This is a genomic window from Kitasatospora sp. NPDC101176 (assembly GCF_044768035.1).
GTDB lineage: Bacteria > Actinomycetota > Actinomycetes > Streptomycetales > Streptomycetaceae > Kitasatospora.
In genome coordinates this window covers 1-57,671 of record NZ_JBIWPA010000048.1, presented here as the reverse complement: position 1 = coordinate 57,671, position 57,671 = coordinate 1, and the positions used below count along the sequence as shown (strand labels likewise).

The window sequence follows — 57,671 nt, the reverse complement described above, 5'->3', positions numbered from 1 at the left end:
CCGCCGCTGAGGACGACGGGGCGGCCGTCCACGACGGCCGTGGTGACCGCGTGCACGGGGCCCGCGTGACCGGTCGACCAGGCACCCGCCCGCTGGTCGCCGCCGAGGTCCCAGACCCGGACCGATCGGTCCTCACCGCCGGTCAGGGCGAGGTGGCGCCCCTTCGCCACCGCCGTCGCCACTCCCCGCACCGCGCCCTGGTGGCCGATCAGCGGCAGGCGCAGGTGCGTGCGGGCGGACAGGTCCCAGACCTGGACCGGCCCCCTGCCCTCGAAGGCCACCACGGCGGCGGGGCGGCTCCCGAGCGTCGTCACGGCCGCCGCCGCCACGTACGCCGGGCCGGGCTCGCCCACCGGCTCGCCCGTGGCCAGGTCCCGGACGGCGGAGTCGAAGGTGGTGGCGCTGACGGCCAGCGGGACGGCGGCCTCCGGGTCCGTGGCCAGCAGGCGCGTCCTGGCGTTGAGCTCCATGGTGACGCAGCGGCGGTACCCCCCGCCGTCGCCCGCGTCGTCCTCGTCGTCCGCGTGCTCCTCCCGGTCACCCTCGGGCGCCTCGACGTGGTCGCCGCCGGCGCTCAACTGCCGCCCGGAGAGCAGGTCCCACCGCCGGACGACCCCCTCGTCGTGACCGGTCACGGCGACGGGGCGGCCCTCCAGCACCGCCAGGGCCAGCGCGTGCACGCTTCCGGTCCGCACGGTCAGGAGCGCACCGCCGCCGGTGCGGTCGGCCAGGTCCCACACCCGCAGCATTCGGTCGGTGCCGCCGCTCACCACGACCGGCCGGCCGTCGACCAGTCCGGTGGCGAGCGCGTTCACCCACGAGTCGTCCACGCCCCGGTGGGTGGCGACCAGTTGGCCCCCGGCGAGGTCCCAGACCAGGACCGTCCCCCGGGAGTGGCCGGTGACCGCCACGGGGCGGCCGTCCACCACCGCCGTGGCCAGCGCGCGGACCGCGCCCCGGGAGCCGGTCGCGACCGCGCCGGCCTTCCCGCCGGTCACCACGTCCCACCAGGCCAGCGTGCCGTCCTCGCAGCCGACGACGGCGAGGGCGCGATCCGCCGCGACCACGCTCGCCACCGCGACCACCCCGGCCGGCGCGGGCACCGCGTACCGCAACCGGGAGTCCAGATCGGTACCGGTCGCCCACCGCACGCCCCAGGCCTCGCCGGGCCCGCCGGGCTCCCCGTCGGCCGTCACCGCGGCCAGGCTCCTCGCCAACTCCCGTCGTCCGTACCGGGCGGCGTCCAGCGCCAGCAGCTGCCGCCGCACCCGTGCCCCGGACTCCCGGTGCACGTGCCCCGACGCCCGGTACACGGCGGCGGCCGCCAGCTCCTCCGGCCCGACGGCCCCGTCCAGCGCCGCCACCACCTGCTCCGGATCGCCGTTCACCAACCACCCCGGATCGGCCAACCGCTTACCCGTAGCCCCACCTTCACGGCCCGCGCCGTCCCCCGGAAAGTCATCGGTCATGCCCGGCACCCTACGGCCCGGCCCCGGGCCGCACCCTGGCCGCCCCCGGGCCGCCCGGGGGCGGTAAACGCAAAAGATTTGCTTTAAGAGCCCAGCGGACCCTACAGTCCACTAACGCAAACATTTCGCTTTTGTGGCGCGAGGGCTCCGCTGCTCCCGCCTCGGCCGAAAGGAACAACCCACCATGTCCACCGCCGGACTCACACCGCCGGAGGCGGCCCGCTGGGCCGCCCTCGCCGGCCTCCCGCTCGCCGCCGACCGGCACACCGCCGTCGCGACCACCGCGAACCACATCCGGTCCGTCGTCGCCGTCCTGCGCGAGCTGGACTTCGGGGACACCCCGCCCGCCGCCGCCTACCGCGCGGAAGGAGGAGGCCGCCGTGCAGCCGTATGAGCTCTCCCTCACCGCCGCCTCGGACGCGATCCGCTCCCGGCGGCTGTCCCCCGTCGAGCTGGTGGAATCGGTCCTCGCCCGCGTCGACCAGGTCGAGCCGCAGCTCGGCGCCTACGTCGCCGTCACCGCGGACCGGGCGCGCCGGGCCGCCCGCGCGGCCGAGCACGAGGTGGCGCACGGCCGGTACCGGGGGCCGCTGCACGGCGTCCCGATGGGGCTCAAGGACCTGATCGACATCGCGGGAACGCCCACCACCGCCAGCTCCCGGGTCCGTGCCGGCCACCGTGCCCGGGCCGACAGCACGGTCGCCGCCCGGCTGGCGGACGCCGGCGCGGTCCTGGTCGGCAAGACGCACACCCACGAGTTCGCGTACGGCCTCACCACCCCGCAGACCCGCAACGCCCGGGCCCACGACCGGATCGCCGGCGGTTCGAGCGGCGGGTCCGCGGTGGCCGTCGCCTCGGGAACCGCGACCTTCGCCCTGGGCACCGACACCGGCGGGTCGATCCGGGTGCCCGCCGCGCTCAACGGGGTCGTCGGTCTCAAGCCGACCTACGGGCTGGTGCCCCGACACGGCGTCACGTCGCTGTCCTGGTCGTTGGACCACGTCGGCCCGATCACCCGCACCGTCGAGGACGCCGCCACCGTCCTGACCGCCCTCGCCGGGCACGACCCGCGCGACCCGGCCTCGCTGGACGTGCCCGCCGCGGACTACCGGCCGGCGGACGACCCGGACCTGACGGGCCTGCGCATCGGCCTGCCCCGGACCCACTACTTCGACCACGTCGACCCGGAGGTGGAGAGCGCCGTCCGGCACGCCGTCGGGCAGCTGGAGGCCCTCGGCGCGCGACTGGTCGAGGTCGACGTCCCGATGACCCGCTACCTCCAGGCGACCCAGTGGGGCCTGATGGTGCCCGAGGCCACCGCCTACCACGAACGCACCCTGCGCACGGTGCCCGAGCTCTACCAGGCCGACGTCCGCGTCCTCCTGGAGGCCGGCGAGCTGCTGACCGCCGGGGACTACCTGCGGGCCCAGCGCTCCCGGACCCTGATGCGGCAGGAGTGGGCCCGCCTGTGGGAGACGGTGGACGTGATCGCCGCCCCGGCCGTCCCGCTGACCGCGGTGCGGGCGGGTGAGGAGACGGTCACCTGGCCGGACGGCACCACCGAAGGCGTCTCCGACGCCCTGGTGCGCCTCTCCGCACCCGCCAACATCACCGGGGTACCGGCCCTGACCGTCCCGGCCGGCCAGGACGCGGCGGGCCTGCCGATCGGCCTGCAACTCCTCGGCCGCCCCCTCGGGGAGCAGACCCTCCTGCGCGTCGGCCACGCCTTCGAGCGCACCCGCCCCACCCCCGCCCCGACACCGGCGTCCTGAACGCGCGGCGGCGTCGGCATCCGAGTCCGGCGCCGACCGGCCGCGGGCCGGCTGCCGATGGGAGCCGGATAGCCCACGAAGGACTCCGGTGGCAAGGGCGGACCCTACAACCGCGGCGGGGATCCTCCGTCGTGCTCTGGCACGGGCGGCGGTCGGCGGGGCGAAATACGATCACCGACGACGCACACCCCGGGCACGGTCACGGGGTCGCCGGCCGCGCCCCGCGTGCGGCTCACGGCGCCCCGTCATGCGCCCGGACGTCGCCGTCCCGGGCGAGCAGGTCGGCCACCGGCGCACCGCCGGCGGCCCGGCGGGCCTGTTCGATCGGCACGGCCGTACCCCATTGGAGAGGGCACCACCGCGTGAGCATGCAGCAGATCACCCCGAAGCAGCGGGGCTACCTGATCGTCAACTCCCACCCCACCGGCAGCGCGGCCGGTGTCGAGGAGCTCTGGGGGTCCATCGCCCCGGCCGCTCCCGCCGGGCGGGCACCGGTCGTCCTGGTGCTCGGTTCGAGCGCCGGGTACGGGCTGGCCATCCTGGTGGCGGGGCTGCGGCGTCTCGGCGTCCGCGGTGTCGGTGTCGGCTTCGAGGCGGCCGCCAACGAGCGGCGCACCGCGACCGCCGGCTGGTACCGCACCGCCGCGACCGCCGGGCTGGTCGAGCAGGCCGGCGGCGACTTCACCTTCGTCAACGCCGACGCCTACGCGGACGCCACCCGGGCGGAGGTGCTCGGGGTGCTGGCCGAGCACTACGGCCCGGTCGACTACCTCGTCTACTCGCTCGCCTCGCCACGGCGCACGGACCCGGCGACCGGTGAGGTCCACCACTCGGTGATCAAGCCCGTCGGCGCGGCCTACACCTCCCCCTCGCTGCTCTTCCCGGACGGCCTCCCCGAGGTCGGAGCGGTCGACCTCGCCCCGGCCGACGAGGCGGAGCGCGCCGCGACGGTGAAGGTGATGGGAGGGGAGGACTGGCGGCTCTGGGTGCAGGCCCTGGCCGACGCGGACCTCCTGGCCGAGGGCTTCACCACCGCCGCGCTGTCCTACGTCGGCTCGGAGATCACCGCGCCGGTGTACCGGCAGGGCACCATCGGCGCCGCCAAGGAGCACCTGGAGGACACCGCCGGGCGGCTGCAGCGCGAGGTGCTGGGCGACCGGGGCCGGGCGTTCACCGTCGTCGCCGGGGCGGCCGTCACCCAGGCGTCCACCGCCATCCCGTCCATCGCCCTCTACACCTCCCTGCTGCGCAGCGTGCTCGGTGCGGACGGCTGGCGGACGACCGCCGACCAGGCCGTGGACCTGTGGGAGCAGCTGAGCGGGGCGAAGGCGCCGGTGCTGGACGAGCGGGGCCGGATCCGGCTGGACGGCTGGGAGCTCGACGCCGACGTGCAGGACGGGGTGCGGAAGCTGTGGGCCGACCCCGCGGCGGCGCTGGCCGCCGATCCGGACGCCCCGGCCTGGTTCTACAACCAGTTCCGGCAGCTGTACGGCTGGGACGTGCCCGGCGTCGACTACTCCGTCGAGGCGGAGGCGGTCGTCCCCTGGCCCACCCGGCGGCGTTAGGCCCTCGGCCGGGGTGGGCCGACATCAGCGCCGACCCCGGCCCACCCGAGTCCGCCCGAGCCCACCCACACCCGCTCAGGCCCGCCGCGGCCGGACGGGCCCCCGGGTCACAGCCTCGCGTGGGCGCCGATGTCGGCGCGGAAGGCCTCGACCATCGCGGCGGTGACCGTCGGGCGGCTGGCGCCGATGGCGGCGAGGTGGTCGGCGGTGGTCGCCCCCGGGACGGCGTCGTCGCGTTCGAAGGCGGTCTGTGCCGCCATGCGCGCGGCGTGCTCGATGTCGGCGGGTGAGAAGCGGTCGCTCGCGGCGACGAGCGCGGGGACGTCCACGTCGGCGCGGTCGGAGTCGAGCGCGTAGCGCGACCAGATGGCGGCGCGGGCGCCCGGGTCGGGCGGTCCGATCGGGATGACGTAGTCGAAGCGGCCGGTGCGCAGGAAGGCCGGGTCGAGCGAGCGGACGGAGTTGGTGGCGCAGACCAGCAGGCGGCCTTCGCGTTCGCGGAAGCCCGGGATGAGCTTGAGCAGTTCGTTGGTCACCCCGTGCATCGCGCCGGCCTGCCCGGCCTCCCCGCGGACGGGGGCGATCTCCTCGACCTCGTCGATGAAGACCAGTACCCGTTCCAGCTCGCCGATGCGTGCGAACGCGCTGCGCAGGGCGGCGGCGAGGTTGCCCTCGTCGGCGAGGCGGGAGGGCAGCAGTTCGACGAACGGCCAGCCCAGGCGGGAGGCGATGGCCCGGGCGAAGGTGGTCTTGCCGGTGCCGGGCGGGCCGAAGAGGGTGATCGCGCGCGGGGGCCGGACGCCGTGGCGGGCCGCGCGCTCGGGTTCGGCGAGGGGGAGCACGATCCGGCGTTCGATGAGCTCCTTCTCGGCGGTCATCCCGGCGACGCGCTCCCACAGGTCTCCGCCCAGGAGCCGGCCGCCGAGTTCGTCGAGGGTGCCGGCAGCGGGGCCGGCGGCGGGTTCGGTCTTCTCGAAGTAGGCCGCGGCGGGCCGTCGTTGGTAGCCGGCGTTGTGCAGTCCTTCGCCGAGCAGTTCGTCCTCGGGCAGCACGTAGGCGATGCGCCGGACGCGGGCCTCGACCAGCCGTCGTTCCAGTTCGCGCAGGAGTGCGCTGGCCAGGCCCCGGCCGCGCCAGGGCGGGGCGATCGCCACGCGCATCACCCAGGCCCGCTCGCCCGTCCCGGCCAGCTGGGCGAGGGCGGCCCCGATCGGCGTGCCGTCGTGGACGGCGACGACGGCGGGCTGGCGCGCGGTGAGCGCGGTGATGCACTCGGCGAGCGAGAAGACGGATTCCTGCCCGAGGGCGGCGGTGCTGTCGATCAGGTGGACGACGGCGGCCAGGTCGTCCTCGCGGTAGTCGTGGATCAGCCAGTTCACGTGCGGCGCTCCCTGCGGCGTCCGGTGGTGCGGGTTCCGGCGAAGGTAGGCGGGCCCGGGCGGGCCCGTCGTGCGCCGCCCGGGACAACACGGTGTGGACGAACCGTACGGGGAGGCGTCTTGCGTTCGGGTGCGGTGGACCCCGTCCGCCGCACCCGGGCGGACCGCGCGCGACGCTCCCGTCAGCTCGCCTTCGGCCCGTCCTGGAACACCGCCTTGACGAGCTTGTCCATCACCTTCGGGAACACCTCCGCCGGGTTCAGCTCGGCGTCCCCGGTCGTCACCCCGGCGGTCAGCGTCCTGCTGCCGTCGGGGTTGCTGTACATCAGCGCGCCGTACCCGCCCGGGGCGCCGCCGTTGTGGTGGTAGACGGTGCCGCCGGTGTCCGGGCCCAGGTCCTGGACGAACAGCCCGAGGCCGTAGCCGAGCGGCCCGTGCGGCGTGCGCATCTCGGCCAGCAGCGGCGCCGGCAGCAGCGTGCCGCCGTTCAGCGCGGAGACGAAGGTCTGGAGGTCCCGGGTGGTCGAGTACATGCCGCCGGCGCCGAACAGGAGGGAGAGGTTCTGGCGGGAGACGTCGGCGACCTTCCACTCCTCGCCGTCCTGGTAGCGGTAGTAGCCGTGGGCGTGCGGCTCCGGGAGGTCCGTGACGTCGCCCGACAGCACGGTGTCCCGCAGTCCGAGCGGCCCGAGGATCCGCCGCTGCATCTCCTCGCCGTAGGGGCGGCCGGCGAGCCGCTCGATCAGCAGCGCGGCCAGCGTGTAGTTGGTGTTGGAGTAGCTGAAGCCCGCCCCCGGCTCGAACCGCGCAGGCTTGGAGAGGGCGAGCGCTATCAGCTCCTGCGGCCGGTAGCTGCGCAACCGGGTGTCCACCCACTCCTTGCCGGTGGCGGGGACGCCCAGCACGATCGTGCCGTCCTCGTAGTACTCGCCGGTGTAGTTGAACAGCCCGCTGGTGTGCTGCAGCAGCATCCGGACCGTGATCCGCCCGTCCAGCCCGAACTCGGACAGGTGGTCGGCCACCGGGTCGTCCAGGCCGATCCTCCCCTCGGCCACCAGCTGCAGCACCGCGGTCGCGGTGAAGGTCTTGACGACGCTGCCCGTCCAGAACCGGCCGTCCGTCGGCGGTTCGGCACTCTCGCCGAGCTCGCGCACCCCGGCGCTGCCGACCCACTCGCCGCGCTCGTCGTGGACCCTCAGCTGCACCCCGGCGAAGCCGGCGTCGACCGCTTCCTGGATCGCCTGCTGCAGTTCGGGGCGGGGGTCGATCGTCTGCATGATGCTTCTCCCGTGCTTTGCGCTTCGCGTTTCTGACAACGGAAAAGCTACGTTGCTTTCCAGATATCAACAACCCACTCGTTGCGCAAAACTGACATACACGCAGGTCATGGCCGTTAAATCGTTGCAGAGGCTCTAAATCTAACGCAACGACAGCTGGCGATTCATTGCAATGGATGAAGACTGAACGCTCTGCGTGAAGCGGGGCCCTCCCACTCCGGGGCCGAACAGCCCTCCGGCTCCCGGCGCGAGCGCCGGGAGCCGGAGGGCTGTTGCCGCGGTGCCGCCGCTACCGCGACCTCCTCCTGAACACCACGAGTCCGAGGCCGAGAGCCGCGGTGACCAGCGCGATGACGGCCAGCCGGGTCCCGTCGGTGGTCGTCCCCGTCCCGGGCAGCGGTCCCGGGTGCGGGGACGTGCTGGGGTGCGCCGGGAGTGAACCGGAGTGGGAGTGCGTCGGAGTCGGGTGGGGCGAGGGGCTGGGCGACGGGCTCGGCGAGGGGCTCGGCGAGTGCGAGTGCGTCGGCGACGGGCTCGGCGAATGTGAGTGCGTCGGCGACGGCGAAGAGCTCGGCGACGGCGACGGGCTCGGCGAGGGCGGGTTCACGGGGAACTCGTTGGTGAAGGTCACCGCCCCCTGGTCACCCACCTGGACCGTTCCCGCGGGTGTCCCCGGGTCGGTGTCCTCGACGGTGACGACGGCGTTCGCCGGCGGGTCGACCTCGGTCACCGTGCACCGCGCCCCGGCGGGCACCCCGATGGTGCGGTGTCCGTCCGCGTCGAGGGTGAACCGGGCGTCCTCCGGCGGCAGGGTGACGGGCAGTTCCCGGCCGTCGGCGTCGAGGAGCACGCAGGTGACCGCGAAGGCGTACGGGCCGGAGCCGGTGCCCTTCACCTTCTTGTCGACGGTCAACCGGGCCCGGCGGAAGGTGTTGACGGCGGTGACGGCGACGGTCCGGCCGGTGCCGATGACGACCGCCGTGTCCGGCGAGTGGTGGTCGACGGCGTGCGTCGTGGCTCCGCCGGTGCGGCTCTCGGTGGCCCAGCAGCGGGCCCCGGCCGGCAACGGGTACCCGAGGTCGTCGATCTCGCGCTCGCCCGCGCCGTCGAGCGTGTACGGGCGCCGGTCCACGAGGGTGCGGACGGAGCCGTTCCCGGAGGCGACGGTGCAGGTCAGGAGCAGGGTGAAGCTGCGGTCCCGGGCGAACTCGGCCGCGTCGCCGGTGACCTGCTTGACCAGCTTGAGGCCACCGGTGGTGAAGGTGTTGGTCGCGGTGACGGTGATGTCGGGGTTCGCGGTGGTGACGACCGCCGCGTCGGCGAAGCCGCCGTGGTCGACCGCGGCGTCGGTCGCACCCGCCTTGTCCGGCTCCTCCGCCCAACAGCGCGCCCCGATGGGCAGGTCCGGGATGCGGATGCTCCCGCCCGCCTTGAGGTCGTAGCGCTTGCGGACGACGAAGGCGACGGCCGGTGCGCCGTCGGTCCCCTCCGCCTCGCGGACGCAGGTGACGCGGAGGCTGAAGACGGCGTCCCGCACGTACGGGGCGTCGGCAGGGGCGCCGGTGACCTCCTTGGTGACGGTCAGGGTGCCGAGCGAGAAGGTGTTGGTGACGTCGACGACCACGGTGTCGACCGGGCCGCCGCCGGGCCGGACGGTCACCGGGCCGACCGGGGGCGGAGTGCTGTCGGCACCCGCGGTGTCGGTCTCGGTGACGGTGCACTCGGCGCCGGCGGGCAGGTCGTCGACGGTCCCGGTGAGGCCGGGGGCCTTGAGGGCCAGGCCGCGGACGACCGCGTCCGGCTTCCCGTCGAAGGAGCAGGCGATGCGGAAGCGGAACGTGCGGTCGGCGTACCGGGTGCCGGGGCCGTCCAGCTTCTTGGTGACGCGCAGGGATCCGGTCGGGAAGTCGTTGGTGACGGTGAGGCCGGCGGCCTTGCCGGGGACGGAGCCGACGACGGCGGTGCCGGTGCCGCCGCCCGCGGAGTCGGTGGCGCTGACGGTGACGGTGGTGGCGCCGCCGGCGGCGGGTTCGGTGGCGGTGCAGTGCGCTCCGCCGGGGACGTGGTCGAGGGACTGGAGGCCCTCGCCCGCGAAGACCAGGTCCTTGGGGAAGCCCGTCAGGGGCTGTCCGGCGAGGGTGCAGTCGACCCGGACGGTGAAGGGGCCCTTGCCGACGTCCTTGGCGGCCGCACCGGTGACGGCCTTGCGGATCCGCAGGCTCGCGGTGCGGTACTCGTTACTGATGACCAGGTGCTGCCCCTCCTGGTCGGGGGTGGCCGGGGTGATCACCACCTGCTGGGCGTTGGCCTCGCCGAGGCTGGGGCTGGTGGCTCCGGCAGGGTCGGTCTCCCAGACCCGGCAGGTCGCTCCGGCGGGCACGCCGACCAGAGCCATGGGCGTGTACGGGGTGATGTCCCAGGTGCCTTCGCGGACGGTCCGGGCCGGGCCGCCCTCGGGGGTGACGGTGCACCGGTAGGCGAGGGTGTAGGGGCCGGGCGGCAGGCCCTCGGGCAGGCCGGTGACGGCCTTGTCGACGCGCAGGTTGCCGAAGCGCATGCCGATGCCGACCTTGGGCGGCTCCGTGGTGGGGAGGTCCTCGGGGGCGCCGTCGCGCACGACGGTCTCGGAGTGCGCGAAGGAGTTCCAGGCGATCGACGGGTCGTGCGGCTGGGTGAGGTCGACCGGCGCGGACATCGGCAGGCTGATGAACACCTCCGCGCCGGGCTTGAGCAGCGGGTCGAAGCCGATGCCCAGCTCGATCCCGGTGGCGTCGGGGGTGAACGCGTCCTGCCAGTTGCCGGGCTCGCACGCACGGCCGGGCGTCCGGACGGTGGCGCCGCAGGGGCTGGTCACGGTGGAGTACCGGGTGGTGAGGGCGCCGGGGCCGGTGAGGACGGGGGCGCCGGCGAGGGCCGGGCGGGGCTGCCACTCGGTGCCGCGCTGCTGGTCGCCGAGGAGGACCCCGGTGTCGCCCTGGTGCGGGAGGACGTCGAGCAGCCTGATCTGTTCGGCCGGCTCGGTCCCGGTGTTGACCGCGTGGATCAGGTATTCGTACTTCTGGCCGGGCAGCACGAGCGCGGTGCAGGGGTACTGGGTGTAGGTCCGACCGCCCTGCCGGAGGACGGGGCAGCCGGGTGAGTCGGTGGCCGCGTAGCTGCGGGTGGCCGCGTTGTAGAAGCCGAGGCCGGGATCGCCGGTGACCCACTTGGCGGCTTCGAACGCGGTGCCGGCCCGGGTGCTGATCTCGGCGCGGGACGTGCAGTAGGTGCCCGGCCCGAAGTCGGCGGTGTCGTCGACCGCCTTGCCGTCGCGGTCGGAGTCGTGTCGGCAGTCGAGGTCGGGCCGGGCCCTGGAGCCGGCCCCGGCGGTGTTCTGGACGACGGTGTCGCCCGGGACGCCGGGGGCGAGCCGGACCTGGAAGGTGATCCTGATCTCGGCGCCGGGGAGCAGCGTGAATCCGCTGAAGTCCCAGACGGCCTTGGTGATGCGGCCGGTGGCGTCGCGCTGCGGCTGGTAGGCGGGTGCCGGGGGCGGGTTGGTGCCCGGTCCGCTCGCGGTGATCCGGAAGGGCAGTCCACCGGCGCCGGCGTAGGTCTCGTCGAAGCGCAGCAGCGCGGGGACGGGGTCGGCGACGACCGGGTCGGGCAGCGGGCCGGTGCCGGTGTTGCGGACGGTGATGGTGAAGGGCGCGCTCTCACCGGGGCCGATCCGGCTGTCGGGGGTCTTGGTGACGGCGATCCTGGCCGTGCCCTCCTCGAGGGTGAGGGTGGCGGTGCTGTCGCCGAAGGGGAAGAGGGTGCCGGGCTGCTGGAGGCTGCTCTCGCCGGCGGCGCGGGCCGTGTCCCGGAGGGTCCCGGGCACCTGGGCGGCCGGGTCGGAGCGCAGGGTCGCGCGGGCGGCGACCTTGAGGCAGACGGTGGCCTGCGGGCAGGGGCCGTCGGGGTGGTAGCCGGCGCCGGGGGTGAGCACGTGGCCGCCGCCGGATCCGGTGAAGGTGAAGCGCAGGCCCCTGACGTCGCCGGCGTCGACGCCGGCGGGCAGGGCGGGTGTGGTGTCGCCGGTCGGGGTGCCGGTGGTCCAGCCGGCGGCGGGTGTGTCGCAGGCGGCGGTGCAGGCGTCCACCCGGACGCGGTCCGCGCCGGGCGGGAAGCTCACTCCGGCGATCCGCAGGAGGTCGACGGCGTCGAAGAAGTCCGCGTCGGTGTCGGTGACGACGAGCTGCCGGAGGTTGGTGTTGCCGGTGTTCTCGGCGCGGATCCTGAGGTCGACCTCCGGCCGGGGGACGCTGGGCAGGGTGCGGGCGACGGTGGAGGGGGCGAGGCTCTTCTGGACGGATCCGCCGGTGCGGGCGGGGGCGGTGGTGGTGTCCTCGTGGGTGCAGGCGGGGCCGCCGACCGGGTTGCCGCCGCTGGTGATCTGCATGCAGTTGCGGAAGCTCCGGCCGTCCGGCACGCCGTCGCGGCGTACGACGGTCACGGTGACGATCAGTCGGCCGTGCGGGGCCAGGTCACCGTCCACACGGGCGCGGACGCCCCGGGCGCGGTCCAGCAGGGCCCGGTCGGCGGCGTCGTACGGGACCCACCCGCGGGCGGTGGGGTCGTACACCTCCAGCTGGACGGGCAGTCCGTAGGGGTAGCGGTAGGAGACGGTCAGGTCGGTGAGCGCGGCGGCGTCGAAGACGGTGCCGCTCGCGGTGGGGTCGGCCGGGTCGGTGATCGCCGGCCGGGCCATCGGGCCGTTGCCCTCGTTCGCCAGGTCGAGGGTGAAGGTCACCGGCTGGCCGGGCGGCAGGTCGTTCTGGCTGGCCGTCTTGGACTGGCGGACGTCCGTCCTCGGGTCCTCGACCGGCAGGGACCGGCAGGCGGTGGAGGTCCCTTCCCCGGCCCCGTTCACGGGGTTGCCCGCGGTGGCGTCCACGCAGTTGCGCACGCCGTCCCTGGTGTCGTCGGCGGTGACCCGGTCGTTCAGCGAGCCGTGCAGGGCCAGGCCGGCGGCCGCGTTCGGCGCGATGGTGCCCAGGCCGGTGGCCTCGGTGCCGGTGAAGGTGGCCGACACCCGGCTCGGGGGGCTGCCGGGCGGGCACCCGGTGGCGGGGAGGTCCTGGGTGGTCGGCGGCTGGGCGAGGCTGACGGCGGCGGGCGTGCTGCCGTCCCGGCAGGTCACCCGCACCGTGGCGGCGCTCGCGCCGGCGGGGAAGGTCACCCGCAGCCTGCCGACGTCCACCTTGTCGAACGCGCTCGGGGTGTGCGCCGAGGGCTCGGTGACGGTGATGGAGGCGACCGGGAAGGAGGCGGTGTTGCGGCCGGTGGCGAGCACGGTGACGGGGGCCCGGGTGCCCAGGACGGCGCTGCCGTCGGCGGTGAAGTCACCGTCGGTGTCGGAGAAGAACTCCTTGCCCGCCTCGACGGTGGCGATGTTGGGCAGGATGTCGTAGTCGGCGCAGGCCTGTTCACCCGTCACCTTCCCGGCGACCGGGTCCTCGGCCGTGGTGGCGGCGCAGTTGCGGACGCTCTGGCGGGTGGTGGGCGCGAGCGGTTGACCGGTCGAGCGGACGGTGTCCCGCAGCTTCAGGTGCAGCGGCACCTCCCCGCCCTCCCGGTCGTACGGGAGCGGTGTGCCGCCGGAGCCGGTGAACTCCAGTCGCACCCCGGTCACCGAGCCGGCCGGGGCCTGACCCGGCAGCTGGAGGTCGGGGCCCGCGGTGGGCGGCCCGGCCAGGTACTCGTCCGCCGCGCACGGCGAGCCGACGGGCTTGGTGCACACCAGGACCCGCACCCGGTCGGCACCGGCCGGGAACCGGGTCACCGGCCCGACGCCGGTGAGGTCGAAGTGGTCGAACGTGGCCGGGGTGTCGTCCTCGACGGTGAGCCGGGCCACCGCCGCCGAGGTGGACGATCCGTTGCGCACCCCGAGCGTGACGGTGCTGTCCGCGCGCGACTGCGCCACGGCGGACCCGTCGGCCCACTTCTTGCTCGTGACCGGCCGCACGACCCGCGGGATCCGCACCGTGACGTCGGCGCCGTCCTCGGCCGAGGAGGCGTTGTCGGCCTTGATCGTCGCCGTGTTCCGGACGGTCGCGCCGTCCTGCAGGGTGGTCTCCTTCGGCACCCGCATCCCGATCGGGAGGTTGCGGCTGGCGCCGGCGGGCAGCCCGGTGCTGCCGGCCGGCGCCGGCGGGCTCGGCAGCGGTTCGGCGAAGGTGATGGTCAGCTTCCGCGTCGAGGCGTCGTAGACGACCGTGCGGGTGTCGGTGGTCCTCGGCAGGGAGGTGATGTCGAACTCCGGCGGCAGGACGTCCTCGATCACCGGGTTGACGCAGGAGGTGGTGAGCGAGGAGCAGCTCGCCGTGAGCTCGTAGGAGAACACCCCGCCGGCCTCCACCGGCATCGTCGCGCCCGTCACCCGCTTCTGGATCCCGACCACCGCGTCACCCGCGGCCCGCGCGGCGCCCGCCCTCTCCCCGCCCGACGGCCGCCCGCTCGGCGGGGGCCCGGCGGACGCCCCACCGGCCAGGGTGACGGCGAGGAGCCCGCCGATCGCTGATGGAACGACCACCGGCCAGAGCCTGGCGAAAGCCGGTCGAACGAACATGGGACCCCTCATCGGTGAAAGGCACGACTCACACGGACGGGTCACATGATGTAACTATTCAGTGACATAATGTGACTAATACATGCGTGTCGTGCCCTCGATCCACCGATCAGCCCTCGACTCACCGTCCGGCCCGGTCGGCCCGGTCGGTTCCGGCCGGGGCACGGGTGCGGCCGAGTGGCACGGGTGCGGCCGGCCGGGCACTGCCGACGACGACGGGCCGCACCCGCGGACGGCTACAGGGTACGGGCGAGACGATCGGTGAGCAGACGGGCGAAGCGGGCCGGGTCGGGCAGGTCGCCGCCTTCGGCGAGCAGGGCGCTGCCGTGGAGGAGTTCTGCGGTGTCCGCGAGTGCCGGCTCGTCGGGGTTCGCCTGGTGGGCCTGGTGCAGGGCGGTGACGAGCGGGTGGCCTGGGTTGAGTTCGAGGATGCGCTTGACCTGGGGGAGGTCCTGGCCCATGGCCCGGTACATCCTCTCCAGGGTCGGGGTGAGATCGTGGGCGTCCCCGACGAGGCACGCGGCGGAGGTGGTCAGGCGGGTGGAGAGGCGGACCTGCTTGACGTGGTCGGCCAGGGCGGTCTGGAGCCACGCGAGGAGAGCGGCGAAGTCCTGTTCGCGCTGGGCCTTCTGCGCCTTCGCCTCCTCGCCGCCGTCACCGTCGGCTTCGTCGTCGAGGTCGACCTGGCCCTTGGCGATGGACTGGAAGCGGTGGCCGTCGAAGGCGGGGATCTGGTCGGTCCAGACCTCGTCGACGGGGTCGGTGAGGATGAGGACCTCGTAACCCTTGGCGGTGAAGGCCTCCATGTGCGGGGAGTTCTCCGCCATGGCGCGGTTCTCGCCGGTCAGGTAGTAGATCGCGTCCTGGCCGTCCTTCATCCGCGCGACGTACTCGCGCAGCGTGGTCGTCTTCTCCACGTCGTGGGTGGAGGCGGCCGAGACGAGTTCGAGGAGGGTGTCGGTGTTGTCGCGGTCCTCGAGCAGGCCTTCCTTGAGGACCCGGCCGAACTGCTCCCACACCTTCGTGTAGGTCTCGCTGTCCTTGGTCTGCATGGCCTTGATGGCGGCGAGGACCTTCTTGACCAGGCGCCGGCGTACCGCGGTGATCTGGCGGTCGTGCTGCAGGATCTCACGGGAGACGTTCAGCGACAGGTCGTGGGCGTCCACGACACCCTTGACGAAGCGCAGGTAGTTCGGCATCAGCGCGTCGCAGTCGTCCATGATGAACACGCGCTTGACGTACAGCTGCACCCCGCGCTTGGTGTCGCGGGAGAACAGGTCGAACGGGGCGTGGGCAGGGATGAACAGCAGCGCCTCGTACTCGAACGTGCCCTCGGCGCGCATGTGGATGGTCTCGGCCGGGTCCTGCCAGTCGTGGCTGATCTGCCGGTAGAACTCGTGGTACTCGCCCTCCGTCACCTCCGAGCGCGGGCGTGCCCACAGGGCCTTCATCGAATTCAGCGTCTCCGGCTCCCCCGCGGCCTCGTCCCCGGAGGCGGACTCGGCAGCGCCCTCGGCCTCGCCCGTGGTGCCGACGGGCTCGGAGGCCATGCGGATGGGCCAGCGGATGAAGTCCGAGTACTGCTTGACGACCTGGCGGATCTTCCACGCCGCGAGGTAGTCGCCGAGACCGTCCTCGCCGTCCGCCGGCTTGAGGTGCAACGTGACCGAGGTTCCCACCGGCAGACCGTCCGCCGGCGCGATGGTGTAGGTGCCTTCTCCGTCGGACTCCCACACGGTGCCCTGATCGGTGCCGGCTCGGCGGGTGTGGAGGGTGACCTTGTCGGCGACCATGAACGCCGAGTAGAAACCGACGCCGAACTGCCCGATCAGGTGCTGCGCGGCGTCCGCGTCCTTGGCCTCCTTGATCTTGGCCAGCAGGCTCGCGGTGCCGGACTTGGCGATGGTGCCGATCAGGTCGACGACGTCCTCGCGGGTCATGCCGATGCCGTTGTCGCGCACCGTCAGGGTGCGGGCCGCCGCGTCGACCTCCAGCGTGATGTGCAGGTCGGAGGTGTCGGCTTCGAGGTCGGTGTCGGTGAGGGATTCCAGGCGGAGCTTGTCCAGGGCGTCTGAGGCGTTGGAGATCAGCTCCCGCAGGAAGATGTCCTTGTTCGAGTAGATCGAGTGGATCACCAGCTGCAGCAGCTGGCGTGTCTCCGCCTGGAACTCCAGCGTCTCGGTCGGGCTGGCCACGGGAGGCGTCTCCTTCAGTCGAAAGGCTATCGGGCAGTGAGGGGTTCGAGTCTGGTTGTCGGGCCGTACGGGCGTGCCGCGCGGCCGGCTGCGGGCATCTCCTCGAGGGCGGCGCCAGCGGGGCAGGGCCTCCGGCATCGGTGACGGTCCACCACCGTTGCCAGCCAGGGGACACGAGGGCCGCACGGCGTCGACTCGCTCAGGCCCCGACCCGGCCGGGGCCGTCACGCACCGGCCGGGGGCGTGCGGCGGTGCCGACCGCTGTCGGCGCGCAGCTGGTCGGTGCGGACGGTGAGCTCATCGAGGCGGCCGGCGATGGCCGGGTGGGCCGCTTCCAGGAAGGGCCGGGTCGCAGCGAGCGGGGCGAGCAGGTGGACGGCGTCGTTGTCGCCGAGCGCGTCCAGCAGTCGTTCCATGACGGGCGCCGCCGAGGCGTTGAGGCCGTCCAGGGCGCCGATCTGTCCGGCGAGGCGGCGCAGGTCCGCGGCGTTGTCGCGGGCCCAGGTGGTCACCGCGCGGTCGGCGGCGCGCTGATCGCGTGCGGCCTGGACGCGCTGCTCCCCGGTGCTGCCGGCCTCGGTGCCGGCGTCGGCGTCGGGGCGCATGCGCAGGTAACGGCGTTCGGCGGCCTGGCGGCTCTGGACGCCCATCGGTTCGGCGAGGTCGGCCCAGGTGGCACCGGCGCCGCGGGCGGTCTCGATCAGACCGGTCTCCCAGCCGGCGAGTTCCTCGCGAAGGTGGCGCAGCAGCAGGAGCGCGGACAGGGCCTGGGCCGGGTCCTGGTGGCCTGCGTCGTCCGGGGGCGCGTGGCGGGCGGTTCGGGCGGCGGCGTCCATCGCGCCCAGCGCGGCGGCGGCGGCCAGGAACGAGGCCGGCCCCACCCTGGCGGCGCCGACGTCCGGAGTGTCCATGTCGTCACTCTTTCGCTGACTTGATGTGTGTCATCGTCCGGATGACAGATTACAACACCCGGTGCCGCGCCACACCGGTGAGAACCACCCGGAGGGCTCGACCTGCCCGGCGCCCTGCCGGAGACCGGCGAGGCCGACCACCTGTGCCGTGTCCCCCGGAGCGAGAACGCGCTGGGCACGGGATCGAAGCGCAATCGATGCGGCACCGCTGCGACTACGTCTCTGGGCTCGTCTGGCCGAGTCTGCAGATCGGGCCGCACGGTGCGCGCCCACCGGATCCTCCCGAGATGGAGCACACCATGAAACTGCACGATGAACTGCCCGTCGACCACCGGCTTTCCCAGGTCTACCGCGTCGGGGCCGGTCTGTGTGGTGCGGCCCTCCTCGTGTTCGGCTGCCTCGGATTCGCGGACGGGCTGTCCTTCTTCAGCACCTCCGGGGAGACCGTCGCGGGCTTGTCCAGCAACGGCCTGCTCAGCCTCGTGTCGGTGGTGACGGCCGTCGTACTCGTCGGCGGTGCGGCCGTCGGCGGGAACACTGCTTCCACGATCAACATCACCGTGGGCGCGCTGTTCGTCCTCAGCGGCTTCGTCAACCTGGCACTGCTGGACTCGTCGGCCAACGTCCTGGCCTTCCGCATCCAGAACGTGCTGTTCAGCTTCGCGATGGGACTGGTGATCGCCACCTTCGGCATGTACGGGCGGGTGAGCGGCAAGCTGCCGCTCGACAACCCCTACTGGCGCCACCGCCACGAGCGGTCGACTGCTCGCAACCGGCCTGAGGGGGTACCCGGCGTGGTGGCGCGCTCCGGCCTTCCCGGGCGGCCGGCGTGAGCGGACCGCGCCCGCACCCGGGTGTTCGCCGATCAGCCCGGGCCGCGCTTCCTCGCCCCGGGGAAAGGCGGCCCGGGTTCGGACGCCCGGTGCTACTGATCGAGGCCCGCCCGGTGCTGCGCGCCGGCGGGTCGTGGAGCCCGCCGCCGTACGCCGCCTCCCTCGGCGGGATCTCACCCGTCGCCTTCCCGACCTGCACCGGCCGGGTCCGTGCGGCACGTGGCCCGGTAGGCGTCCGCGAGGGATGCCGCCACGGCGTCGATACCGAACCGCTCCCGCACCGTCGCAGCCCCGGCTGCCGCCATGGCCGCGAGCTCGGCCGTCGGGGTGAGGACGAACGAGCGCAGGCCCTCGGCAAGCGCGTCCGCCGATTCAGTGGCCAGCAGCCGCCCGTTGACTCCGTCGCGCAGATAGTGGGAGGCCCCGCCGCGCCGGGGGGCGGCCACGGGCAGACCGGCTTCCATGGCCTCGAGCACGGCAAGGCCGAACTCCTCCTTCGCGCTGGGGCACACGTAGAGCGCCGATCCCGGTCCGCGCCATGCCAATGCCTTCTCCAGGAGACGGACACGCCGGTTGGGCAGAGCGGGCCACAGTGCCGCCCGGCTTCGTGCGACCGGGTCCGCGGCCAGGAGTTCGGTGACCCTGGTGCTGACCGCCGTTTCGATGGTGGTCGGGTCGGTAGGCGACCCACCGACCAGCAACAGGGTCGTGCGGTGGTGCAGGCCGGCGAGCAGCCAGGCCTGCACCAGCCGCTCCTGCTGTTTGACGGGGTGAAGCCGCCCCACGCAGAGCAGGAGGGGAAGCTCACAATCGGTCGCGTCCAGGCCGCCGCCGTTGCCACCGCCGCGGAACAGGCGTGCGAGGATGCTGCGTCCGGTCGCGGCGTCGTCAGGAGCAGGCCTGAACGGCGCAATGCCCTCGGGCTGGACATGGACCGACCTTCTGTCCAACTGCGGGAAGTGTTCCGATAGTTCCTTCACTCCGTTCCGCCCGGGCATGGCGACCAGCAGGTCGGCGCGGTCCACGAGGCGGTCGGCGACGAAGATCCGGTGCATGTCCAGGCGCAGCGTGCGGCCTGCATCAGTGGTCTGCTCAGGGGCCAGGCCGGCGTGCCGTTCGTCCATCGTCCGGTGCGGATCGGGGGTGACCGTGAAGGCGAGCTTGGCGCCGTAGCGGCGTGTGGCCTGGGCGATGGCGAGGGAGGCGTCGTCGGCGAACCTGACGTGAGTGATGTCCGGTCGGGCTCCCGGGAGTTCGAAGACTCGGGTCGCCCACCATGCCAGTGCGGGCTGATGTGCGGCTGCGTTCTGCGGGTCGAGTGCCTCCGGTGAGTCCACGGGCAGTCGCACAAGCAGGTGCGCCGCGCTCAAGCGGCTCACCTGTTCCGGGCATTGGGCTTCCGCGGGCTGGGCGGCCGTCAGGGTGAGGACCCGTGCCGCGCGCGCGTGGGTCGTCAGGGCTTCGCCCAGAGCGGTCAGCAGCACGCTCATACCACCGCTGAGTCCGGCACCGGGTTCCTCCAGGCGGCCCAGCAGCATCGACTGCGCGACGACCGGAGAGGCCGTGAACGGCTTCGTCAGCGAGTCGAACGCCGCCCTGAACCGCTGTCCCGCCGACGACCCGGGGCGGGCCCGCTCGTGGCATGCGGCGAGGAGCAGTTGCTCGTAGGCGTCCAGGCCGATGTCCGAACCCGGCAGCACGAGGCCCCCGTCCGGCACTCCCGAAAGGTAGCGCCAGAGCGCATGCCTCTGGAGCCGTCCGGTGGGCTGCAGTCCGGCGGCCTCCCTCGCGGAGAGGGGGCGGAGGCTGTTCGCGTCCGCCACATCGAGGAGGAAGGCGGTTCCGGCGGGACCGGGAGTCGCGAGCAGCCGTCGGCGGATCTCGGCGCTGGCGCTCAGGCCGTCGTCGGGATCGCAGCTGCGTTCCCACGCCTCGGCGAGAGCGGTCCGTTCCCACGGTTCCAGGTCCGGGATTGCGCCCGCGGCGGCCAGCACCCTGGTCGGCATCGCGCGCTCGCGCCTGGCCAATCGCCTGAGCCGCGCCGCACGGCGGTCCGAGTGGGGCAGGAGTGAGTCCGGACGGGCCCGGGTTCCCCCGTACTCGGCCCGCGCCAGGCGTCCGAGCAGATCACCACCGGTGACGGCGACCACGCCCTGGGTCCAGTGGAACCGCCGCCAGGCGGCGAGAGCCCCGGCGCCCGCGGCACCGGGCCGTCGCGCTGCAGCGGCCGGACCAGGCGTGACGTGGTGTGTCATCGGTCTTCCTCCCATACCACCGAACGGTCACCGGCACGTTCGGAGGCAGGTAGTGGAACGGATTGGACACGGTGCGTCGGGCCCCGGCACCACGGCATCCGCTCTGCGCCGCACGGCCCGGCCGCGTCGTCCGTCCGTGGCTCTCAGGGGATTCCTGGCATCATCGGAAGCCGCACGCGATCCGAAGCCCTTGACGGAGGACACCATGGCCCGCGTCGCCGTGATCAGCCCGCCTTTCCACTCCCATGCTCGGCCGCTCGCCGCGCTCGGTGCCTCACTGGCCCACCACGGCGCACGCGTCGACTTCGCCTGCACCCGCGCCTTCGACGACCTCGCCACCCGGAGCCGGCTCGGTTTCACCGAACTCTCCGTCACCCGAAACGCCAACCACGGCATCGCCGAATCCACCCGCCAGGACGAGGCCGAGGCCCAGCGCCTTCGCGAATTCCTGGACGCGACGTTCGACGGGCCGACGGCAACCCTCCTCACCCAGGCGCGCCACCGCGGCGACGACATGCTCGCCGAACCCGAACGCGTCCTGCGCGACCTCGCGGCCCTTGACGCACAGCTGCGCCCGGACTGGTACCTCGTCGACCAGCTCTCCTACTCCGCGACCCTCGCCCTGCACTGCCTCGGCCTGCCCTACGCCACCTTCTGCCCCGGCCACCCCAGCTATCTGCCGGCCCCCGACGCCTACTTCGGGCTGCCGTACGCGTGGCCCGAAGCGCTCCGGCCCGCCCCCGCCGATCTCGACCGACTGCGCGCCGCGGTCGCGGCCAACGACGCCGCCTTCACCGCCGTCTTCAAGGCGATCGCCCGCCTCCACGCTCCCGGCAGGCCCGAGCCCGACCGAGCCTTCACCCTGTGCTCACCGCACGCGGTCGTGTTCAACTACCCACGTCTGCCCTGGCTTCCCCCCGCCCCGAGAGGCCCCAAGGCCTTGTACGCCGGCCACCTGCTGCCGCACCGTGGCACCGCGGTGCCGGACGCGCCGTGGCGGGCCGTGCTAGCGCGCATGACCGCAGACGGGCGCCCCGTGGTGCTGGTGGCGCTGGGCACCTTCCTGTCCGCCCGCCACGACGTCCTGGCGACCGTCACGGCAGGAATCCTCCGCCACACCTCGGCCTCCGTCATCGTCGCCGCCGGCAACCGTGTCGCCGATGTCACGGGCCACGCGTTGCTGCACGACGCCCCGCCCGAACGGCTGCACGTGGCCCCGGTCATCCCGCAGCAGGAACTGCTCTCCCATGCCGCCGCCATGGTCCACCACGGAGGCAACAACTCCTTCACCGAATCCGTGCACGCCGGCGTCCCCGCACTCGTCCTGCCCTTCTCCAGCGATCAGTTCGCCATCGCCCACGACGCCGAGCGCGCCGGCCTCGGCCGCTGCCTCGACCCCAACACGCTCACCCCGGAATCCGCCGGATCCGCAGTCGCGGACCTCCTCGCCGGAGGCGTCAGCGGGACCGCCGAACTCAGCAAGCGCATCCGCGCCCGTGGCCCCGACTGGACCTCAGCCGCGCTCCTGACACACATGCCCGCAAGCCGCTGAACACACGGCTCGGGCACCGCGGGCGAGCGAAACGCTGCGAGTGGCGACCGGCTGCAGCCGACGGACGCTGGAACGGCACCGACGGGTCGAAGGAGGCACCACCGTGAACGGACCCCTGACCGACCAGGAGCAGCGGCTGCTGAACGACATCGGGCAGCACCTGCGCCTCGACTCACCCGGACTTCACCGTCTCCTCAGCCGACGGCCGACGCTCCTGCGGCGGCTCCTCCACCGTCCCCGTCTCCTCGCCGCCCTGGCCTCGGTGCTGACGGCTCTGACCACAGCCTGCGCCCTCTTCGCGGCTGCGAGCGGGCCGGCCGCGCCCGCGGCCGCAGCCTCGGCCGCCGTCTGGGCGATCCTGCTCGCGCTCGTCTTCCGCCGGCTCGCAGGTCTTCGCGCCCACTGAGTGTCATCCGCCCAGGATGGCCGGAAGCACGCGCAGGGCGCTGCCGGCCGCCCCGAACGCCGTCCGACAGGCCGATGCGTCAACGATGCGACCCGCATGGACCGAGGTCGGCAGCCAGCCTGGAACAACGGGAAACCGGACCTCACAGCCCCATGGGAGTAGTCATGAACATCGTCCGTCGGCTCCATGAAGCCGGAATCACCAGCGAACACGCCTACGCCGCGGCGTTCGGGTCCATCGGACTGTCCCTGCTGAGCTGGGTCGCATCCATGAAGGCCGAACAGGCCGGAGTCGAGCGAGCAGACCGGTGGGGCATCTTCGTCGGCGAATGGGCTCCCACCTTCTTCGGGCTCGGCCTGGCCCTCGCCGGCTACGAGAGCCGGGCGTCCGCCCCTGCCAGGAGCTCCCGGAGCGCGTGGCTCGACCATCCGGAGGAGAAGGCCGGATGATCAGGCCTTCTCCTCCGTTCCGGCCCCGCAACTGCGATCGCGGGGCCGGATCCCTGCTCGCGGACAGCCGCGGTTCAACGGCCTGCCGCGCCTCGGGCACCACTCCTGCGGGCCGGGTTCGGGCGCCTCGCGGACGCGGTGGCGCTCCCGATCCCCAGGGTGCCGGCGGGAGCACGACCGGCAGGGGTACGCGATGGTCGCCGGGCCGCTCGCCGCACACCGCGAAGGCCCTGGATCGGCCGGCCACGCGGGTCGGCCCCGGTCCCCGCTGCCGTGGTCGCGACGTCATCGCGGGCCCAGGTCAACGTCGTCCATGTCACGGATCCGTCCCGGCGAGCGGGCCTCGACGTGGGAGGTGTGCGGAGGCGTCCTGAAACAGCGTCAGGGCAGGTCAGCGGCGGTTTGCGGGACGGCGTGGCGGGTGGCGGCGCGGGTGGTTCCCGGCCGTACATGTCACAGCACTGTCCTGGCCGCGGCCCGGGCGGAACGGTTCGCCCGGCGGAACGGTCCCGATCTTCGGAAGCCCGCTCACACCGAGCACCGAGCACCGCCCGCCCCACTTGGAGGAAACACCGTGCGCGTCCACAAGCTCGCCTTCGCCACCCTGGCCGTCACCGCCGCCCTCTCGCTCACCGCCTGCCAGAACGACGAGCCGGGCACCGCCCAGGGCGCCCCCACCACCGCCCCGGCCGCGACCACCGGTGCCGCCCCCGGCGGCGCTCCGGCCCCCAACGGCCCGGCCTCCAACGCTCCGGCCCCCAACGGCCCGGCCTCCAACGCCCCTGCGCCGAGCGGACCGGGAAAGGCCACCACGCCGCCCGCCGCCGCACCGGCCGGCTCCACCGCGGCCGGGGGTCCCGCCAAGTGCCGGACCGCGGACCTGACCCTCACCGCCACGGACCACACCATCACCGGCGACCCCGCCAACACCGTCGTCGTCGAGCTGAAGAACCACAGCGGCAAGGACTGCACGCTCTCCGGATACGCGGGCGTCGACCTGAAGACCTCCGCCGGCACCCTGTCCGCGAAGCGCTCCGGCGAACCGGTCGTCGCGGGCACCGTGAAGAACGGCAAGTCGACCTACTTCGGCATCACCTACCCGGCCAACACCACGGGCGGCTCCGGCGTCCGGATCACCGGCCTGGTGGTGACCCCGCCGGACGAGACCCAGTCGGTCACCCTGCCCTGGCCCGGCGCCGGCTCGCTCCCCGTCACCGACACCGCCGGATCCCCGGTGAAGATCGGCCCGATGGGAAGCGCCGGCCAGGGCGAGTGACCACGGGCGACCGGCCCCACCCGAAGGCGCAGCGACGTCCGGCGACAGCCCGCCACGGCAGCGCGACACGGCAGCGCGCGGCGCCACCGGGAGCAGGCGCCCGGACGGCGGCCGGGGCAGGATGTCGAGAACGCGCCACCGGCTCCGTCCCGGGGACATCGGCGGCCACCACCGGCTGCACGAGGAAGAAGGAGGAACCGGCATGGCTGTTCAGCGGATGGACAACGTCGGCATCGTCGTCGAGGACATGGACGCCGCCGTCGCGTTCTTCGTGGACCTCGGCCTGGAACTGGAGGGCAGGGGGGAGGTCGAGGGCCTCTTCGCCGACCAGTGCACCGGACTCGACGGCGTCCACTGCGAGATCGCGATGGTCCGGACCCCGGACGGCCACAGCCGGCTCGAGCTCGCGAAGTACCGCAGCCCCGCCGCGACCAGCCCCGGACCACGCAACCGGCCGCACAACGTCCTGGGCACCCACCGCGTCATGTTCGCCGTCGACGACATCGAGGACACCGTCGCCCGCCTGCGGCCGCACGGCGCCGAACTCGTCGGCGAGATCGCCCGGTTCGAGGACAGCTACCTGCTCTGCTACCTCCGCGGCCCCGAGGGCATCATCGTCGGCCTGGCCGAACAACTCCGCTGAGCAGCCGCGACCGGCCCACCCGGCCGCCGAGCGGGACACCGACGGCCACGCCCGGGGTGCGTCCCGGACCGAAGGCCGTGCACGCACAGGTCAGACGGCATGCGCCACCAGGCATCAGCGCACGCGCGAACCCGCGCACGATGATCCGGCACACCGGAACACGCCCGGGGGCGCCTCGGCGTTCTCCGGGACATCATCAGCAAGGAACCGCGTTGAAGAAGAACACTGCCGCGCTGCTGTCGCTCTCGGCGGCCACCGCTCTCCTGGTCTCCCTCGCGGGCACCGCGTCCGCGGCGCCCGCCCTCACCGGCACACCCGCCGCAGGGAGCCGGCCGCAGTCCGTCGCCCGCGCCGCAGCACTCCAGAGCTGGCCCATCATCGACTGGGACATCACCGACATCACCTCCGGCGCGGGCCAACACGCGGCCCGCTACTGGAACCTGATCGACGCGATCCACCGCAACACCTACGGCGACGCGACCGGCGCCGACAGCGGACTCGTCCAGCAGACCACCCGCAACGAGAACCGGCTGATCCAGATCCGCGTGATGAACGGCGGGGCCCACCTCGTCTCCGTCTACCTGTGGGCCGACAACCTCTACATCGCCGGCTTCTACTCCCCCGGCGCCAACCAGCACTGGGCCTTCCAGGACGGCCGCCAGGAGCAGTTCCAGACCGACCTCGGCATCACCGCACGCCTCATGCCGCGCACCGGCAACTACAACGGCATCACCGGCGGCAGCACCCGCGAGAACCTCTACCTGGGCGCCACGAACATCTTCGACGCGCTCTACGGCCTCCACAACGTCGGCCAGTGGAGCGAGACGACCATCGACCGGGGCATGCTGATGGCGATCACCATCTTCTCGGAAGCCGCCCGGTTCGGCCCGATCTTCAACCGGGTCTACGGGAACATCAACGGCTGGACCAACTACCAGCTGAGCGTGGACTACCGGGACATGGAGAACCAGTGGGGCAGGCTCTCCCAGGCCGCCCACGCCTGGCGCCAGGGCCGCACCGCCTCCGTGCGGCTGATCGGCAACAACGTCACGAGCTTCGACCAACTGCGGCGCGTGGTCGGCTTCGTCGAGCTCCACGGCTCGGAAGCCCTCCTGTAGCATCGGCCGCTCGCCGGGGCACCGGGGCCGCCCGGACGGCAGGCCGCTGCGCCGGCAGACGGGCGGCCCCGGGAAGCAGCGGGGCGCCGGGGAGCGACCAGGGGCCGACCGGGTGACCTGCCCGTACCGCTCCCCCGTTGTCCTCGTTCAACCCCGGTACCCGCCGCGACCAACCCGGCGGTCCCACCCACGGGGAACACGAAGGAGGGCCGGATGCACCCGGTCACCACCAGGGCCTGCGCACTCGCCACCGCGGCCGCCGCCGTCCTGCTCGCGACCGCCGCCCCGGCCGGCGCGGCCACCGAGCGGCGCAGCAGCGACGCCTGCACCCACAACTGGTCCGGTCCGCAGGTCTGCATCGCCATCGACGGACACGACGACTGGGCGCGGCGCCTGACGGTCACCTGGACCAACCCGGGCGGCACCGGCAGGTCCACGGCACTGCTCCACGAGGGCGACCGGCAGGTCGAGGTCCACGAGCGGATGACCGGCACCGCCCGGGGCGGGAGGATCACCGCCGAGTGGACCGACATCGAGGTCGCCTGGGGCCGCCTGTGCGGGTCGTTCACCGACACCCCGAACGTGTGGGCCTGCGTCGACATCCACTCCGGCGGCGTCTACTCCCGCTAGCCCGGGAGCTCCGCCCGCCGGCGCACTGCCGAGAACGGGCCCCTCGATGCGCAGCACCACGACCCTGGGCTACAGCGCCTGGCCGGGGGCCGCCAGGAGTACGCACTGCTCGAAGTTCATGCAGCCGCACGCCATGCAGTCCGCGACCGCCCGGCGCAACGCCTGTGTCCGGCTGATGTGTTCGTCGAGCTCGGGGAGTTTGCGGGCGGCGAGTTCGCGCCACTGGCGGGTGACGCCGGGTGAGGTGTCGCCGTTCAACAGCTCGGCGATCTCGGCGAGGGTGAAGCCGGCCCGCTGCGCCATCCGGATCAGCGCGACGCGCCGGACCGTGCTGGTCGGCCAGACCCGCCGGCCCGCCTCGCGACGGGCGCCCGGCAGCAGCCCGCGTTCCTCCCAGTAGCGCAGCGCGGACGCCCGCACCTGTGCCGTCCGGGCCAGTTCGCCGATCCCCAGATACCTCACGCCGACGCTCCATCGAACCGGGTTGACTTCACGCGCGCTTGAAGCACGAGTGTGACGTGCATGTTCTCATCTCCGGGGCGCCTGCTGCCCGGCGCCTACCGCCCGTTGTTCGCCGTCCGCCCGTTCCGCCGGCTGTTGCCCGTGTTCGCGCTGTCGGACCTGGGGGACGGCATGAGCACCGTCGCCGTCGCCTGGCTGGCGCTCTCACTCGCCCCGCCCGGTGGGCAGGGCACGCTGGTCGGGGTCAGCGTCGCCGCGTACACGCTGCCGGGTGCGCTCGGCGCCCTGGTGCTGGGCCGCTGGCTGCGGCGGCTGCCGGCGCAGCGGCTGCTGGTCGCCGATGCCGTCCTGCGGGCGCTGCTGCTGGGCGCGATCCCGATCGCGCACCTGGCCGGGGTGCTCGGCCCGACCGGCTACGTCGTGCTGCTCGGCGCCTCCTCGCTCTTCCACGCCTGGGGCAAAGCGGGCAAGTACGCGCTGTTCACCCCGCTGCTGGACGACGGCCTGCGGCTGGCAGCGAACAGCGTGCTGAGCACCAGTCTCTCGAGTGCGACCGTCCTCGGCCCCGCGCTGGCGGGCCTGCTGGCGGGCACGGTGTCACCGGCGTGGATCATCGGACTTGATGCCGCCACCTTCGCCGTGCTCGCGGTGCAGGCCGGCCGGATCGCCCTGCCGACGGTGCCGACCGGAGCCGGCAGGACGGCCGGGGCGAGCAGGACGGCCGGGACTCCCGGCACAGCCGGTGCCGGTGCCGCGCGGCAGGGGCTGGCGGTGCTGCGGCACCACCCCGAGCTGCTGGGACTGCTGGTGCTGACGTGGCTGTTCAACTTCGCCTACGGGCCGGTCGAGGTCGCGCTGCCGCTGTTCGTCGGGCACTCCCTGGACGACGGCGCGGGCCTGCTCGGTGCCTACTGGGCAGTGTTCGGCGCCGGAGCCGTTCTCGGGGCGCTCGGCGCGGGAGCGGCCAGGAGGCTGCCGCTGTGGCCGACCATGATCGCCATCGTCGCGGGGCACGGCGTCGGACTGTTGCCCTTCGCGGCCGCGCACACCGCCGTGCCGTCCCTGATCGGCTTCGCCGCCGCGGGGATCGTCTACGGGCCGTACTCGGCGCTGTCCCTCGCGTTGCTGCAGGACAGGACGCCGAGCGGCTCGCTCACCACCGTGCTCGCCGCCCGCAGCGCGGTACTCATCACGGCCTCGCCGCTGGGCGCCACGCTCGGCGGACTGCTCCTCGACCGGGTGTCCGCGCCGGTCGTGCTGTGCGGCTGCGGCGTCGCCATGATCCTCATAGCCGCCCTCGCCGCCGCTTTCCGCGCCTTCCACCACCACTTCCGCCCAGTGCGGCGGACCCTGCACCCGTGCACAGGCGAACACCACCTGTCCATCCCCCTCGACGGCCCTCCGACGAGCCCCACGGACCCCGCGGAGCAGCACCGGAGCGGCATGCCCGCGCCCGGACGGTGAGATGCCCGCGAGCACGACCCGGGCGAGGGCCGCCGGGCCCGACCGGCGACCGGATGCCGGGACGGATGCGGTCATCCGGCTGATCCTCCACCCCTCCCCCGGGACCACGGTTCACCGTCGGATGACGGATGCCCGGCCCGCGGCTGCCGGGGACAGTGAAGACGTTCCGCGAGCAGACACACCATCACCACACCACCGGAGTCATCACCGTGAACAACCTGTCCGGCAAGCTCATCCAGACGGCCGGCGCCCTGGGCCTCGCCGTGGCCGCGCTGACCACCCTCGCGGTCTCCCCGGCGGCGGCGGGCACCGCCGCCACGGCCGGCTGCACCAAGGCCTTCCGGTTCGACAACGTCCAGGTCGAGGCGGACAACTGCTCCGACGGATGGGTGTGGATCAAGGTCGGTGACGGCACCTACTACAAGGGATCCGTCCGCGCCACCGACGAGTTCGGCTCCGAGAAGACCGAGCTGGCGGTGGACCAGGGCAAGGACGTCGCGACGAAGTACATCGGGAAGATCAAGAGCATCAAGATCTGTGGCACCAAGTACCTCGGCTGGGCCCCGCCCCGCCCGTTCTGGACCTACTGCAGCAACCAGATCAACGTCTACTGAGCAGCACCCCGGGCTGCCGGACCGCACGGTCCGGCAGCCCGGGCCCCTCGGCGCAGCACCTTCCGTCCCCTCGTCGCCACAGCCCTTCCGGCACCACCAGCACACCCAAGGACGGTGGTTCACGCATGTTCACCTCGAAGACGATGCTCCGCGGCTCGGCCGCAGCGGCGACCGCGGTCGCGGCCCTGATCGGCCTCGGCGCCGGATCGGCACAGGCCGCCGGCTGGCCGCCGCTACAGCCGGGCGCACACCTGTACACCGGCACCGGAGGAAGCGGGACGGCGACCATGGTCGACCTGGGTGACCTCGGCACGTGCCACACCCTGTCGGCGCCCGCCCGCTCGGTCCAGATCGCCGACGGCTCCGCCTCCGTGACGCTGTACCCGGGCCCGGGCTGCACGGGTGCGGTCCCGTGGGCCACCGGCTCCCTGGCCCAGTCCAACCTTCCCTGGGCGATGCTGAGTTACCGGGTGGTCCCGGCCTGACACAGGCCGCGGCGGCTTCGGACGTGCAGGCGGTCGGCCGCCAGGAGGCCGGCAGCCAAGCATGCGGCGGTAGGCGGCGGCGAATCCGGTCAGTGCCCCGCTCCAGGTCGGCCCGGCGTCCAGCTCGGCCGGCGCGGTGGCGAACAGGTGGTTGACCACCGCGGACAGGATGGCGTCACGGCCCGGGAGGTGGCGGTACAGCGACATCGCCGCCACCCCGAGGTGCGAGCCGATCCGCCGCATCGTCAGCGCGTCCAGCCCCTCGCGGTCGAGCACCTGGATCGCCGCGGCGGTGACTCACTCAGCCGGTTCGTGTCCATGCCCGACACCGCAGGGGCAAGCAGCACAGGCAAGGTGGCCGCGCCACACCCACCCGGCGCAGCCACAGGCTCAGCAGCAGGGGTCTTGAGCATCCGAGCTCAGGACAACCTGGTGGACCCGTGTAAGGGCGGCCGGATGCCCTGGTCGACGGTCCGGCAGCGCCCGTCGGACGGCCGGCCGGGTGTCAGCGGGAATAGAGCGCGATGCCGTTGGGGACGCGGCGTTCCTGTCCGTGGTCGAGGGAGTTGCGGACATCGACCCGCCCGGTCGCGTGGTCGCGCGTGACGAGGGTGCTGGAGGCACCGCCGTCGAGGTAGACGGCCTCCTCGCAGGCCAAGCTCCCGAGCAGGTCGGCGAGTTCGGCGAGGGTCAGTCCGGTGGACGTCCCCTCGCGGCCGTCGGTGACCACCAGGTACAGCCGGCGGCCGCCGTCGGCGATGCCTGCGGCCGTCCGGGGTTGCACGGTGGCGGCGTCCAGGTCCGGCAGGAGGCGCCCGCCCCTGAGCAGCGGGTAGGCGCCCAGGGCGAAGGCGAAGGGGACGCGACTGGTGGAGGCCAGCCGGTACTCCACCGTCACGGGGGTGCCCGGGGCGAGGGCCTTCAGCGCCCCGGCACCGGCTTCGCGTCCCAGCAGCACCTCCGATCCGGATGCGATCGGCCCTTCGCCCGGGGCCTCGGCCGTGGCGTCGACCCGGCCATGGCTGACCGTCAGTTCGAAGGTGTCGTGGGTGCAGGGCGCCGCGCGGTCGTGGTCGCGGCCGCACGCGGCGCGGGCGCGTGGGGTGCTGCCCCACTGCGGGGTGAACACGCCGATGGAGCCTTCGGGGAGCGCGTACTGGTTGAGGCCGCCCAGCGGTACCGGGCCGCTGGGGGTTCGCAGGACCCCGTCGAGGGTCAGGCGTGCGGTGCGGGCCCGACCGTCCACGCCGACCCCGATCACCTCCTGGCCGGTGGCCCCCGACGGCAGGACCCCGCCGAACCGCTGGCCTTCGGGGACGGCCGCCTTCAGCGGGCGACCGTCGAGCACGGCCGCCCCCACCGCGGCTCCGGTGGCCGGGATGCCGGGGTGCTGCTCCTCGGTGATGTCGAAGAAGTCCCCGTTGACCGCGGCGACCGCCCCCTGACGCTCGGCCATCGAGGACACCGGAGCCCGGTCGGCCACCGCGCCGGGATACAGCAGCCCGACCCGTACCCGCGGGTCGTCCAGGTCCACGCTCAGCACGTGGACCCTGGTGGCGCCGTGCCCGGTGGCGAAGGAGAAGGCCCGGTAGTCGATCCCCGGGGCGACGTCCTCGACCACACCACCCGGCGACGGATCCGCGGCGCGCGCGGGACGGCCCGCCCCCACGGTCAGGACGAGCAGGACGACGGCGGCGACGGCACGGACCCGGTTCACGCCCCCACGGTCCCGTCCGGGCGTCCCGGGGCAGGGCAGGCACGGCACGAGCCCGACGGACGTCACCTGGACGGCGCCCGGTGTGCCGGGGCGGCCGCCGAAGGCGCGTCAGGAGTCGCGCCATCCGGGGCACCCTCGGCCGGGCCCGAGCAGGCCGCTCCGCCGGGGCGATCGGTCACCGGCCCGGATCCGAGGGGCTCCCCATCGTTGCGGGGACACCGTCCGGCAACCGCACCGCGTTCGTGCACGGATACCCGGCCACGACGTGCTTGGCGTACTTCAGCGCTATGCCGAGGACGGCCCGGCCGACCTTCTCGGACGCCGGGTCGGTGAGTTCGCCGGCCCTGACCGTGATCGCCACGTACGGCTGGCCCATGCGCGCACTGTCCGGGTTGTCGCACCGGAACCCCAGCGACACCCGTCCCGGCCAGACCCACCCCTGCACATCCGCGCCGAAGTCGAGCCGGCTCGGCCCGTCGCGGCGACGCGACGCGTCCGGGCCCAGGGTGTCGGTCATGACGGCCTGGTCGATCGACAGCACCTGGATCCACACCAGGTCCTCGGCCGTCTGCTGCCCCACGTCGCACTGGTGCGCCTCGCGGGCGGGGTGGAGCTTGGTGTGGTCATCGTCCGACTGGTACTGCTCCACGATCCTCCCGTGCACGTGACCTGCCAGGGGCAGGAGGTCAGCGCGGGTGAGCACCGACCGGCAGGCGCCGGCCTGATGGATCCCTGTCAAGCACGTGAGTTGAGCAAGCCTTGAGGATGGACGTCCTCGCGGGGAAAGCTGCAACGTATGGGCTGGCTCACAAGGGTCCGCCCAGCCCGGCTGCCACCGCCGCGAGCCAAGGCGGGCACGCCGCTCGTCCGGATGCCGTACCGCGACGTCGGCGTCAGAGTGTCAGTGCCACCCGCTAGCGTCAGGCCGGGCGTGGGAGACACCCCCGCCCACCGCAGGCCCCCGGACCCGCAGGCCCGAAGACCCGTAGGAGGAGGACCACCATGTCGACCTTCGCGCTCGTTCCCGGCGCCGACGGCCATGCCTGGTTCTGGCACCGGCTGGTACCCGAACTCCGGGCGCGCGGGCACGACGCCATCACGATGGACCTGCCGGGCGAGGACTCCGCGGGGCTGGAGGAATGCGCGCAGGCCGTCGTCTCCGCCGTGGAGCAGCACGGCGGCCTCACCGGGCCGCTGGTGGTGGTGGCGCAGTCGCTGGCGGGCTTCTCGGCCCCGCTGGTGTGCGGGCGGCTGCCGGTGCCCGTCGCCCAGTTGGTGCTGCTCAACGCCATGGTCCCGGTGCCCGGGGAGACCGCCGGGCAGTGGTGGGAGAACACCGGCCAGGCCGCGGCCAGGTCCGCCCACGCGGCCGCCACGGGCCGCGGTGCCGATCCTGAGTTCGACATGCAGGCCGACTTCTTCCACGACGTCCCGGCCGAGGTGACCGCGGAGGCGCTCTCGCTCGGCGGCTCGGCTCCGCCCGCCGCGCTGTTCGCGCAGCCGTGGCCGCTGACGCACTGGCCGCAGGTGCCGACCAGGTTCCTCCAGGGGCGGGACGACCGCTTCTTCCCCCTGGAGTTCCAGCGCAGGACCGTCCGTGAGCGGCTCGGCCTGGAGGTCGAGGAGGTCCCCGGCGGCCACCTGGCCGCACTCAGCCGGCCCCGGGAACTGGCCGACGCGCTGCTGCGCGCCCGGCCTGCGTAGCGGCAAGGTCGTCGCCGCTCCACGCGGCCCGGTCCGGCCGCTGTCGACCCGCCACTCGCAGTCGGTTCCGCGCTCGACGAAGCCCTCATCCGCCCCTTGGCCCGGTTCTGCGACGACACACCCCGGCCACGACGACGTGTAGCGCGGAGCTATCCCCGTCGTGACCCAGAAGTCCCCCCACCTCGACACGGCGGCGACCTGAACGCCATGGTGTGATCGAAAACGAGGTGCCCGCCACCCGCCCCGGTGGCGGTCACCTACGGATCGCCCTGCTCGACGAGACCCTGCGGCACACCATCGATGTACTGCCCGCCTGGGCAGACGTGCAGCTGCCCGCCACACCGTCGACGAGCGGGAGGACGCCGGCGCCCGAGCCGCGCCCCGCCCACCCTGGGCGGACCGCGTCACGGCTTGGCGGTCCCCCGCGATGCTCGACGCCGGCGCCGTCAGTCGGTCGGCACCTTGGCCAGGGCCGCCCGGACCGTGGCGGCCAGGTCGGGGACGTGCACACCCAAGTCACGGAGGTGGCGGGCGGTCCGTGTCACCGGCAGGTCGACGCGCCGGGCGATCCGGACGAGTTGGGCGAGCCGCATGGGCGACTCGGTCAGGTCGGGCAGCCGCTGGTCGTCGACGGTCAGCAGGCGCAGGGCCTCCCGCTGGGTCAGGTCCGCGGGGACGTCGTCATGGGACACGCGCAGTCCGTAGGACCGCAGCCGGACCACCAGCTCCCGGGGGCGCCGGCCGAGGTCCCTGGCGGCGAGGAGCAGGACGAAGAACGGGATCTCATCGTCCGGGCCGAACCGGAACCACCAGACGTCGTCCATGTCGTCCGACGTGCTATGGAGCACGTCGTCGTAGCGGAACAGTTCGCGGTCGAGCTCGGTCGGCCGTCGGGGCAGGACCATGGTCCTGACGTGGTACGCGGCCAGCTTGTCGGTCAGGGCCCGAAGACTCAGGCCCTGGGTCTGAGCCACCTCCAAGAGCTGGTGGAAGCTGGGCGCGCTGTCCGTTCGAAACGGTGACCAGTCGACCTCCCAGCGGCCTGAGAGCAGCTCGAAGTCGTCCGGCGACTCCTGACAGGCTGCCCGGGGCGGGAGGGCGAATCCGAGCCGCTGGTACTCGGCGCGCACCTCTTCGGCGGACAGGTCCAGCCATCCCTGGGCTGCCACCAGTTGCCAGGGAGGCAGCGGTCCGACGGCGCTCGCCCAGGGCCACCGGCCGTCGTGATCCCGGCTGAGCCAGTTGACGTACGTCTGGTCGACCCCGTCGGGGAACTCGAACGGCTCCACGGCCAGGCCGTAGTGTTCGAGTCGCCGCCGTACCTCGGCCGGGCTCAGCCCCGTCCGCAGGGCGGCCTGGGCGACGTGTCCGGGAGGCACGGGACCGTCCATCCAGACGGCCCGGTGGTCGGCGATCTCGCCGTCCCGGTAGAGCAGCCGGAGATCGACCTCGTCGGGCACGCCCTCCGGCAGCCCGTCCGGCACGGAGGGGAGACCGTAGACCCGCAGCTGCTCGGCCGCCTGCCCCGGAGTCACTCCGAGTGCAGCTCCGATCTCCAGCAGGTCACCGACCGTCGTGAACGAGCGGCGATGGCCGTACCTCCCGTCGAGCCACGTCATGTCCGAGGTGTCCTGCCCGTCCAGGGCGGCGGTGTCGGCACCGATGACGAGGTCATCGACTCCGAACAGCCGTCGCCGCTGCGCCGGGCCGGCCGGATCGCAGCCGAGGCGCCGCGCTACCGCGAACACGTCGGAGCGCCTGGTGTGCCCGAACGCACCGCGGTTGCCGGTGAGCGCTTCCAGATCGGATGGGCGAGCCCTGACGACGTGGCGCGGCTCCTCCAGCTCCGGCACGAGCTCGGCCAGTTCATGTGCCAGGTCGGTGCCCCCATGGGCCAGCATGCGCCATAGCAGGATGTGGTCCGGGAGAGAGAGGAGCGCGCCGTCCGTCAAACGTGTCGTGCGACGGTTCGCCGCCAGCAGGCTGTCGAGAATGGCCTGGTCCCACGGAAAGCAGCCGGCCGTCGCGGGCAGCGGAGGCCGGCCGCGGTCCCCGAGTCCGCGGCCGGCCTCGAACGCCGCCTCCGCCACGAGGTCCGCCGTTCGCGGGCTGCTCTTTGCCACCTCCCGCATCCATTCCAGGGTGAGGAACCGCGCCCCGCTCGCGACCAGGTCCGGCGCCGCCGCCACGAGCAACGCCTCCACGTGGGCCGCCACGTCGTCCAGGACGGTGAGACGGTCGGTGCTTAGGTGGCGTGGCGCGTGGTCTCCGCTCAGGTTCACCACGACGCCCCGGAGCCCCGACAGCACACCGACGTTCCGGCCCGCCTCGGTCCGGAGGCCGTCCACCAGCAACATGCCCTCGGCCTCGCACCAGATCACCTGCGCGCCGGGTGGACTGTCCGCCCACTCCACCAACTCCTCGCGGTCCCGGCCGATCGTCCTGCCCGTGTCCCGGGGGGCGAAGACACCGGGCTCCCACGCCTTCCGTCGCCCGCCGTGCTCAGCCGTCGTGGCGAACTCGGCGATGCGCAGGACGCCGTCCAGGGCGTCCAGGGCCGACCAGGCGCGGCGCCTCTCCCGCAGGTACAGCCGTACCCGAGTGCCCGGCCGCGTGCCCCGTTCCTCCTGCTCGACGATCCGGAACAGGTGGTTCGGCCCGAGGATATGGGCCTCGACCAACGGGCCGGGCACGCTGTCCAGTCCCATCCGGCAGGACGTCACGCGGATCTCGTCTGCGAGCATGAAGTAGGACAGCACCCCGATTCCGAACCGGCTGTTGGGGTGGAGCCGCACCGGGGGCCGCACCCGCTCCCAGGCTTCCTGCTCGAGCAGGAAGTCGGGCTGTTCAGCGAAACGGTCGCCGGCATGGGAGAACACGCCGCGCAGCTCCGCCTCGCCCATGCCGATGCCGTCGTCCGTGCACTCGAGGTAGTCACGGCCGTCCTCGTCCACCCCCTGGACGAAGTCGATCCGCCCTTCGTACGGGTGGAAGGGCCGGCCGGACCGCTCAAGGTACTGGGTCCTGGCACGCCGGTAGCGGCACGCGTCGAGGGCGTTCTGGTAGAGCTCGCGCACCGCCAGGCCGTGGTCCTTGTAGAGCTGGGTGCCGATCAGCAGACCGCGCACCCGGCGGTCGTTGAGCCGGAACCGGGCACCGCTGGTGAAGGTTCCCGGCGCCGGGACGACACCGTCGGCGGAGATCCGCGCGGGCAGCGGCGGCATCGGCTGGGTGACCCTCTCGGGTACGGCACGCCCGACGGCGAGGAGCAGGCCGTCCAGCCGTTCCGCGTGCTCGCGCAGGGCCTCGACCACCGCCTCGTGTTCGCAGACCGCTTTGAGGACGGGCAGTTCGGGCGAGCCGCCCCATGCCATCGCGCGCACGGTCCGCCGCACCCCGTCCAGGTCCACCGCGTTCGGGACGCCGATGTGCTCGACCACCGTCTCGGGGAGGACGACGGGCTCGACCGCGGCGCCGTACGCGACGGCCAGGAGCAGGCTCGCGCGCCGCTCCCGGATCCGCTGCCGTCCCGGGCCCGGCAGCAGCTCGTCGGCTTCGAGCTGACCGAGGTGCTCGGGGTGACAGATGTCCGCGCCGATCCGCAGGCCGGCGAGGAGCCGGGCCAGCCGTCGCGCGCTCAGTACCTCGGTCAGTGGACCGCCCTCCCCGGCGAGTTCGGCGACCAGACCGGCGAGGACGTCCGCCCCCTTCTCCTCCTCGGCGAGCCAGCGGTGGTACAGCCACCAGCCGATCACCGGTGCGGATTCCGGCCGAAGGTCGGCGCGGCTGAGCAAGAGGTCGTGGCCGCCCAGGGACGACTGGTATCCGGCGCGCGGCCCGGACGCTCCGGGCCGGGGTCGCAGGTCGGCCGGGTCTGCCTCCAACCGGGAAGCCGTCAGTAGGAGTTGATGGGCCTGGTAGAGGTAGGGCAGCAGAACGAGCAGACCGGCCTCGGCGGGGTAGAGGTCCAGCGCGCCATCGGGCTCCCCAAGCAACCATTCCACCCTGTCCGCGAACCGCGGCGCGAACTCGGGATCGGCCCACGGGTCGTCGGCGATCCGCTGCTCGGCGGTGTCGCGCAGGGCGGCCAGCCGCCCCGCCAACCGGGCCGCGTGCCGGCGGTGGGGCTCGGCGTCACGCGGCGCAGTGTGAGCCCAGATACCCGACTCCCACACAGCCCTGGTCCACGGTTCAGTCGGCGGGGCGGGCTCTGCGGGCGCCTGCACCGTGACCGAGGCCGCCTGGATCACCGGCGCCTCGTACGTCCCCCCGTTGATCGTGTTCGTGACCACGTGCCGATCCACCCGCTGTCCTCCCCAGTCACTGCGTGGGCAAAGTGTAGGGGTCGGGCCGTACCAGGGTCGTGCGGTGCGGGGATCGGCGACACCGGGAACCGGTCGGACAGGACGCGACATCACTGCCGCTTCCACCAGCCCCGACCACGACGAGGCGGCCCGGGCCCTCGCCACAGCGCTCATCCGGCCGGAGTGTTCCACACGACAGGATGTCAGGCCGGCTCCGCGGCCTGGCGCAGGAGCACCGTCGACGAGACCGCGGCGGCGTACCAGGTGTTCGCCGTCTCGTCCGCGGCCGGGGCCCAGGCGGCCACCACCGGGAGTGCGCAGTGGTCGCCGGCCTCCAGGGGTGGCAGCGTCCAGGAGAGGTCGTGGTGGCGGGCGAAGTCGACGCCCCACCCGTTGAACGCGTTGGCGTGCACCTCGTCGATCAGCGCCGCCCACCGCCGGGGCGCCTCGCCCGCTTCGGCCGACCAGCAGATCGCCTCCTCGTCGTTGCCGCCGACGGTGAGGCGGGTCGTCTCGTCGTCCACCGTGATCGCGGCCAGGCCCTGGCCGCCGTCCCAGCCCGCGTCGGCGGTCTCCGGGAGCCGCAGGGGCAGCCCCGCCGAGAACCGCACCCGCCGGAGCGGCCGGGCGGCGTCGATCCGCCAGACCGCCGCACGGCAGCCGGTCAGCGGGCCCCAGGTCTCGGGGTCGAGCCGGGCGTCGTACGGGGTCAGCAGCAGCTCGACGCGCGCCGCGGGGCGGGTCCAGCGGGCGACGCTGCGGCCTCCCGCCAGGTCGAACCGTTCGTCGGGCAGCGGCGGGAGGCCGTCGTCGCCGATGGCCGTGGCGAAGGTCAGCGGGCCGAACGGCGTGTCGACGGACGGCCGGTCGGACGGCCGCACGCGGGTGCGGGGAACGGTGGGGAGCAGCACCGCGCCAGCCTAGGGGGCCCCGGCACGGGCTGCGCGCCACTACCCCGCCGGGGTCCCGCCGGTCCTCGCCCGGCTCCGCTGCGGCGGCAGGCAGGGCCCGCTGCGCGGCGCCGACTCGGCCAGGTGCCGTCGGACGGAGCCCATGAGGCCCGCGGCCTCCCGCAGGTGCAGCGCCTCCATGGACGGGGCCCCGGGGCACGGCCGGCTCGACCACCGGTGGGCCGCTTCGAGGGACCGCAGCGCCTGCGCCAGCAGGTCTCCGCATCCGCGCATCGAGGTGACCTGGGCCAGCTCCCGGACGGTGCGGCCGAGCAGGATGCCCAGGTCCTCGGCGTCCGGCCACGCCCCGTCGCTGAAGTCGTGGCCCCAGAACGAGAGCTGCGAGGCGCACGCGCCGAGATAGACCGAGGACCTCTCCTGCCAGAAGGGTGAACGCGACACGGGTGGCGGAGACTGGTCCGGGGCTGTCAGCACCCGGACATGATCGACCCAACTGCGCTACCCCGCAGGCGAATCCGCGAATCCTGTAGACGTCCTGATACACACGCGCCCCGCCGACCACCACGCGAGGGGCCGGTGAGGGAGAAGTGTCGCGTGTGGTGCTTCGGGTCGCCGCGGTGCCCATCGGCAGCGGTTCCGGAGCCGATCCACCCGAGCCGCCCGCTTCAGGGCTTCGGTCCGCCGTTGTCACCGTCGTCCGACGGCTCACCGCCCCCGCTCCCCCGCGAGCGGTGCCGCCGCAGGAACCAGACCAGCAGGGCGACGGCGACGATCCCGGCGATCGCGATGGCGGCGACCCGGCCGACGGTGCCCTCGACCCTGGTGTAGGCGGCTCCGGCGAAGTAGCCCAACAGGGTGAAGCCGACACCCCACGCGACACCGCCGAGGGCGTTGTAGAACAGGAACCGGCGGTACGGCATCCGGGACATCCCGGCCAGCGAGGGCACCAGCGGGCGGAAGAAGGCGACGAAGCGGCCGACGAAGACGGCCGCCGGCCCGCGCCGGCGGATCAGGTCCTGCGCCGTGCCGACCCGCTCGACGTGGCGCCGCAGCGGGCGGGTGCGGAGGATGGTCGGGCCGAGGTGGCGGCCGATCTCGTAGCCGACGGTGTCGCCGAGGACGGCCGCGCAGACCACGACGAGGACCATCCAGGCGAGGGAGACGCTGCCCCGGTGGGCGAGGAAGCCGCCGAGGACGGCGGCGGTCTCGCCGGGGATGAAGAAGCTGAAGAACAGGGCGTCCTCGGCGAGGACCATGCCGCCGATGGCCGCGTACACGACCGGGCCGGACAGGCTGCGCAGCCAGTCGGTGATCGCGTGCATCGGCCACACCTCGTCGGCGATCGTGCCTGTTTCCGCCCCAATGTAACGCTTGCCCCGTGTCACCTCCGCCAGAACAGGTGGTGCGTCACCCCGCTCGGGCTGGGGACGACGTCCAGGTGAAAGCGGTCGAGAAGCTCGTCGGGGGACTCCCAGAGGCGTACGCCGGATCCGAGCTTCACCGGCGAGACCGCCACGTGCAGGGTGTCGACGAGGTCGGCGTCGAGGAACTCCCGGATGGTGGTGGCACCGCCGCCGAGCCGGACGTCCTTGCCCTGGGCGGCCTCCCGCGCCCGTTCCAGGACGGTGGCCGGGTCGCCGTCGACGAAGTGGAACGTGGTGTCGCCGAGCGTCAGCGAGGGGCGCTCGTGGTGGGTCAGGACGAACACCGGGGTGCGGAACGGGGGCTCGTCGCCCCACCAGCCCTGCCACTCGTGGTCCTGCCAGGGGCCGCGCTGGGGACCGAACTTGTTGCGGCCCATGATCTCGGCGCCGATGTTGCGGGCGTAGTCCCGGGTGAGGTAGTCGTCGAGGCCGCGACTGCCCCCGGGGTCGGTGCGCATGGGCCAGCTCGCCGTGGCGCCGGCCCAGGAGAAGAGCCGCCCGGGGTCGACGTGGCCGAACGGCCGCTCCAGGGTCTGGTCCTCACCGGCACCGATCCCGTCGCTGGAGACGTTGAAGTTCTGGACTCTGAGCAGTTGAGCCACGAGGTGCTCCTCCTGTGTCGTCGACGGCACGGTCGGGATCCGCCGTCCCGCCGAGTGTTGCACCCCCCACCGACAATGGCGGACGTACCGTCAGACCGGCCGCCCGGCCGTCGCGTTCAGGCCCCGCCCCAGGTCCGGCAGGCCGGTTCGTGCCAGGTCCTCCGCACGACCAGGCCGGCCCGGGTGAGGTGCTCGCTGGACCAGGTCCGGCAGCATCCCGCTCCGCTCCGCCGGGGCGGCGCCGACGGCTTCTGAACGCGCAGCGGGACGGGGGCCGCAGGCCCGGCGGCGGGGGTGTGGACGGCGGCGGGGGTGCGTACGGGGGCGGTCGGACGGTGCTGCCGGCGCCGGGAGTGCCTGGCCGAGGGAGTCGTCATGCCGGAGGCTCTGCCCCGTACCCGGCCCCGCCGAACCAGTCCACCACCCGGACGGCCCAACGCCGGCACCGGCCACCGGCCGCTGACCTGCCGGTTCGCCGGACCCTACGCCCCCGCCGCCGGCCGCGGACCCGGCGTGCGCACGGCGGCGCCCCCGCCGCGCGGTGGATCCCGTCTCCGTCACCGGGGATCCACCGCGCACGGCCACACCGCCGGGCCCCGCGCCGTCACCGCGTCCGCAGGTTCAGGACGAGCTCGCGCGGCAGGCCGTGGGTGTCGTGGAGGTAGTGGAGGTCGTCCTCGGTCAGCGGGCCGCGGAAGCGGGGTCGGGAGAGCACCTGGCGGCCGCGTTCCAGGAGACGGCCGAAGCGGCGCTCCTCGTCGAGCAGGACCTGGCGCACCTGCTCCGGGTCGACGTCCTGGCGGAAGCGGTCCAGGGTGTGCCGGACCAGTTCGACCGGCAGGTCGCCGAGGCCGCGCTGCGGGTCGTCCCGGCGGAGCACGGTGAGCACCCGGCGCACCAGTCGGCGCAGCACGTAGCCGCGGCCGGTGTTGGTCGGGCGGACGCCGTCGCCGATGACGACGACGGCCGAGCGCAGGTGGTCGCAGACCAGCCGCAGTGACGGCTCGTCCAGCTGCCACACGGTGGGGACATGGTGGCGCCAGGGGTCGAAGACGTCGCACTCGAAGACCGACGACCGGCCCTGCAGCAGCGAGGAGAGCCGTTCCAGGCCGAGTCCGGTGTCGATGTTGCGCTGGGGCAGCGGCACGAGCGTGCCGTCCTCGAGGCGCCGGTGGCGCATCATCACGTGGTTCCACACCTCCACCCAGCGGTCGTCCTGGGTGGGCGTCGACCGCGGCGGGGTGTCGCCGGTCCACAGGAAGATCTCCGAGTCCGGGCCGCAGGGGCCGGTCGGCCCGTTGGACCACCAGTTGTCCTCGACGGTGAGCTCGACGGGCACGCCGCGGTCCTGCCACAGCTCCAGCGAGCCGGTGTCCGGACCGACCTGGTCGTCGCCTCCGAAGACGGTGGCGTGGAGCAGGCCGGGATCGATGCCGAAGCCGTCGGTGAGCAGCCCGTAGCCCCAGTCGAGGCTCTGCGGGCCCTCGTAGTCGCCGAGGGACCAGGTGCCGAGCATCTCGAAGACGGTCAGGTGGGTGCGGTCGCCGACCTCGTCGAGGTCCGTGGTGCGCAGGCAGCGCTGGACGTTGACGAGCCGCCGGCCGAGCGGGTGCGGGCGCCCCTCCAGGTGGGGCGTGAGGGGGTGCATGCCGGAGGTGGTGAACAGCACCGGGTCGCCGGGCGGGGGCAGCAGGGTCGAGCCCGTGATCCGGTGGTGGCCGCGCTCCTCGTAGTACTCGATGAAGGTGCGGACGAGTCGGTCGGTGTTCATGGGGGTGGCTCCTTCGCGTGGGCCGTGGTGGGGCGCCGGAGGACTGGTCCACGCGATCATCGGGGCCGAGGAGGGAACGCCTCGGGGCCACCACCGGCGGACCGTGTCCGGTCGCCGGGGGGTGAGGGGTACGTCAGGCGGCGGCAACCGGCGAGCTGGTCGCTCGCGCGGTAGCGGTGTTCGGGCCGGTGACGTTCATGGGACCGAGGGTAACGCGCTCCGCTCCCCCGGTGCACCCGGTTTTCCGCCCGGCACTCCCGGAGCCCCCGGAAGGCCGCTCCTCGCCTCGTGCCGGCGCCCGGCCCGGAGCGAGGACGCGCCGCGCCGCCGTCACCGCCGGTACGGGCTCGGCTCCCAGGCCTTGCCGCCGATCGGGTAGACGTACTGCGGCCGGCCCTTGATCGCGCTGGTGTGGAACGGCGTGCCGTGGCCCAGGTCGACCGGAAAGGTCCCCTTCCGGTTGCCGCTGGTCCACTCCAGTTCCAGGTACCAGGTCACGTCGTGGGCGGTGGTCTCGGCGGTGACCTCGATGACCTCCGGGTCGCCCTCGCTGACCTTGACCGGCAGGCCCTTGCTGCCCTCGGTGACGACCGGACGGGGGCGGGCCGCGTCCAGGTCGAGGTCGTAGGAGTGGACTTCGACCCCGCCGCCGCAGCCCTCGCCCATGGAGTAGGCGTTCCAGGCGAGCGGGGCCGCGCTCCGGACGATCCGGACGTTGAGGGCCGTCAGCACCACGGTGTCCTTGCCGGTGCCCTGCACGGTGAGGTTGATCGCCTGGTAGTGGCCGGGAACGGCACCGACCCCGGCGGCCCAGCCCTTCACGTCCTGCACGGCGGGCGGCCGGGGGACCTCGGACGGCGGGCGGTTCACCACGTACTGGTCGCAGGCGGAGTCCCAGCCGGCCGGCGCGACCGAGACGGTGATCGGGGCCGGGTCGGTCCCGCCGGCCGGCCCCGACGGGAACACGTCGGCACCGACGGCGGACGGCGGGGAGCCGGGGGCGGACGGCACGTCGTGGACGCCCGGGGTCGAGGGTCCGGCGGAGGGCGTGACGCCCTCGGTCCGGGCCGGCGGCGTGGCAGCGTCGGTGTGCGCCTTCAGACCGGCGGCGACGGCTCCGACGGTGGCCAGCACCGCGGTGGCCGTCACCGCGGCGAGGACGCCCCGGTGGCGGACGTGCCAGCGGGGCGGTACGACGGGGCCGCGGCCCGGGTCCGCACCGACGACGGCCGGGGCGTCGACGGGCTCGGTGCCGGAGGCGGGCTCGACCTCCCCCACGCCTCCCCTGCCCGTCACCGCCTCCGCGGGCTCTGCCGCTGTGACCACTCCCGTTGTCGCCCCCGCGTCCGCCTCCCGGGCCGCCGGCCCCTCCTCCGCGCCCACCGCCGCCGGCACGGGGGCGGCGCTGGGCGCCTTGCTCCCCCGCATCGCATCGGCGACGACCCAGAGGCGGTACAGCTCGACGAGTTCGGCCGGCGTCGCCTTGCACAGCCGCGCGAGCTGGTCCAGCGGGGCGAACTCCGTCGGCGTCACATCGCCGTTGCAGTAGCGGTGGAGCGTCGAGGTGCTCAGGTGCAGCCTCTTCGCCAGCACGCCGTAGCTGAGCCCCGACCGGCTCTTCAGCTCCTGGAGCAGCTGCGCCGGCCCGTTCGTCTCCCTCAACTCCGCGATCCCCTCTGGCACTGTTCCCCCGCCTCGCTCTTGACCCCCGGGAGGGAAGTACGCCGTGTACGGTCCGGCGGTTCCCGCTCCGGTGCCCGCGCGGGCGGCGGAACGGCGTGCCGCGGGCGTGTCCGTCGCCCGTCACGCCGCCCGTTCGTCCCGCGGACGCGTCCCAGGAAGGTTACGACCTCCCAGGTCACGGGAGGTAACGGCGGTCCGGTGTCCCTGATCGACCGTCCCCGGTCGCGGCCGGGGCGAGCCGGCGGAGAAGCCCTCGACGGACGCCGGGAGGGAGGTGCCGTGAGCGCCCTCCGGGCGCCCGCCCGCGAACGCGTTCGGCCGGAGGACCCGAGGAGTGCCCTCGGGTCCTCCGGCCGAACGGCCGACTCAGCGCAGCGAATCAGCGCGCCGACTCAGCACACGGGCTCAGCGCTCCGGCTCAGCGCCGCCGGCCCGCGTAGGCGGGCGACACCAGCGCGATCAGCACCGCCGCCACGCCGACCTGCAGCAGGTGCCGGATCCAGTCGATGCCACCGGTGTGCCGCACCCCGAAGTAGGACGCCGCGGCATTGCCGAGCACGGCACCCGCCGCGCCGACGAGGACGGTCAGCCACAGCGGGACGGGCTGACGGCCCGGCAGCACGAGCTTCGCCAGCAGACCCACCACCAGGCCTGCGACCAGGGCCCACAGGATCGTCACGGTCTTCTCCCCTCGTTCGACTCCGACCCGATCGGACTACCGTGTGCCCCCGCCCGCGGACTTCATGCCTGCCCGCGTGCCGCGCCGCCGTCGGGCGGGCCGACCCTCCCCGGCGGCCGAGGGGCACGGGACTCAGGTCGCCGGCTGGTCGGGCCGGGTCAGGTTGACGCCGTTGCGGGGGTCGAAGACGTGCATGCGGGAGGCGTCGATCCGCAGGTCCAGCCGGGCGCCTTCGGCCGCGCGGGTGGCGGGGTTCAGCCGGGCGACGACGTGGTGCTCGCTCATCCCGGTGTCGGCCCGGCCCGAGTCGGCGGCGAGCTCGGCGAGTTCCTCGGCGCGGGCGGGCCCGCCGGTCTCGGCGAAGTGCACGAACACGTCGGAGCCGACGGACTCGCGCACGTCCACGGTGACGGTGAAGAGCGGGCCCGCGCCGTGGTCGTCGACGAGGTCGGCGTCCTCGAAGTCCTCGGGGCGGATCCCCACGATGACGTCACGCGGCGCGTCCGCCCGTTCCAGGACGCGGCGCGTGCGGTCGTCCAGGGGGAGGTCGCCGAGGGAGGTGCGCAGGGCGCCCTGTTCGACGGTCGCGGCGAGGAAGTTCATGCCGGGCGAGCCGATGAAGCCGGCGACGAAGAGGTTCGCCGGCGCGTCGTAGAGGTGCTGCGGCTCGCCGACCTGCTGGACGACGCCGGCGCGCATGACGACGACCCGGTCGCCGAGGGTCATGGCCTCGACCTGGTCGTGGGTGACGTAGACGGTGGTGGTGCCCAGACGTCGCTGGAGGGCGGCGATCTGGGTGCGCATCTGGACCCGGAGCTTGGCGTCGAGGTTGGACAGCGGCTCGTCCATCAGGAACACCTTGGGGTCCCGGACGATGGCCCGGCCCATCGCGACCCGCTGGCGCTGGCCGCCGGAGAGGTTGGCCGGACGGCGCTCGAGGTGCTGGGTCAGGTCGAGGATGCCGGCGGCCTCCTCGACCTTGGCCGCGATGGTCGCCTTGTCGACCTTGGCGAGGCGCAGCGCGAAGCCCATGTTCTCCCGGACGGTCATGTGCGGGTAGAGCGCGTAGCTCTGGAACACCATGGCGATGTCGCGGTCCTTGGGGGCGCGGTCGTTGACGACCTGTCCGCCGATCCGCAGGGTGCCCTCGGTGATCTCCTCCAGCCCGGCGATCATGTTCAGGGTGGTGGACTTGCCGCAGCCGGACGGTCCGACCAGGATGACGAACTCCCCGTCGGCGATGGTGAGGTCGAAGTGGTGGACGGCGAGCGCGCCGTCGGGGTAGCGCTTGGTGATGCCGTCGAGGACGATCTCGGCCACGGTCCGCCTTCCTGGTCCGCCCGGTGGGGCGGTCTCATCCCTTGACTGCGCCGGCGGTGAGGCCGGCGACGATACGGCGCTGGAACAGCAGGACGAAGATCACGATCGGGATGGTGATGACCACCGCCGCGGCGGCGATGGATCCGGTCGGCTGCTGGAACTGCGAGCTGCCGGTGAAGAAGGCGATGGCGGCCGGGACGGTCCTGGCCGAGGTGGTCGAGGTCAGCGAGATCGCGAACAGGAAGTCGTTCCAGCAGAAGATGAAGACGAGGATGCCCGTGGTGAAGACGCCGGGCGCCGCCAGCGGGGCGATGACCAGCCGGAAGGCCTGCCACGGGGTGGCGCCGTCCACCTTGGCCGCCTTCTCCAGGTCCCAGGGGATCTCCCGGAAGAACGCCGACAGCGTGTAGATCGCCAGCGGCAGCGAGAAGGTCATGTACGGGATGATCAAGCCCGCCCAGGTGTCGGAGATCCCCAGCACGCGCTCGATGTTGAACAGCGGCGAGACCAGCGAGATCGGCGGGAACATGGCGATCAGCAGCGAGACGCCGATCAGCAGCCGCTTGCCGGGGAAGCGCAGCCGCGCCACCGCGTAGGCGGCCATGGTGCCGAGGACGACCGCGATGGTCGTGGCGATCACCGAGATGCCGATCGAGTTGACCAGGGCGCGGGTGAACTCGGAGGTCTGGAAGATGCCCCGGTAGTTCTCCCAGGTCCACTCGCGCGGGATGAAGTCGCCGTCGGTGAGCGTGCTCGGCGTCTTGAAGGAGAGCGCCACGATCCACCAGACCGGGAACAGCGCGTACAGGACGACGATCAGGTTGGCGACGCCCCAGCTCGACAGGGTGCGGGTGCGACTGCTCATCTGCGCTCCGGTTCGCCGCCCGGCGCGGCGGCGCCGAAGACCTTGATGAAGACGACGGCGATGACCACCACGCAGAGGAAGATCAGGACCGAGATCGCCGACCCGATGCCCAGGTTCAGAGCCGTGAAGAGGTTGTCGTAGCCGAGGATCGACACCGAACCGGTGTCGTTGGAGCCGCCGGTCAGCACGTAGATGTTGTCGAAGACGCGGAACGCGTCCAGGGTGCGGAAGAGCAGGGCGACCAGGATCGCCGGCTTCATCAGCGGCAGGATCACCAGGCGCAGCCGCTGCCAGAACGTCGCGCCGTCGACCATGGCGGCCCGGACGGTCTCCTCGGGGACCAGCGCCAGGCCCGCGAGCAGCAGCAGGGCCATGAACGGCGTGGTCTTCCACACCTCCGCCAGGATGATCAGGCCGATCGCCTGCCACTGGTCGGTCAGCGGGGCGCTGCCCTCCGGCAGGAGTGCGGCGAGGTAGCCGACGCCGGGCGTCCAGGCGTACTGCCAGGAGTAGGCGGCGACCACGGTGACGATGCCGTACGGGATCAGCACCGCCGTCCGGACGGTTCCGCGGCCGAACACCGTACGGTGCATCACCAGCGCGAGCGCCATGCCGAGCACCAGCTCGATCACCACCGAGACCACGGTGATCAGCACCGTCACCCACAGCGCCTGCCACCAGAACGGCGAGCTGAGCACCGCACCGTAGTTGGACAGCCCCACCCAGTGGGCCTGCTGCGGGAAGCGCAGGTCGTAGCGCTGGAGGGAGAGGTAGACCGCGTAGGCGATCGGGTAGGCGGTGACCGCCAGCATCACGACGGCGGCGGGCGCGCACAGCAGCAGGCCCAGCCGGCGCTCCTGGCGGGCGCCCTCGGCGTGCCCCGCGGTCCTCTTCTTCCCGGCCGGGTCGCCGAGTGCGGTGGCAGGTGTCACGGGATCAGCCCCTTGGAGCCGAGGGCGTCCTCGATCTGCCCGCGGAGGTCGGCCACGCTGCTCTCCGGGCGGATGTCGGCGGGCGGTGAGAGGGTGTGCGAGATGGCGATGGACACGTTCTGGTAGGCGGGGGTCTGCGGCCGGACGCTGGCGTTGTCCAGCGCGGTCAGCACGTCGGCCGCGAACGGGTAGCTCTCGGTGAGCTCGGCCGCCTGGTAGAGGCTGCGCAGCGACGGCGGCAGGCCGCCCTTCAGCGCGTTGGTCAGCTGGTTCTCCCGGTCCCGCAGGCACAGGGTGGCCTCGAACGCGAGGTCCGGGTGCCGGCTGTACGCGCCGACGGCCAGGTCGATGCCGCCGATCGTGACGGTCGCCGGCCGGCCGGGCAGCACCGACGGGTAGGGCGCCCAGCGGAAGTGCTGGAACAGCTCGGGCTGGTTGCTCTTCATGGACGGGTAGACGAACGGGTAGTTGAGCTCGAACGCGGCCGTCCCCGACTCCATCGCCAGCCGGTTCTGGTCCTCCATCTGGTTGGGCAGCGAGGGGTCGGCGGCCGCCGAGGTCGCGGTGTCGTGCATCACCTGTGCGGCCTGCACCGCCGGCGGACCGAGCGAGGGGGCCTGCGCGTCCGGGGTGAGGATCGACCCGCCCGCGCTGGTGACCAGGGTGTTGAACCACACCGTCAGGCCCTCGTACTGCGCGCCCTGGATCTCCACGTAGTGCGGCTTGCCCTGCTTCGCCAGCGCGTCCGCCTGCGCCAGCATCTCCGCCCAGGTCTTCGGCGGGTCGGGGACCAGGTCGTCCCGGTACCAGAGCAGTTGGGTGTTCGAGTTGTACGGCGCCGCGAACAGCCGCCCCTGCCAGGTCGCGGTCCGCACCGCCGCCGCGAGGGTGTCCGCGGTGGCCCGGTCCTTCATCGCCCCGGTCCACTCCCGGATCCAGCCCGCCTGCGCGAACTCCGCCGGCCAGGTCACGTCCAGCCCCAGGACGTCCACCTCGGCGTCGTGCGCCGCCATCCGGCGCACCAGTTGCTGCCGCTGCCCGTCGGCGCCGCGCGGGAGCTTGTTGTACTTGATGCTGTACCGGCCGCCGGACTGCTGACCGCAGCGGTCGGCGGCCTGCTGCAACGCCCCCGAGTCGTCGGGGAAGTTGTACCAGTTCAGCGTGACCGGGCCGCCCTGCCCGCTGCTCCCGCAGCCCACCAGGCCCGACGCGAACACCAACAGGCCCGCGGCGGCGGTGAGCCACCGTGAGCGGAAGCTGCGGATACCCGGCATCACTCTCCCGGAACGGGGACGAACGGGACGGGACGGACCGCACGACGGTAGCCGGGCACGGAGCCGCACGAGTCCGCCCGCCGGCCCGCCGCGCCGCGAGGTCCAGCCGAACGGCCCCGTCCGCCGACCACGTGTCCCGGCCGGTCGGACCCGGTCGCGCGGGCCGGTCAGACCTGGTCGCGGGGCTCGGCGACGGGGGCCGCGACGGGAGCGGGGGCGGCGGGTGCCGCGGCGGGAGGGGCGTCGTCGTCCGTACCGAGGCGGTCGAGGAGGCGGAGCCCGTCCTCGGCGGGGCTCCCGGGGGGCGCGGACAGCACCACCACCTCCATGCCCGACTCGTCCGGGAGCGTGAAGTTCTCCTGGTGCAGTTCCAGCAGACCGACCAGCGGGTGCCGGTACGCCTTGCGCCCGTGGGTGCGGGCCCGCACGTCGGCGCGGGCCCAGAGGCGGCGGAAGCGCTCGCTGCCCATGGCCAGCTCGCCGACGAGCGAGGCCAGTCGGGGGTCGTCGGGGTACTTGCCGACGGCCAGGCGCAGGTGCCCCACCACGTCGAGGGTGCAGTTCTCCCAGTCCGCGTAGAGACCGTGCTCCGCCTCGTCGAGGAAGATGTGCCGGGCGATGTTGAGGCCCGGCATCGGCCGGCCGAAGAGGAGCCCGGCGAGCCGGTTCCCGGCGAGGGCGTCCAGGCGGTGGTCCATGATCAGCGCGGGTGCGCCGGTGACCAGGTTGAGCACGCGCAGCAGCTCCGGCCGGACCCGGCCGCCCGGCGTCCTGGCCCGGCGGCGGCGCTGCCGGGCCAGCCGGTGGAGGTGGTCGCGCTCGGTCTCGTCGAGGTCGAGGACCCGGGCCAGCGCGTCGAGGACCTGCTCGGAGGGCTGGGTCGCGCGGCCCTGCTCCAGGCGCACGTAGTAGTCCACGCTCACTCCGGACAGGTGCGCGACCTCCTCGCGGCGCAGCCCCTCCACCCGGCGGCGGCTGTCGACGGGAATGCCGACGGCCGCCGGGTCGACCCGGGAACGCCTGGTCCGAAGGAAACCCGCAAGATCGTCCATGCCCCGAGTATGGCGGCGGCCGCGCCCCGTGAGGGTGGTCCTGCCAGTACCAGGAAGTCCGGTCCTACGGAAGTCGCGGCCCTGAACACCGGGCCGCGGGGCGCCCAGAATCGGGGCATCCGATCCGAAGGAGTTCCCGTGAAGACGCTGATCGTCCACGCCCACCCCGAGCCGCAGTCGCTCAACGGCTCGCTGAAGGACCTCGCGGTGTCCACCCTGGAGGCCGCCGGGCACGAGGTGCGCGTCAGCGACCTGTACGCCATGAACTGGAAGGCGGTGGTGGACGCCGCGGACTACGGCCCCGAGGCCTCGAACCCCTTGAAGGTCCCGCTGGACTCCGGCCGGGCCTTCGAACGGGGAACGCTCGGCCCGGACGTCCGCGCCGAGCAGGAGAAGCTGCTCTGGGCCGACACGATCGTCTTCCAGTTCCCGCTGTGGTGGTACACGATGCCCGCGATCCTCAAGGGGTGGGTGGACCGGGTGTTCACCTACCGCTTCGCGTACGGCGTCGGCGAGCACAGCGCCACCAAGTACGGCGAGCGCTTCGGCGAGGGCACCCTCGCGGGCCGGCGGGCCCTGCTGTCGGTGACCGTCGGCGGCCCGCAGTCGCACTACGGCGCCCGCGGGATCAACGGCCCCGTCGACGACCTGCTGTTCCCGTTCCAGCACGGCATCCTCTACTACCCGGGCATCGAGGTGCTGCCGCCGTTCGTCGTGTACGGCGCCGACCGGATCACCGACGAGGACTACCCGGCCGTCGCCGGGGCCTGGGAGCAGCGGTTGCTCACCCTGGAGTCGACCGAGCCGATCGCGTACCGGCCGCAGAACTTCGGCGACTACGAGATCCCCTCGCTGCACCTGAAGGAGGGCCTGGAGCCCGCGGGCCGCACGGGCTTCGGCCTGCACGTGCGCGGCTGACCGCCACCCCGGCCCGGAGCGGCGGCGCGCACCGGGCGGGGCGTCAGCCGATCAGGGCGGCGGCCTGCTCGCGCGCCTGGCGGAGCCAGTCGGCGCGTTCGGCGGCGGGCGCGTCGGTGACGGTGCGGAACACCGTCCGCCGGACGTCGGTGACGCCGACGTACGGCAGCACGCAGGCCGCCCACACCCGCTCGAGCGGGTCGCCGAACTCGTCGCGCTCCCGGGCCTCGGGCGTGTCCGAGGTGTTCAGCACCAGGGCCCGCCCGGCCCGCAGGAGCCCGGCCGGTTCGCCGTCGGCCGTGCCGAGCTTGTAGGCGACGCCGGGGACCAGTACCCGCTGCACCCAGCCGACCAGGACGGCGGGCGGCATGCCCCACCAGTTCGGGTGGATCAGCACGAGGCCGTCCAGAGTGGCCACCTCGGCCCGGTGCAGGGCGAGCACGGGGTCGGCGGACGGGTCCGCCGCGTCCACCGTGCCGGTCTCCTCGGCGGTCAGCAGCGGCGGGAAGCCCTCCGCGTGGAGGTCGTGGGCCCGCACCTCGCAGCCGCGACCCCGCAGTTCGTCCACCACCGCCTCGTACAGCGCGTGGTTGAAGCTGCCCGGCCGCGGATGCGCCAGGTAGACCCCGATCGTGCTCATGGCCCTTCCCCCTCCGAGTGGTCGCCGACCGCGATCGTACGTCGTGCGCGCGGCGGGGCTCCGGCGCGGCCCGCCCCGCCGCCCACGGGCGCTCCGCGGGACGCCCGCGGAACCCCCGCTCCGGACCAGGGGTGCTCCGCGGCGCCTGCCTGCGGGTGAACGGGACGGCGGGGCCGGGGAGAGCGCGGCGGGGGAGGCCGGTCGGTGCCGGACTCCCCCGCCGGGGGGGTGACGGGGCGGCGTGCGGCGCGGACGGCGGGGTCCGTGCCGCGGAGCGCCGCCCGCGCCGTCAGCCCTGCTTGATCGCGGAGATGTCGAACTCCAGGACGACCTTGTCTCCGACCAGGACGCCGCCGCCCTCCAGGGCCGCGTTCCAGGTCACCCCGAACTCCTTGCGGGAGATGGTCACCGAGCCCTCCAGGCCGACCCGCAGGTTGCCGTACGGGTCGACGGCGTTGCCCGTGTACTCGAAGTCGATGGAGACCGGGCGGGTGACGTCCTTGATGGTGAGATCGCCGGTGACCCGGTACTCGGTGTCCGAGTGCCGCTCGACCGCGGTGCTGCGGAAGGTGATGTCGGGGAAGTTGGGGGCGTCCAGGAAGTCGTTGGTGCGCAGGTGCTGGTCGCGCTGTTCGACTCCGGTGTCGATGCTCTCGGCCTTGATCACCACCTGGCCGGTCGAGCGGGACGGGTCGGAACCGTCCAGGTGGGCCGTGCCCTCGAACTGGTGGAACGCACCGCGGACCTTGGTCACCATGGCGTGGCGGGCGACGAAGCCGATCCGGGTGTGGGTGGGGTCGAGGACGTAGTCCCCGGTGAGCGCGGCGAGGCCGGCGGTCGTGGTCACGATGTCTCCGTAGTGCCTGGATCCCGACGGCGGTCCCGCCCGGATCGGTCCCGGGTCACGCTAGGGCGTGATCCGTTCGCGGCCCCGCCGAACGCGCGGTGCGCCGCCGGAGTGCACCCTGACCGGTGATCCCACGAGCTCCCGCGGCGATCGTCCGACCGGATGATGGTCGGCCCACACGCCGTCACCGTGCCCCGGACACCCCGGACCACGACTCCGGCGTCCCTGCGATTCCGCCGTGAGCGCCCCGGCGGCCGGGCCCGGTGACAGTCGGACCCGGACCGCCGGACCGGACGGGCACCGGGCTGCGAGCCCGTCCGGTCCGGCGCACGCCGCTCAGCGCTTGGTGCCGTCCACGATGACGGGCGTGCCGTTGGCTCCGCAGGGGCTGGCGTAGACGGGGTTCTTCTCGGCCGCGGCCTTGAAGGCGTCGATGCACTGGCTCAGCAGGATCTTGTCGGTGAGCGAGTTGGCGATGGCGGCGTTGGCGGCGGCGGTGCTGTCCGCCTCGATCTTGCGCTTGTCGGCTTCGGCCTTGGCCGTGCGCACGGCCGCCTCCGCCTGGGCGGTGGCCTGGTCCTGCTGGATCTTCTGGTCGATGGCCTTCTGCAGGCCGTCGCTCGGCCGGACGTTGCGCAGGTTGACGCCGTTGACGAGGATGCCGCGCGGGGCCAGCCGGGCGGTGATCAGCTTGTCGATCTCGGAGCTGATCGCCTCCCGCTGGGAGGAGTAGCCCTCGACGCTGGTGTGGCGGGCGAAGACGTTGCGGACGATCTCCCGGCTGTCCGGGTAGACCAGGCGCTGCTGGACGGCCTCGGCACTGCCCGCCAGCCGGAACAGCTCCGCGGTGTGCTCCGGGTCGATCGACCACTTGACGGTGAGGTCGGCGTACAGCACGCCACCCTCGGAGGAGCGGACCTCGACGGTGGAGTCACCGGTCAGGTCGAGGTCGGCGGGGCGGGTCGAGAAGGTGGTCACGTCGGTCAGCGGCGACTTGAAGTGGAGCCCGGGCTGCCAGGTGCGGCCGACCTTGCCGAGGCTGGTGGGCACCGCGACCTCGGTCGGCTCGACCACGTGCACGAAGGTCGTGAGCCCCAGCAGCAGCCCGAGGACGCCGGTGAGGATGCCGCCGAGGGCGACCGGCCAGGAGCCGATCCTGCGCCACCGCAGGATGAGCAGGCTGATGCCGACGGCCAGGAGCAGCAGGGACAGGATGAGCATGGTGGGGTCTCTCGGGCTGGAGTGATCGGGGCGGACGGCCGCAGCCTAGGGAGCCGTCACCCACCATGACGCCGCTTCAGATGATGTTCATACGATCGACTCCGCGCGTTGGCCGGAGGGGTGCGGCCGGGGAGGCGCAGTCGGAGGGATTCAGCCGGAGGGGTGGGTGCGCCGGAGGGGTCCGGCCGCCGGGACCCGGCCGGGCCCGGGCCTGGCGCTCGGACCGCGGAACCCCCGCGGCGCCCGCGACCTCAGCCGTCGGCGAGGCGCTGGATGGCCGCAGCCAGCCAGGCCCGCAGGTCGTCGGGGTCGCCGAGGTCGGAGCGCAGGATCCGGCGGCGGGTGGAGACGCCGAGGACGAAGGCGTCGATCGCCGCGGCCCGGCGGCCCGCCTCCGCGTCGTCCGGACCACTGTCACGCAGGTAACGGTGCAACGGCTCCAGGGAGTTGGTGTCGAGGAAGGCGGCCAGCGCCTCCGCCGCCGCCGGTCGTTCACCGGAGGCGCGGTGCAGCACGAGCAGCGGGTCCTCCCCGGCGGCGCCGAACCAGCGCCGGACGATGTTCGCCGCGAGGCGCTCGCCGAGCCCGGACCGGTCGCCGTCGAAGGAGTCGGGGACCGGGATCCCCACCTCGGTCGCCGCCAGGAACAGGCCGTCCTTGCCGCCGAAGTACCGCGTGATGAGGTTCGGCGACACGCCCGCCGCATCGGCCACGCCCTTGACGGTGACGGCGGCGTACCCGTGCCGGGCGAACTGGCCCCTGGCGTGTTCCAGGATCCGCTGCCGACGACCTGCCGCCGCTCCACTCCCGGGCCGCGGACGTGGCCGCGGTGATCTGGGAGGCGCGGCGGCTGACCACCGCCCAGCTCGCGGAGGTCCGGCTCACCTCCCGTCGGCTGGCCGGGCGCTGACCCGCTGACCTGCCCGGGGCCGGGGGACGACGGCGACGGCCGCGGGAGGTGGTGGGGGAAGCGGAGGGCAGGGGCGCGGGGCTTCGCGCCGGCGCACGCCCCCTCGGTGTGACCGCCGACCAGCCGGGGCCGCGGGGACGGGGAGAACCCGGGGCCCCGGCTGTGGGAGGCACCGGCCGTCACGGGGGGGGGGGACGCGGCCGGTCTGCTCGGCAGCCGATCGAGGGGGTGAAGGGGCTGCCGTGACGGGAATGCTAGACCCCCTACGCCCTCCGGAAAAGGCCTTTTGACCTGCGATTTTCCGGCCGCGGACATGCCAGGCGATCCATCGCCCGACCGGGTGGTGCGCCTGGCGGATAATGGCGGGACGCAGCCAGGCTGCGCCGGCGCACGACCCATCGATCGAGAGGCAGCGGACGGATGACCCTGGAGGAAGGCCGACGCGTCAGGCTGGCCGAGGACATCGGGATCGGCGAGGCGTTCGCCGCCGGCCCCGGGGAGGCCGGGGGGAGCGGCGAGACCGGGGGCGTCGTCGGGTTCCTGTCGCTGGGCGCCGGGATCGAGGGCACCGTCGAGCGGGTGGACGGGGAACTCCCGGAGAGCCACGAAGTCCTCGAGTACCAGCGGCTCAGGTCGCTGTTCGAGGACTACGGGCACACCATGCCGGCTGCGAGCCGGGAACGGCTGGAGGCGCAGATCGCCGTCCTGGAGCCGGAATGGGCTGCCCACCGGGAGCGGGGCAGGCGGGTGACCGTGCGGGTCCGGTGGGACAACGGCTTCGTCCTCGACGGCGCGCACCAGGACGTCCTCACCCCGCTGTGAGGCAGCTCGGCCGCATCGGCGGGGCCGCGGCCCGCGGGCGGGCGCTCGGGCGCGGTCTCAGCCGCTCAGCGTGGTGCGCAGCCGGTCGAGCCGGGCGGCGGCGCGGGCGGCCCAGCCGTCGCGAAGGTGCAGCGGCACGCTGACCGTGACCCCGCTCTGCACCGGGTCCCGGATCTCCACCACGAACGGGTCGGCGGCGTACAGCCGCAGGTAGGCGCTGCGGCCGGCCTCGGGCCAGTCGGTGGCGGAGCCGCTCGGCAGGGCACCGCTCTCCTCGGCCGCGGCGCGGGTGGCCAGGAAGTCGGCGAGGTCCGCGAAGTCGGCCCCGGTGAGGGGAAGTGGCAGCTGTGCGGTGACGAAGCCCGTCCTGATGACGATCTCGGCCTCGTGCCACTCGTCGCGGCGTCCGCGGCCCGGCCTGTCCTCCAGCTCCACCGTCACGCTCTGCGTGCGGTCCGCGAACCTGATCACCTCGGCCGCCATCTGCGCCCCCTTCGTCCGGACTCGGCCGGGCCGTGCGGCCGGCCCGGTACCGGCATCCTGCCAGGTGCCTCCGACACGGTGCCGCGTGGTCCGTCGGAGGCACCCAGGGCCCCGGTTCCGCGGTCCCGCGTCCGGCGCGGGCGGCGGGTTTGCCGAGCGCCGGGCGCGGTACCTCTGCTGGGTCCGCCCCGGGGGGACGCTCGATCTCCGGGGCTCCTGCTCCGCCGCGGGCGCTCGTCCCGGCGGGCCGTTCCTCCACCCGCCCCACCCGACAGACGGAGATCGTATGGACGCCAGCCCCGCAAGCGTCGTCGAGGCGGCGTTCCGCTGCTACCGGTCCCAGGACCGGGAGGCCGCCCTGCCGCTGTACGCCGACGACTTCACGTTCACCAGCCCGCAGGACGGCCGCATCGACAGGGCCGCGTTCTTCCGGCAGTGCTTCCCCACCGCCGACCGGTTCACGGAGCAGCGGCTGCTGCACGTCACCCCCGCCGACGGGGAGCTCGTCTTCGTCCAGTACGAGTACGAGCTCGCCGACGGCGGACGGTACCGCAACGTCGAGGCGATCACCGTGCGGGACGGCCTGATCCGGGAGGTGCAGGTCTTCTTCGGCGGCAGGGTCTGAACGGCAGGGGTCTCGGCCACGGTGTCGGTCACGGTCCCGGCCCCGGTCTCAGGCCCCGGTCTCAAGCCGCGTCCGCCGGGGGCTGCGGGAGGCGGGCCTCGATCGCCTCGAGGACCGGGCGGTAGGCCTCCTCGGCGGCCCTCATCCGGGTCAGGCACTCGGCGAACAGCCGCCGGGAGCGGGCCTTCCGGTTGGGGATCAGGTCGTAGCGGCGCAGCCGCACCGAGCGGAGGTCCACCATGAGGCCGCTCCTGCAGCGCACGCCGTGGGCGTGGCGCACGACGTCCTCGGCCTCGCGCAGCAACGCCCGGTAGGCGTCGTGGGCCGTCTTCCAGCGGGCGGCCTCCTCCGGGGTGCCGGGCACCTCGACGCCGCGCAGCACCGGGTCGTCGACGTCGTACAGGGTGAACTCGAGCCCCTCGGGCGCCTGGGCCCAGGAGATGACCCGCCACGGCCACGGGATCAGGGTGTAGGTGCGGTGGTGTACGCGTATCACGTGGGCCCCCCGGGGTCTGCGCGCGCCGGCGCCGGGCGCGGTCTGCGCCCGGCGCCAGCGTAGAGGCCCGCGGCTCGGCCCGGGCCCGATCACTCGACCAGGCGCAGCCAGGCCTCCGCGAGTGCGGCGTGGCCCGCGGGCGTCGGGTGGACGCCGTCCGCGGCCCAGTGCTCCGGCTCGGTCCTGGTGGCGAGTTCGGCGAACATGCCGTCGGCGGCGAGCAGACGGGCGCCGTACCGGCGGGCGAGCCGGCGGACGGCCTGGATCTTCGGGTCCAGGTCGGCGCGCCACGCGTCGCGCTGCTCCTCCCCGATCCGCACGGCGTCTCCGCCGGGGCCCTCACCGGCCTCGACGACGGCCCGGATCGGCAGCAGGAACGGTTCGACGAGGATCAGCCGGGTGCCCGCCTCGGCGAGCGGTGCGAGGAGGCGGTCGTAGTCCGCCTCGAAGCGCTCCGCCGGGATCACGAAGCCCTTCGGGTCGAGGGTGTGCCAGCCCATGTCGTTGACCCCGACCAGGACCGAGAGCACGTCCGGGCGCGCGTCGAGCACGTCCCTGCGCCAACGGGCCTGCAGGTCCATCACCTTGTCGCCCGCGTTCGCGGTGTTCAGCCAGGTCACCGGGCGGTCCGGGTGCCGGTGCCCCCAGGCTCCGGCGACCAGCAGCGGGTAACCGTAGCCGAGGCCGTCCTCGCTCTCGCGGCGTCGGCAGTCGGTGATGGAGTCTCCGGTGAACATCACGGTGCTTCCCGGTCGGATGGCGATCGTCATGCGCGCTCTCCTTCGGTTCGGGGGTGCGGGGGTTCGGGGGTGCGGGCGGTCGGCCTCGGACGGAAACGGGGCGGGGCCTCTGGAGAACATGCCGGACCTCGCCGTCACGGCACCGACGGCCACCGTCACGGCACCGACGCCCGCCGTCACGGCGCTGGCAGTCCCCGGCGGAGCGCCGTCGCCGGACCGACGGCCGTCGGCTGACCGCCCGTGCCCGTCACCGCGCCGACGGGCCGCGGTCGGCGCCCGGCACGGACTCAGAATTCATCTCATTTGGTGATTCTGCGGTGGCAGATGAGGGCGGCGGCGATGGTGGCGAACGCTGCGAAGTGAGCGCCCTTGCGCTCGTAGCGG

At 73.5% G+C, this 57,671-nt stretch carries 48 protein-coding genes and 1 pseudogene (1 of these 49 running past the window's edge); 18 read left to right on the top strand and 31 right to left on the bottom strand.

The annotated features are described in order from the left end of the window. On the bottom strand, window positions 1-1,388 hold the 5' portion of the coding sequence (locus tag ACIRS1_RS37400; RefSeq protein WP_402847042.1) for a WD40 repeat domain-containing protein. 667 nt of this gene lie to the left of the window's left edge; 1,388 of the gene's 2,055 nt are visible here — the first part of the coding sequence; the start codon lies at window positions 1,386-1,388; its stop codon lies beyond the left edge, outside the window. Window positions 1,389-1,653: 265 nt separating this feature from the next. Between ACIRS1_RS37400 and ACIRS1_RS37395 the strand changes: the two genes are divergently transcribed. From ACIRS1_RS37395 to ACIRS1_RS37385, 3 genes are all read left to right on the top strand, one after another. Further along, window positions 1,654-1,863, top strand: coding sequence for a hypothetical protein (locus ACIRS1_RS37395; RefSeq protein WP_387900463.1), 210 nt, complete (start codon window positions 1,654-1,656; stop codon window positions 1,861-1,863). Next, complete coding sequence (locus ACIRS1_RS37390) at window positions 1,850-3,241, top strand: amidase (protein ID WP_402847039.1); 1,392 nt, start codon at window positions 1,850-1,852, stop codon at window positions 3,239-3,241. The genes ACIRS1_RS37395 and ACIRS1_RS37390 overlap by 14 nt, the downstream gene beginning before the upstream one ends. Window positions 3,242-3,609: 368 nt before the next feature. Continuing rightward, window positions 3,610-4,806 carry an enoyl-[acyl-carrier-protein] reductase FabV gene (locus ACIRS1_RS37385; RefSeq protein ID WP_402847046.1) on the top strand — a complete coding sequence of 399 codons (1,197 nt, stop codon included), beginning with the start codon at window positions 3,610-3,612 and terminating at the stop codon, window positions 4,804-4,806. Window positions 4,807-4,913: 107 nt separating this feature from the next. On the opposite strand, the gene ACIRS1_RS37380 is transcribed toward ACIRS1_RS37385, so the two are convergent. The 5 genes from ACIRS1_RS37380 to ACIRS1_RS37360 all read right to left on the bottom strand — a co-directional run bounded on the left by ACIRS1_RS37380 (window position 4,914) and on the right by ACIRS1_RS37360 (window position 17,160). Then, the gene (locus ACIRS1_RS37380; RefSeq protein WP_402847037.1) at window positions 4,914-6,185 is read right to left on the bottom strand and encodes an ATP-binding protein; all 1,272 of its coding nucleotides are present in this window, start codon (window positions 6,183-6,185) and stop codon (window positions 4,914-4,916) included. Window positions 6,186-6,367: 182 nt separating this feature from the next. Next, window positions 6,368-7,462, bottom strand: a complete 1,095-nt coding sequence (locus ACIRS1_RS37375) for a serine hydrolase domain-containing protein (protein ID WP_402847035.1) — start codon at window positions 7,460-7,462, stop codon at window positions 6,368-6,370. Window positions 7,463-7,751: 289 nt separating this feature from the next. Continuing rightward, window positions 7,752-14,054, bottom strand: a complete 6,303-nt coding sequence (locus ACIRS1_RS37370) for a DUF5979 domain-containing protein (RefSeq protein ID WP_402847033.1) — start codon at window positions 14,052-14,054, stop codon at window positions 7,752-7,754. Between the two features lie 236 nt (window positions 14,055-14,290). Continuing rightward, window positions 14,291-16,249: a molecular chaperone HtpG gene (gene htpG / locus ACIRS1_RS37365; RefSeq protein WP_402847031.1), complete on the bottom strand. Its 1,959-nt coding sequence runs from the start codon at window positions 16,247-16,249 to the stop codon at window positions 14,291-14,293. Window positions 16,250-16,473: 224 nt separating this feature from the next. Continuing rightward, window positions 16,474-17,160, bottom strand: a complete 687-nt coding sequence (locus ACIRS1_RS37360; RefSeq protein ID WP_402847029.1) for a type III effector protein — start codon at window positions 17,158-17,160, stop codon at window positions 16,474-16,476. 299 nt (window positions 17,161-17,459) lie between these two features. Between ACIRS1_RS37360 and ACIRS1_RS37355 the strand changes: the two genes are divergently transcribed. Further along, a complete protein-coding gene (locus ACIRS1_RS37355) occupies window positions 17,460-17,993 on the top strand; it encodes a DUF4383 domain-containing protein (protein WP_402847027.1) in 534 nt (177 codons plus the stop codon). A gap of 173 nt (window positions 17,994-18,166) precedes the next feature. Here ACIRS1_RS37355 and ACIRS1_RS37350 read toward each other — a convergent pair whose 3' ends face one another. Beyond that, window positions 18,167-20,248, bottom strand: coding sequence for a glycosyltransferase family 4 protein (locus tag ACIRS1_RS37350; RefSeq protein ID WP_402847025.1), 2,082 nt, complete (start codon window positions 20,246-20,248; stop codon window positions 18,167-18,169). Between the two features lie 205 nt (window positions 20,249-20,453). Here ACIRS1_RS37350 and ACIRS1_RS37345 point away from each other — a divergent pair, with 205 nt between their 5' ends. The 7 genes from ACIRS1_RS37345 (at window position 20,454) to ACIRS1_RS37315 (ending at window position 26,322) form a co-directional block, all read left to right on the top strand. Next, window positions 20,454-21,800, top strand: coding sequence for a glycosyltransferase (locus tag ACIRS1_RS37345; RefSeq protein WP_402847022.1), 1,347 nt, complete (start codon window positions 20,454-20,456; stop codon window positions 21,798-21,800). A gap of 103 nt (window positions 21,801-21,903) precedes the next feature. Further along, complete coding sequence (locus tag ACIRS1_RS37340; RefSeq protein WP_387900446.1) at window positions 21,904-22,206, top strand: DUF3040 domain-containing protein; 303 nt, start codon at window positions 21,904-21,906, stop codon at window positions 22,204-22,206. 164 nt (window positions 22,207-22,370) lie between these two features. Beyond that, window positions 22,371-22,655, top strand: coding sequence for a hypothetical protein (locus ACIRS1_RS37335; protein ID WP_387900444.1), 285 nt, complete (start codon window positions 22,371-22,373; stop codon window positions 22,653-22,655). Window positions 22,656-23,229: 574 nt separating this feature from the next. After that, a complete protein-coding gene (locus tag ACIRS1_RS37330; protein WP_402847019.1) occupies window positions 23,230-23,931 on the top strand; it encodes a DUF4232 domain-containing protein in 702 nt (233 codons plus the stop codon). Window positions 23,932-24,133: 202 nt separating this feature from the next. Continuing rightward, a complete protein-coding gene (locus ACIRS1_RS37325; RefSeq protein WP_402847017.1) occupies window positions 24,134-24,574 on the top strand; it encodes a VOC family protein in 441 nt (146 codons plus the stop codon). 212 nt (window positions 24,575-24,786) lie between these two features. Further along, window positions 24,787-25,692: a ribosome-inactivating family protein gene (locus ACIRS1_RS37320; RefSeq protein WP_402847015.1), complete on the top strand. Its 906-nt coding sequence runs from the start codon at window positions 24,787-24,789 to the stop codon at window positions 25,690-25,692. A 213-nt stretch (window positions 25,693-25,905) separates the two neighbouring features. Further along, on the top strand, window positions 25,906-26,322 hold the full coding sequence (locus ACIRS1_RS37315) for a hypothetical protein (RefSeq protein ID WP_402847013.1): 417 nt from the start codon (window positions 25,906-25,908) through the stop codon (window positions 26,320-26,322). 69 nt (window positions 26,323-26,391) lie between these two features. On the opposite strand, the gene ACIRS1_RS37310 is transcribed toward ACIRS1_RS37315, so the two are convergent. Next, window positions 26,392-26,784 carry a MerR family transcriptional regulator gene (locus tag ACIRS1_RS37310; RefSeq protein ID WP_402847011.1) on the bottom strand — a complete coding sequence of 131 codons (393 nt, stop codon included), beginning with the start codon at window positions 26,782-26,784 and terminating at the stop codon, window positions 26,392-26,394. Window positions 26,785-26,844: 60 nt separating this feature from the next. On the opposite strand from ACIRS1_RS37310, the gene ACIRS1_RS37305 reads away from it, so the two are divergent. From ACIRS1_RS37305 to ACIRS1_RS37295, 3 genes are all read left to right on the top strand, one after another. Further along, on the top strand, window positions 26,845-28,248 hold the full coding sequence (locus ACIRS1_RS37305) for an MFS transporter (protein WP_402847009.1): 1,404 nt from the start codon (window positions 26,845-26,847) through the stop codon (window positions 28,246-28,248). A 209-nt stretch (window positions 28,249-28,457) separates the two neighbouring features. Beyond that, complete coding sequence (locus ACIRS1_RS37300) at window positions 28,458-28,862, top strand: hypothetical protein (RefSeq protein WP_402847008.1); 405 nt, start codon at window positions 28,458-28,460, stop codon at window positions 28,860-28,862. Between the two features lie 125 nt (window positions 28,863-28,987). Further along, complete coding sequence (locus ACIRS1_RS37295) at window positions 28,988-29,347, top strand: hypothetical protein (RefSeq protein ID WP_402847006.1); 360 nt, start codon at window positions 28,988-28,990, stop codon at window positions 29,345-29,347. 168 nt (window positions 29,348-29,515) lie between these two features. Here ACIRS1_RS37295 and ACIRS1_RS37290 read toward each other — a convergent pair. The 3 genes and pseudogenes from ACIRS1_RS37290 to ACIRS1_RS37280 form a co-directional block, all read right to left on the bottom strand. Continuing rightward, a pseudogene (locus tag ACIRS1_RS37290) lies at window positions 29,516-29,629 on the bottom strand (TetR family transcriptional regulator); the annotation flags it as partial. A gap of 223 nt (window positions 29,630-29,852) precedes the next feature. Beyond that, entirely contained in the window at window positions 29,853-31,064 is a 1,212-nt protein-coding gene (locus tag ACIRS1_RS37285) for a phosphodiester glycosidase family protein (RefSeq protein WP_402847005.1), read from the bottom strand. Window positions 31,065-31,239: 175 nt separating this feature from the next. Further along, window positions 31,240-31,803, bottom strand: a complete 564-nt coding sequence (locus ACIRS1_RS37280) for a hypothetical protein (RefSeq protein WP_402847003.1) — start codon at window positions 31,801-31,803, stop codon at window positions 31,240-31,242. Window positions 31,804-32,066: 263 nt separating this feature from the next. Between ACIRS1_RS37280 and ACIRS1_RS37275 the strand changes: the two genes are divergently transcribed. Further along, window positions 32,067-32,768, top strand: coding sequence for an alpha/beta fold hydrolase (locus ACIRS1_RS37275; protein WP_402847002.1), 702 nt, complete (start codon window positions 32,067-32,069; stop codon window positions 32,766-32,768). 446 nt (window positions 32,769-33,214) lie between these two features. Here ACIRS1_RS37275 and ACIRS1_RS37270 read toward each other — a convergent pair whose 3' ends face one another. The 13 genes from ACIRS1_RS37270 to ACIRS1_RS37210 all read right to left on the bottom strand — a co-directional run bounded on the left by ACIRS1_RS37270 (window position 33,215) and on the right by ACIRS1_RS37210 (window position 49,585). Then, the gene (locus tag ACIRS1_RS37270) at window positions 33,215-37,060 is read right to left on the bottom strand and encodes an ATP-binding protein (protein ID WP_402847001.1); all 3,846 of its coding nucleotides are present in this window, start codon (window positions 37,058-37,060) and stop codon (window positions 33,215-33,217) included. Between the two features lie 215 nt (window positions 37,061-37,275). Beyond that, window positions 37,276-37,983 carry a hypothetical protein gene (locus tag ACIRS1_RS37265; RefSeq protein ID WP_402846999.1) on the bottom strand — a complete coding sequence of 236 codons (708 nt, stop codon included), beginning with the start codon at window positions 37,981-37,983 and terminating at the stop codon, window positions 37,276-37,278. Between the two features lie 39 nt (window positions 37,984-38,022). After that, the gene (locus tag ACIRS1_RS37260) at window positions 38,023-38,424 is read right to left on the bottom strand and encodes a hypothetical protein (RefSeq protein WP_360215710.1); all 402 of its coding nucleotides are present in this window, start codon (window positions 38,422-38,424) and stop codon (window positions 38,023-38,025) included. Window positions 38,425-38,648: 224 nt separating this feature from the next. Next, window positions 38,649-39,305 (bottom strand): DedA family protein, encoded by a 657-nt coding sequence (locus ACIRS1_RS37255; protein ID WP_402846998.1) that lies wholly within the window; start codon window positions 39,303-39,305, stop codon window positions 38,649-38,651. A gap of 59 nt (window positions 39,306-39,364) precedes the next feature. Beyond that, window positions 39,365-40,009 (bottom strand): dihydrofolate reductase family protein, encoded by a 645-nt coding sequence (locus ACIRS1_RS37250; RefSeq protein ID WP_360215716.1) that lies wholly within the window; start codon window positions 40,007-40,009, stop codon window positions 39,365-39,367. Between the two features lie 604 nt (window positions 40,010-40,613). Then, on the bottom strand, window positions 40,614-41,780 hold the full coding sequence (locus ACIRS1_RS37245; RefSeq protein WP_402846996.1) for an alanine--tRNA ligase-related protein: 1,167 nt from the start codon (window positions 41,778-41,780) through the stop codon (window positions 40,614-40,616). Window positions 41,781-42,110: 330 nt separating this feature from the next. Continuing rightward, entirely contained in the window at window positions 42,111-43,442 is a 1,332-nt protein-coding gene (locus ACIRS1_RS37240; protein ID WP_402846995.1) for a helix-turn-helix domain-containing protein, read from the bottom strand. A 439-nt stretch (window positions 43,443-43,881) separates the two neighbouring features. After that, complete coding sequence (locus tag ACIRS1_RS37235; RefSeq protein ID WP_360215725.1) at window positions 43,882-44,142, bottom strand: GlsB/YeaQ/YmgE family stress response membrane protein; 261 nt, start codon at window positions 44,140-44,142, stop codon at window positions 43,882-43,884. 132 nt (window positions 44,143-44,274) lie between these two features. Beyond that, on the bottom strand, window positions 44,275-45,462 hold the full coding sequence (locus tag ACIRS1_RS37230; RefSeq protein ID WP_402846993.1) for an ABC transporter ATP-binding protein: 1,188 nt from the start codon (window positions 45,460-45,462) through the stop codon (window positions 44,275-44,277). Window positions 45,463-45,496: 34 nt separating this feature from the next. Then, on the bottom strand, window positions 45,497-46,327 hold the full coding sequence (locus tag ACIRS1_RS37225; RefSeq protein ID WP_402846992.1) for a carbohydrate ABC transporter permease: 831 nt from the start codon (window positions 46,325-46,327) through the stop codon (window positions 45,497-45,499). Further along, window positions 46,324-47,259: a carbohydrate ABC transporter permease gene (locus ACIRS1_RS37220; protein ID WP_402846990.1), complete on the bottom strand. Its 936-nt coding sequence runs from the start codon at window positions 47,257-47,259 to the stop codon at window positions 46,324-46,326. Before ACIRS1_RS37220 ends, ACIRS1_RS37225 begins: the two co-directional genes overlap by 4 nt. Further along, the gene (locus ACIRS1_RS37215) at window positions 47,256-48,533 is read right to left on the bottom strand and encodes an ABC transporter substrate-binding protein (RefSeq protein WP_402846988.1); all 1,278 of its coding nucleotides are present in this window, start codon (window positions 48,531-48,533) and stop codon (window positions 47,256-47,258) included. Before ACIRS1_RS37215 ends, ACIRS1_RS37220 begins: the two co-directional genes overlap by 4 nt. Window positions 48,534-48,700: 167 nt before the next feature. Beyond that, entirely contained in the window at window positions 48,701-49,585 is an 885-nt protein-coding gene (locus tag ACIRS1_RS37210) for a helix-turn-helix transcriptional regulator (RefSeq protein WP_402846986.1), read from the bottom strand. Window positions 49,586-49,723: 138 nt separating this feature from the next. On the opposite strand from ACIRS1_RS37210, the gene ACIRS1_RS37205 reads away from it, so the two are divergent. Next, window positions 49,724-50,503 carry an NAD(P)H-dependent oxidoreductase gene (locus ACIRS1_RS37205; protein ID WP_402846984.1) on the top strand — a complete coding sequence of 260 codons (780 nt, stop codon included), beginning with the start codon at window positions 49,724-49,726 and terminating at the stop codon, window positions 50,501-50,503. A 43-nt stretch (window positions 50,504-50,546) separates the two neighbouring features. On the opposite strand, the gene ACIRS1_RS37200 is transcribed toward ACIRS1_RS37205, so the two are convergent. The 4 genes from ACIRS1_RS37200 to ACIRS1_RS37185 form a co-directional block, all read right to left on the bottom strand. Next, window positions 50,547-51,143 (bottom strand): NAD(P)H-dependent oxidoreductase, encoded by a 597-nt coding sequence (locus tag ACIRS1_RS37200; protein WP_402846982.1) that lies wholly within the window; start codon window positions 51,141-51,143, stop codon window positions 50,547-50,549. A 289-nt stretch (window positions 51,144-51,432) separates the two neighbouring features. After that, window positions 51,433-51,990, bottom strand: a complete 558-nt coding sequence (locus ACIRS1_RS37195; RefSeq protein WP_402846980.1) for a YceI family protein — start codon at window positions 51,988-51,990, stop codon at window positions 51,433-51,435. 336 nt (window positions 51,991-52,326) lie between these two features. Further along, window positions 52,327-53,211, bottom strand: coding sequence for a prohibitin family protein (locus tag ACIRS1_RS37190; protein ID WP_360215754.1), 885 nt, complete (start codon window positions 53,209-53,211; stop codon window positions 52,327-52,329). A 251-nt stretch (window positions 53,212-53,462) separates the two neighbouring features. Further along, window positions 53,463-53,984 (bottom strand): TetR family transcriptional regulator, encoded by a 522-nt coding sequence (locus ACIRS1_RS37185; protein ID WP_402847044.1) that lies wholly within the window; start codon window positions 53,982-53,984, stop codon window positions 53,463-53,465. A gap of 557 nt (window positions 53,985-54,541) precedes the next feature. Here ACIRS1_RS37185 and ACIRS1_RS37180 point away from each other — a divergent pair. Further along, window positions 54,542-54,943, top strand: coding sequence for a hypothetical protein (locus ACIRS1_RS37180; protein WP_402846977.1), 402 nt, complete (start codon window positions 54,542-54,544; stop codon window positions 54,941-54,943). Window positions 54,944-55,000: 57 nt separating this feature from the next. Here the strand turns inward: ACIRS1_RS37180 and ACIRS1_RS37175 are convergent, their stop codons facing one another. Next, window positions 55,001-55,426, bottom strand: a complete 426-nt coding sequence (locus ACIRS1_RS37175) for a DUF5959 family protein (protein WP_402846975.1) — start codon at window positions 55,424-55,426, stop codon at window positions 55,001-55,003. A 286-nt stretch (window positions 55,427-55,712) separates the two neighbouring features. Between ACIRS1_RS37175 and ACIRS1_RS37170 the strand changes: the two genes are divergently transcribed. Next, entirely contained in the window at window positions 55,713-56,051 is a 339-nt protein-coding gene (locus tag ACIRS1_RS37170; RefSeq protein ID WP_402846973.1) for a nuclear transport factor 2 family protein, read from the top strand. Window positions 56,052-56,112: 61 nt separating this feature from the next. Here the strand turns inward: ACIRS1_RS37170 and ACIRS1_RS37165 are convergent, their stop codons facing one another. Together ACIRS1_RS37165 and ACIRS1_RS37160 are read right to left on the bottom strand one after the other, a co-directional pair. Continuing rightward, window positions 56,113-56,547: a hypothetical protein gene (locus tag ACIRS1_RS37165; RefSeq protein WP_402846971.1), complete on the bottom strand. Its 435-nt coding sequence runs from the start codon at window positions 56,545-56,547 to the stop codon at window positions 56,113-56,115. An 89-nt stretch (window positions 56,548-56,636) separates the two neighbouring features. Next, window positions 56,637-57,317 (bottom strand): SGNH/GDSL hydrolase family protein, encoded by a 681-nt coding sequence (locus ACIRS1_RS37160; RefSeq protein WP_402846969.1) that lies wholly within the window; start codon window positions 57,315-57,317, stop codon window positions 56,637-56,639. Between the last annotated feature and the right edge of the window lie 354 nt (window positions 57,318-57,671).

Excerpts from the sequence above, each read along its gene's own strand:
- ACIRS1_RS37335 (WP_387900444.1), top strand. The coding sequence starts at position 22,371 with ATGAACATCGTCCGTCGGCTCCATGAAGCCGGAATCACCAGCGAACAC.
- ACIRS1_RS37180 (WP_402846977.1), top strand. The coding sequence starts at position 54,542 with ATGACCCTGGAGGAAGGCCGACGCGTCAGGCTGGCCGAGGACATCGGG.
- ACIRS1_RS37315 (WP_402847013.1), top strand. The coding sequence starts at position 25,906 with ATGCACCCGGTCACCACCAGGGCCTGCGCACTCGCCACCGCGGCCGCC.
- ACIRS1_RS37175 (WP_402846975.1), bottom strand. The coding sequence starts at position 55,426 with ATGGCGGCCGAGGTGATCAGGTTCGCGGACCGCACGCAGAGCGTGACG.
- ACIRS1_RS37200 (WP_402846982.1), bottom strand. The coding sequence starts at position 51,143 with ATGAGCACGATCGGGGTCTACCTGGCGCATCCGCGGCCGGGCAGCTTC.
- ACIRS1_RS37215 (WP_402846988.1), bottom strand. The coding sequence starts at position 48,533 with ATGCCGGGTATCCGCAGCTTCCGCTCACGGTGGCTCACCGCCGCCGCG.
- ACIRS1_RS37225 (WP_402846992.1), bottom strand. The coding sequence starts at position 46,327 with ATGAGCAGTCGCACCCGCACCCTGTCGAGCTGGGGCGTCGCCAACCTG.
- ACIRS1_RS37355 (WP_402847027.1), top strand. The coding sequence starts at position 17,460 with ATGAAACTGCACGATGAACTGCCCGTCGACCACCGGCTTTCCCAGGTC.
- ACIRS1_RS37295 (WP_402847006.1), top strand. The coding sequence starts at position 28,988 with ATGTTCACCTCGAAGACGATGCTCCGCGGCTCGGCCGCAGCGGCGACC.
- ACIRS1_RS37385 (WP_402847046.1), top strand. The coding sequence starts at position 3,610 with ATGCAGCAGATCACCCCGAAGCAGCGGGGCTACCTGATCGTCAACTCC.
- ACIRS1_RS37375 (WP_402847035.1), bottom strand. The coding sequence starts at position 7,462 with ATGCAGACGATCGACCCCCGCCCCGAACTGCAGCAGGCGATCCAGGAA.
- ACIRS1_RS37170 (WP_402846973.1), top strand. The coding sequence starts at position 55,713 with ATGGACGCCAGCCCCGCAAGCGTCGTCGAGGCGGCGTTCCGCTGCTAC.
- ACIRS1_RS37395 (WP_387900463.1), top strand. The coding sequence starts at position 1,654 with ATGTCCACCGCCGGACTCACACCGCCGGAGGCGGCCCGCTGGGCCGCC.
- ACIRS1_RS37245 (WP_402846996.1), bottom strand. The coding sequence starts at position 41,780 with ATGAACACCGACCGACTCGTCCGCACCTTCATCGAGTACTACGAGGAG.
- ACIRS1_RS37350 (WP_402847025.1), bottom strand. The coding sequence starts at position 20,248 with ATGACACACCACGTCACGCCTGGTCCGGCCGCTGCAGCGCGACGGCCC.
- ACIRS1_RS37210 (WP_402846986.1), bottom strand. The coding sequence starts at position 49,585 with ATGGACGATCTTGCGGGTTTCCTTCGGACCAGGCGTTCCCGGGTCGAC.
- ACIRS1_RS37325 (WP_402847017.1), top strand. The coding sequence starts at position 24,134 with ATGGCTGTTCAGCGGATGGACAACGTCGGCATCGTCGTCGAGGACATG.
- ACIRS1_RS37160 (WP_402846969.1), bottom strand. The coding sequence starts at position 57,317 with ATGACGATCGCCATCCGACCGGGAAGCACCGTGATGTTCACCGGAGAC.
- ACIRS1_RS37370 (WP_402847033.1), bottom strand. The coding sequence starts at position 14,054 with ATGTTCGTTCGACCGGCTTTCGCCAGGCTCTGGCCGGTGGTCGTTCCA.
- ACIRS1_RS37305 (WP_402847009.1), top strand. The coding sequence starts at position 26,845 with ATGTTCTCATCTCCGGGGCGCCTGCTGCCCGGCGCCTACCGCCCGTTG.
- ACIRS1_RS37255 (WP_402846998.1), bottom strand. The coding sequence starts at position 39,305 with ATGCACGCGATCACCGACTGGCTGCGCAGCCTGTCCGGCCCGGTCGTG.
- ACIRS1_RS37345 (WP_402847022.1), top strand. The coding sequence starts at position 20,454 with ATGGCCCGCGTCGCCGTGATCAGCCCGCCTTTCCACTCCCATGCTCGG.
- ACIRS1_RS37360 (WP_402847029.1), bottom strand. The coding sequence starts at position 17,160 with ATGGACACTCCGGACGTCGGCGCCGCCAGGGTGGGGCCGGCCTCGTTC.
- ACIRS1_RS37275 (WP_402847002.1), top strand. The coding sequence starts at position 32,067 with ATGTCGACCTTCGCGCTCGTTCCCGGCGCCGACGGCCATGCCTGGTTC.
- ACIRS1_RS37190 (WP_360215754.1), bottom strand. The coding sequence starts at position 53,211 with ATGCTCATCCTGTCCCTGCTGCTCCTGGCCGTCGGCATCAGCCTGCTC.